45 protein-coding genes, 5 tRNA genes and 1 riboswitch are annotated in these 57,671 nt (G+C 73.3%); of the genes, 21 read left to right on the forward strand and 29 right to left on the reverse strand.

Going from position 1 to position 57,671, the window contains the following annotated elements; genetic code table 11:
• Window positions 1-462: 462 nt before the first annotated feature.
• The gene (locus tag BM237_RS26270) at window positions 463-1,020 is read right to left on the reverse strand and encodes a MarR family winged helix-turn-helix transcriptional regulator (RefSeq protein ID WP_093852234.1); all 558 of its coding nucleotides are present in this window, start codon (window positions 1,018-1,020) and stop codon (window positions 463-465) included.
• A gap of 159 nt (window positions 1,021-1,179) precedes the next feature.
• Here BM237_RS26270 and BM237_RS26275 point away from each other — a divergent pair, with 159 nt between their 5' ends.
• Window positions 1,180-2,508 carry an MFS transporter gene (locus BM237_RS26275; RefSeq protein WP_093852235.1) on the forward strand — a complete coding sequence of 443 codons (1,329 nt, stop codon included), beginning with the start codon at window positions 1,180-1,182 and terminating at the stop codon, window positions 2,506-2,508.
• Here the strand turns inward: BM237_RS26275 and BM237_RS26280 are convergent.
• Window positions 2,505-4,265, reverse strand: coding sequence for an ATP-binding SpoIIE family protein phosphatase (locus BM237_RS26280; RefSeq protein ID WP_093852236.1), 1,761 nt, complete (start codon window positions 4,263-4,265; stop codon window positions 2,505-2,507). The genes BM237_RS26275 and BM237_RS26280 overlap by 4 nt on opposite strands.
• A 180-nt stretch (window positions 4,266-4,445) precedes the next feature.
• Window positions 4,446-5,795: an NAD(P)/FAD-dependent oxidoreductase gene (locus BM237_RS26285; protein WP_093852271.1), complete on the reverse strand. Its 1,350-nt coding sequence runs from the start codon at window positions 5,793-5,795 to the stop codon at window positions 4,446-4,448.
• Window positions 5,796-6,177: 382 nt separating this feature from the next.
• Here BM237_RS26285 and BM237_RS26290 point away from each other — a divergent pair, with 382 nt between their 5' ends.
• Window positions 6,178-7,101 carry a TetR/AcrR family transcriptional regulator gene (locus BM237_RS26290; protein WP_093852237.1) on the forward strand — a complete coding sequence of 308 codons (924 nt, stop codon included), beginning with the start codon at window positions 6,178-6,180 and terminating at the stop codon, window positions 7,099-7,101.
• Between the two features lie 299 nt (window positions 7,102-7,400).
• Complete coding sequence (locus BM237_RS30380) at window positions 7,401-9,242, forward strand: sigma-70 family RNA polymerase sigma factor (protein ID WP_175541141.1); 1,842 nt, start codon at window positions 7,401-7,403, stop codon at window positions 9,240-9,242.
• A gap of 99 nt (window positions 9,243-9,341) precedes the next feature.
• On the opposite strand, the gene BM237_RS26300 is transcribed toward BM237_RS30380, so the two are convergent.
• Complete coding sequence (locus BM237_RS26300) at window positions 9,342-11,543, reverse strand: asparagine synthase-related protein (RefSeq protein ID WP_093852239.1); 2,202 nt, start codon at window positions 11,541-11,543, stop codon at window positions 9,342-9,344.
• A gap of 692 nt (window positions 11,544-12,235) precedes the next feature.
• On the opposite strand from BM237_RS26300, the gene BM237_RS26305 reads away from it, so the two are divergent.
• Complete coding sequence (locus tag BM237_RS26305) at window positions 12,236-13,774, forward strand: NsdA family TPR-like regulatory protein (RefSeq protein WP_093852240.1); 1,539 nt, start codon at window positions 12,236-12,238, stop codon at window positions 13,772-13,774.
• A gap of 222 nt (window positions 13,775-13,996) precedes the next feature.
• The gene (gene lhgO / locus BM237_RS26310; RefSeq protein WP_093852241.1) at window positions 13,997-15,289 is read left to right on the forward strand and encodes an L-2-hydroxyglutarate oxidase; all 1,293 of its coding nucleotides are present in this window, start codon (window positions 13,997-13,999) and stop codon (window positions 15,287-15,289) included.
• Window positions 15,290-15,309: 20 nt separating this feature from the next.
• On the opposite strand, the gene BM237_RS26315 is transcribed toward lhgO, so the two are convergent.
• A complete protein-coding gene (locus tag BM237_RS26315) occupies window positions 15,310-16,107 on the reverse strand; it encodes an SAM-dependent methyltransferase (protein WP_093852272.1) in 798 nt (265 codons plus the stop codon).
• Window positions 16,108-16,514: 407 nt separating this feature from the next.
• On the opposite strand from BM237_RS26315, the gene trmB reads away from it, so the two are divergent.
• The 3 genes from trmB (at window position 16,515) to BM237_RS26330 (ending at window position 21,581) form a co-directional block, all read left to right on the forward strand.
• Entirely contained in the window at window positions 16,515-17,249 is a 735-nt protein-coding gene (gene trmB / locus BM237_RS26320) for a tRNA (guanosine(46)-N7)-methyltransferase TrmB (protein WP_093852242.1), read from the forward strand.
• A gap of 138 nt (window positions 17,250-17,387) precedes the next feature.
• Window positions 17,388-18,167: an alpha/beta fold hydrolase gene (locus BM237_RS26325; protein WP_093852243.1), complete on the forward strand. Its 780-nt coding sequence runs from the start codon at window positions 17,388-17,390 to the stop codon at window positions 18,165-18,167.
• Window positions 18,168-18,407: 240 nt separating this feature from the next.
• Window positions 18,408-21,581: a DEAD/DEAH box helicase gene (locus BM237_RS26330; RefSeq protein WP_245794065.1), complete on the forward strand. Its 3,174-nt coding sequence runs from the start codon at window positions 18,408-18,410 to the stop codon at window positions 21,579-21,581.
• A gap of 12 nt (window positions 21,582-21,593) precedes the next feature.
• Here the strand turns inward: BM237_RS26330 and BM237_RS26335 are convergent, their stop codons facing one another.
• Window positions 21,594-22,247 carry an ATP-binding protein gene (locus tag BM237_RS26335; protein ID WP_093852244.1) on the reverse strand — a complete coding sequence of 218 codons (654 nt, stop codon included), beginning with the start codon at window positions 22,245-22,247 and terminating at the stop codon, window positions 21,594-21,596.
• Between the two features lie 187 nt (window positions 22,248-22,434).
• Between BM237_RS26335 and BM237_RS26340 the strand changes: the two genes are divergently transcribed.
• The 3 genes from BM237_RS26340 to BM237_RS26350 are packed head-to-tail and all read left to right on the forward strand — an operon-like array spanning window position 22,435 to window position 23,999.
• Entirely contained in the window at window positions 22,435-23,280 is an 846-nt protein-coding gene (locus BM237_RS26340) for a helix-turn-helix domain-containing protein (protein WP_093852274.1), read from the forward strand.
• Window positions 23,280-23,501, forward strand: coding sequence for a DUF397 domain-containing protein (locus BM237_RS26345; RefSeq protein ID WP_093852245.1), 222 nt, complete (start codon window positions 23,280-23,282; stop codon window positions 23,499-23,501). The genes BM237_RS26340 and BM237_RS26345 overlap by 1 nt, the downstream gene beginning before the upstream one ends.
• A gap of 9 nt (window positions 23,502-23,510) precedes the next feature.
• Window positions 23,511-23,999, forward strand: a complete 489-nt coding sequence (locus BM237_RS26350; protein WP_093852246.1) for a glutathione peroxidase — start codon at window positions 23,511-23,513, stop codon at window positions 23,997-23,999.
• A 16-nt stretch (window positions 24,000-24,015) separates the two neighbouring features.
• Here BM237_RS26350 and BM237_RS26355 read toward each other — a convergent pair whose 3' ends face one another.
• The 13 genes from BM237_RS26355 to BM237_RS26410 all read right to left on the reverse strand — a co-directional run bounded on the left by BM237_RS26355 (window position 24,016) and on the right by BM237_RS26410 (window position 37,168).
• Window positions 24,016-24,774: a hypothetical protein gene (locus tag BM237_RS26355; RefSeq protein ID WP_175541142.1), complete on the reverse strand. Its 759-nt coding sequence runs from the start codon at window positions 24,772-24,774 to the stop codon at window positions 24,016-24,018.
• A gap of 248 nt (window positions 24,775-25,022) precedes the next feature.
• On the reverse strand, window positions 25,023-26,081 hold the full coding sequence (locus BM237_RS26360) for a M23 family metallopeptidase (protein WP_093852247.1): 1,059 nt from the start codon (window positions 26,079-26,081) through the stop codon (window positions 25,023-25,025).
• Between the two features lie 11 nt (window positions 26,082-26,092).
• A riboswitch (cyclic di-AMP (ydaO/yuaA leader) is annotated at window positions 26,093-26,271 on the reverse strand.
• A 226-nt stretch (window positions 26,272-26,497) separates the two neighbouring features.
• Window positions 26,498-27,700 carry a PP2C family protein-serine/threonine phosphatase gene (locus BM237_RS26365; protein ID WP_245794058.1) on the reverse strand — a complete coding sequence of 401 codons (1,203 nt, stop codon included), beginning with the start codon at window positions 27,698-27,700 and terminating at the stop codon, window positions 26,498-26,500.
• A gap of 98 nt (window positions 27,701-27,798) precedes the next feature.
• A complete protein-coding gene (locus BM237_RS26370; protein ID WP_093852248.1) occupies window positions 27,799-29,121 on the reverse strand; it encodes an APC family permease in 1,323 nt (440 codons plus the stop codon).
• A gap of 164 nt (window positions 29,122-29,285) precedes the next feature.
• Window positions 29,286-29,447: a hypothetical protein gene (locus BM237_RS29455; RefSeq protein ID WP_165869361.1), complete on the reverse strand. Its 162-nt coding sequence runs from the start codon at window positions 29,445-29,447 to the stop codon at window positions 29,286-29,288.
• A 37-nt stretch (window positions 29,448-29,484) separates the two neighbouring features.
• Window positions 29,485-29,841: a PRC-barrel domain-containing protein gene (locus BM237_RS26375; protein ID WP_093852249.1), complete on the reverse strand. Its 357-nt coding sequence runs from the start codon at window positions 29,839-29,841 to the stop codon at window positions 29,485-29,487.
• Window positions 29,842-30,169: 328 nt separating this feature from the next.
• Window positions 30,170-30,242: transfer RNA gene (locus BM237_RS26380), tRNA-Lys, on the reverse strand.
• Window positions 30,243-30,321: 79 nt separating this feature from the next.
• Window positions 30,322-32,490 carry a LamG domain-containing protein gene (locus tag BM237_RS26385; protein ID WP_175541143.1) on the reverse strand — a complete coding sequence of 723 codons (2,169 nt, stop codon included), beginning with the start codon at window positions 32,488-32,490 and terminating at the stop codon, window positions 30,322-30,324.
• A gap of 267 nt (window positions 32,491-32,757) precedes the next feature.
• A complete protein-coding gene (locus tag BM237_RS26390; RefSeq protein WP_093852251.1) occupies window positions 32,758-34,737 on the reverse strand; it encodes a DEAD/DEAH box helicase in 1,980 nt (659 codons plus the stop codon).
• 252 nt (window positions 34,738-34,989) lie between these two features.
• A complete protein-coding gene (locus tag BM237_RS26395) occupies window positions 34,990-35,805 on the reverse strand; it encodes a hypothetical protein (RefSeq protein ID WP_093852252.1) in 816 nt (271 codons plus the stop codon).
• A gap of 58 nt (window positions 35,806-35,863) precedes the next feature.
• On the reverse strand, window positions 35,864-36,238 hold the full coding sequence (gene crcB / locus BM237_RS26400) for a fluoride efflux transporter CrcB (RefSeq protein WP_093852276.1): 375 nt from the start codon (window positions 36,236-36,238) through the stop codon (window positions 35,864-35,866).
• 8 nt (window positions 36,239-36,246) lie between these two features.
• Window positions 36,247-36,771 carry a FluC/FEX family fluoride channel gene (locus tag BM237_RS26405; protein ID WP_175541144.1) on the reverse strand — a complete coding sequence of 175 codons (525 nt, stop codon included), beginning with the start codon at window positions 36,769-36,771 and terminating at the stop codon, window positions 36,247-36,249.
• Between the two features lie 34 nt (window positions 36,772-36,805).
• Entirely contained in the window at window positions 36,806-37,168 is a 363-nt protein-coding gene (locus BM237_RS26410; protein ID WP_217655934.1) for a metallopeptidase family protein, read from the reverse strand.
• A gap of 153 nt (window positions 37,169-37,321) precedes the next feature.
• Between BM237_RS26410 and BM237_RS26415 the strand changes: the two genes are divergently transcribed.
• The 4 genes from BM237_RS26415 to BM237_RS26430 all read left to right on the forward strand — a co-directional run bounded on the left by BM237_RS26415 (window position 37,322) and on the right by BM237_RS26430 (window position 39,325).
• A complete protein-coding gene (locus BM237_RS26415) occupies window positions 37,322-38,959 on the forward strand; it encodes a metallophosphoesterase family protein (protein WP_107415262.1) in 1,638 nt (545 codons plus the stop codon).
• 102 nt (window positions 38,960-39,061) lie between these two features.
• Window positions 39,062-39,134: transfer RNA gene (locus BM237_RS26420), tRNA-Glu, on the forward strand.
• A gap of 38 nt (window positions 39,135-39,172) precedes the next feature.
• Window positions 39,173-39,247, forward strand: a tRNA-Asp gene (locus BM237_RS26425).
• A 4-nt stretch (window positions 39,248-39,251) separates the two neighbouring features.
• A tRNA-Phe gene (locus BM237_RS26430) sits at window positions 39,252-39,325 on the forward strand.
• 90 nt (window positions 39,326-39,415) lie between these two features.
• Here BM237_RS26430 and BM237_RS26435 read toward each other — a convergent pair.
• From BM237_RS26435 to BM237_RS26445, 3 genes are read right to left on the reverse strand one after another with little or no spacing between them, the layout of a single operon-like run.
• Window positions 39,416-39,754 (reverse strand): type II toxin-antitoxin system PemK/MazF family toxin, encoded by a 339-nt coding sequence (locus BM237_RS26435; RefSeq protein ID WP_245794059.1) that lies wholly within the window; start codon window positions 39,752-39,754, stop codon window positions 39,416-39,418.
• Window positions 39,751-40,125 carry a hypothetical protein gene (locus BM237_RS30155; RefSeq protein ID WP_245794060.1) on the reverse strand — a complete coding sequence of 125 codons (375 nt, stop codon included), beginning with the start codon at window positions 40,123-40,125 and terminating at the stop codon, window positions 39,751-39,753. The genes BM237_RS26435 and BM237_RS30155 overlap by 4 nt, the downstream gene beginning before the upstream one ends.
• Before the next feature lie 60 nt (window positions 40,126-40,185).
• Entirely contained in the window at window positions 40,186-41,361 is a 1,176-nt protein-coding gene (locus BM237_RS26445) for an ABC transporter permease (protein WP_245794061.1), read from the reverse strand.
• A 106-nt stretch (window positions 41,362-41,467) separates the two neighbouring features.
• Here BM237_RS26445 and hrpA point away from each other — a divergent pair, with 106 nt between their 5' ends.
• From hrpA to BM237_RS26460, 3 genes are all read left to right on the forward strand, one after another.
• Complete coding sequence (gene hrpA / locus BM237_RS26450) at window positions 41,468-45,532, forward strand: ATP-dependent RNA helicase HrpA (protein WP_093852254.1); 4,065 nt, start codon at window positions 41,468-41,470, stop codon at window positions 45,530-45,532.
• A 151-nt stretch (window positions 45,533-45,683) separates the two neighbouring features.
• Window positions 45,684-45,758: transfer RNA gene (locus tag BM237_RS26455), tRNA-Asp, on the forward strand.
• 132 nt (window positions 45,759-45,890) lie between these two features.
• The gene (locus BM237_RS26460; protein ID WP_093852255.1) at window positions 45,891-46,172 is read left to right on the forward strand and encodes a DUF6274 family protein; all 282 of its coding nucleotides are present in this window, start codon (window positions 45,891-45,893) and stop codon (window positions 46,170-46,172) included.
• 652 nt (window positions 46,173-46,824) lie between these two features.
• On the opposite strand, the gene bldC is transcribed toward BM237_RS26460, so the two are convergent.
• Window positions 46,825-47,031 (reverse strand): developmental transcriptional regulator BldC, encoded by a 207-nt coding sequence (gene bldC / locus BM237_RS26465; protein ID WP_020869672.1) that lies wholly within the window; start codon window positions 47,029-47,031, stop codon window positions 46,825-46,827.
• Between the two features lie 560 nt (window positions 47,032-47,591).
• Window positions 47,592-48,452 (reverse strand): DUF8083 family protein, encoded by an 861-nt coding sequence (locus BM237_RS26470; RefSeq protein WP_093852256.1) that lies wholly within the window; start codon window positions 48,450-48,452, stop codon window positions 47,592-47,594.
• Between the two features lie 202 nt (window positions 48,453-48,654).
• Between BM237_RS26470 and BM237_RS26475 the strand changes: the two genes are divergently transcribed.
• Complete coding sequence (locus BM237_RS26475; protein WP_425443743.1) at window positions 48,655-49,827, forward strand: Leu/Phe/Val dehydrogenase; 1,173 nt, start codon at window positions 48,655-48,657, stop codon at window positions 49,825-49,827.
• A 366-nt stretch (window positions 49,828-50,193) separates the two neighbouring features.
• Entirely contained in the window at window positions 50,194-50,472 is a 279-nt protein-coding gene (locus BM237_RS26480) for a DUF3073 domain-containing protein (RefSeq protein WP_093852258.1), read from the forward strand.
• A 103-nt stretch (window positions 50,473-50,575) separates the two neighbouring features.
• On the opposite strand, the gene purM is transcribed toward BM237_RS26480, so the two are convergent.
• The 5 genes from purM to BM237_RS26515 form a co-directional block, all read right to left on the reverse strand.
• Window positions 50,576-51,661 carry a phosphoribosylformylglycinamidine cyclo-ligase gene (purM, locus tag BM237_RS26485; protein ID WP_093852259.1) on the reverse strand — a complete coding sequence of 362 codons (1,086 nt, stop codon included), beginning with the start codon at window positions 51,659-51,661 and terminating at the stop codon, window positions 50,576-50,578.
• A 93-nt stretch (window positions 51,662-51,754) separates the two neighbouring features.
• Window positions 51,755-53,314: an amidophosphoribosyltransferase gene (purF, locus tag BM237_RS26490; RefSeq protein WP_093852260.1), complete on the reverse strand. Its 1,560-nt coding sequence runs from the start codon at window positions 53,312-53,314 to the stop codon at window positions 51,755-51,757.
• 88 nt (window positions 53,315-53,402) lie between these two features.
• Window positions 53,403-54,206, reverse strand: a complete 804-nt coding sequence (locus BM237_RS26495) for a maleylpyruvate isomerase family mycothiol-dependent enzyme (protein WP_093852261.1) — start codon at window positions 54,204-54,206, stop codon at window positions 53,403-53,405.
• A 278-nt stretch (window positions 54,207-54,484) separates the two neighbouring features.
• Window positions 54,485-54,766 carry a hypothetical protein gene (locus BM237_RS26505; RefSeq protein WP_093852263.1) on the reverse strand — a complete coding sequence of 94 codons (282 nt, stop codon included), beginning with the start codon at window positions 54,764-54,766 and terminating at the stop codon, window positions 54,485-54,487.
• A gap of 507 nt (window positions 54,767-55,273) precedes the next feature.
• Window positions 55,274-56,470, reverse strand: coding sequence for an RNA-guided endonuclease InsQ/TnpB family protein (locus tag BM237_RS26515; protein ID WP_093852265.1), 1,197 nt, complete (start codon window positions 56,468-56,470; stop codon window positions 55,274-55,276).
• Between the two features lie 158 nt (window positions 56,471-56,628).
• On the opposite strand from BM237_RS26515, the gene BM237_RS26520 reads away from it, so the two are divergent.
• On the forward strand, window positions 56,629-57,501 hold the full coding sequence (locus BM237_RS26520; RefSeq protein ID WP_245794062.1) for an NsdA family TPR-like regulatory protein: 873 nt from the start codon (window positions 56,629-56,631) through the stop codon (window positions 57,499-57,501).
• The last annotated feature ends 170 nt before the right edge of the window (window positions 57,502-57,671 follow it).

Consider the following 57,671-nt stretch of genomic DNA (forward strand, 5'->3'; position numbering starts at 1 on the left):
CGACGGGGTATCAACATATCTGGCGTTGACTTTTGGCACGCTGTTGAGTTCTCAAGGAACGGACGCTTCCTTCGGCACCCCTTCCGGGGCCCCTCCGGGCGCTTCCCTTCGGTGTCTCCGACTCTATCAGATCCCTTTTCGGTCTCCGAATCCCCGCCGGCGGGGTCCTGCCTTTTCCTTCCGCGCCGTTTCCGGCGCTTCCACCACCGTAGCGGATTCCCCGTCCGGCTCCTAATCGAGCCACCCGGACCGGAATTGCGGCATGCCGCAATTCACCCCCGGAAGGGATTCACACCAAGTGAGTGGTCGCCGCCGAAGGCGACAGAAGAGCTGCCTGGAGAGCCGTTCCGGCTCTCTGGCAACCCGGAGAACCTTACGGACCGCCCCACCGACTGTCAAGCCGCGCCCATGACCTCCTCAGCAGGTCTGTGCGAGCCGGTCGGCGCGGGCTCCGTCCGGCCGTCAGTCCAGGTCGCTGAGCCGGCCGCCGGCGTCCGGCTGGGTGTCCTCCACCCGGCGCAGCAGGCGTGTCAGCAGCTCTCCCAGGGTGACACGCTCCTCGCCGGACAGGTCCTGGAGCAGGTCCTCCTCGAAGACGGAGGCCATCCGCATCACCTGGAGCCACTTCTCGCGGCCGTCGTCGGTCAGCTCGACGATCACCCGTACGCGGTTGTTCTCGTCCCGCTCCCGGGTGACCAGGCCGGCGGTCGCCATGCGGTCGATGCGGTGGGTCATGGCGGCGGGGGTGAGTCCCAGCCGTTTGGCGAGGGCTCCCGGGCCCAGTTGGTAGGGCCTGCCCGCCATCACCAGTTCCTTCAGCACCTCCCACTCGGCGTGGTTGAGGCCGAGGGTGGAGAGCTGGCGTCCGTAGGCGACGCTCATGCGCCGGTCGAGGCGGCTGAGCGCGTTGACGATCTTCTCCACCTGAGGGTCCAGCTCACCGTACTCACGCTGGTAGATGGCGATCTGCTCGTCGAGCGTGGGGCCGCGGTCCTGGTCCGAGGGGGGCTGGTCGGGCATGGGACCGGAGTATGGCATGAACTCGTTCGCTTCGAACTCTTCGTCTGTGTACTCTTTAGTGTCGAACTTTAGCTTCGAAGTCTCTCTTCGGGCTTCCCCCGACCCATCCGTTCCATCCCATGCGTGCCCAGACGGCACCGGACTCAGAGGCAGGTGAGTGTGACCACCGCGACGGGCGCGGCGCTGCGCCGGATCCAGACGGGGAACGCGCTGAGCGCGTTCGGCAACGGCTTCACCGTCCCGTTCATGTTCATCTACGTGGCCCAGGTGCGGACTCTGGGCGCGGGCACCGCCGGAACGGTGCTCGCGCTCTTCGCCGTGGCCGCGCTGGCGGTGCTGCCCTTCACCGGGCGGGTGATCGACCGTCGCGGTCCACTGCCCGTCGCCGTCGCGGGAACGGTCCTGGCCTCCGCGGGCTCACTCGGCATCGCCTTCTCGGAAGGCGTGGCGGCGATGTACGTGTCCGCCGCCGTCTTCGGTGCGGGCCTTTCCGTGATCCAGCCCGCGCTCGCCACGATGATCGTGTGGTCCTCCACCACCGCGACGCGCTCGCGCGCCTTCGCCACGCAGTTCTTCCTCAACAACCTCGGGCTCGGCGTCGGCGGACTGCTGGGCGGTCTGGTCGTGGACACCGAACGGCCCTCGTCGTTCCTGCTGCTGTTCGGGATCGAGTCGGCGATGTACCTGGTCCTGGGCGCGACCGTGGCGACGGTACGGCTGCCGGGCGGGCCGCGTGTCGAGTGCTCCCCACACGTCGGCGAGGACAGCGGCGGGGACGGCGCCGCGGCCGGCGCCGACGAGGCCGGGGGCGGCTGGCGGGAGCTGCTGTCCGACCGGGCGATGGTGACGCTTTCCGCGCTCGGCTTCGTGATGTTCTTCGCCTGCTACGGGCAGTTCGAGTCCGGGCTCTCGGCGTACGCGGTCGAGGCCTCACGGATCTCCCCGGTGACGCTGGGGATCGCGCTGGCCGCGAACACCGCCGTGATCGTGCTGGCGCAGTTCGTCGTGCTCAGGGTGGTGGAACGGCGGCGGCGCAGCCGGGTGATCGCGCTGGTCGGGCTGATCTGGACGGTGGCGTGGCTGGCGGCCGGGGCGTCCGGGCTGGTCGCCGACCGCCACGCGCTGGCCGTCGCGGCGATCATCTCCACGTACGCGCTGTTCGGACTGGGCGAGGCGATGCTGTCGCCGACCGTGGCCCCGCTGGTGGCGGACCTGGCTCCGGCCCGGATGGTCGGGCGGTACAACTCCGCCTTCGCCCTGGTGAAGCAGCTGGCGCTGGCGATCGGTCCGGCGGTGGGCGGGCCGATGGGCGCCACCGCGCACGGGCCGTACATCGTGATGCTGGTGCTGTGCTCGCTCGGCGTCACCGTGCTGGCCCTGCTGCTGGGCCGCAGACTGACCGCCGAGCAGGACAACCCGCTGAGGGCGTCCCTGGTGGTCGCCGCCTCGGTGCCGGTCCGGTCCGCCGAATCCGTGCGGGCCGGTTAGGCCGTGTTTCGGCCCGTCCGTGCCGGTCGGCGCGAGACGGTCTCCGGAAGCGCGAACTCGCACCACACCGCCTTTCCTCCGCCCGGGGTGCGGCGCGATCCCCAGGCGGAGGCGATGGTGGCGACGATGGAGATGCCCCGGCCGCTCTCGTCCACCGGTTCGGCGCGGCGGCGGCGCGGCAGGTGGTCGTCGCCGTCGGTCACCTCGACGATCAGGCGGCGGTCGGTGCGCCGCAGGCGCAGGCACATCGGCGGGGTGCCGTGCTGGAGGGAGTTGGCGACCAGTTCGCTGGCGGCCAGCACCCCCAGGTCGTGCAGTTCCCGGGGGAACCGCCAGCTCGTCAGGACTCCGGAGGCGAAGGCGCGGGCGCGCGGGGCGGCCTCGACCCCTCCCAGGAGGTCCAGTGCGGCGTTGTGGAACAGCTCCGCGTCGTGGCCGGTGCGGACCGGGTGCTGGAGGGCCAGGAGCGCGACGTCGTCGTCGTGTTCGGCGGTGATGCCCATGGCCCGCAGGAGCCGGTCGCAGACGACCTGGGGGTTGCCGGTCGCCCCGGCGAAGGCCTCCTCCAGCACCTCGATGCCCTGGTCGATGTCGGCGTCGCGCCGCTCGACCAGGCCGTCGGTGTAGAGCACGGCCGCCGAGCCCTCGCCGAAGGGGACGGAGGCGGAGGTGTGCAGCCAGCCGCCGGTGCCCAGGGGCGGGCCGGTGGACTCGTCGGTGCGGTGGACCGTGCCGTCCGGGTCCCGGACGAGGATCGGCAGGTGGCCGGCGGAGGCGTACGCCAGGCGGCCCTCGTTGGGGTCGTGGATGGCGTAGAGGCAGGTGGCGATCTGGTTCGGGTCGATCTCGGCGGCGAGCCCGTCGAGGAGCTGGAGCACCTCGTGGGGCGGCAGGTCCAGCCGGGCGTACGCGCGCACGGCCGTGCGGAGCTGCCCCATGACGGCGGCCGCCCGGACCCCGCGGCCCATCACGTCGCCGATGACCAGGGCGGTGCGGCCCGCGCCCAGGGTGATGACGTCGTACCAGTCGCCGCCGACCGCCGCGTCGGTGCCGCCCGGACGGTACGTGGCGGCCACCCGCAGGTCGTCGGGCTGCTCCAGTTGCTGCGGGAGCAGGCTGCGCTGGAGGGTGACGGCCGCCTCGCGCTGCCGGCGCTCGCTGACGCGCAGCCGTTCGGCGACCTCGACCTGGTCGGTCACCTCGGCGGCGAAGACGAGGACGCCGCGCCGTGATCCGGGGCCCTTCAGGTCGACGGGGGTGCAGGTGAAGGTGTAGTAGCCCGGGCGCGTGCCGCCGCCGACGGCTCCGGGGATCCCGCCGTCCCGGCCCTCCACCCTGCGGGACTTGACCGTGCGGGGCCTGCCGCTGCGCAGGACCTGGTCCATCAGCGGGAGGAGGCCCAGCTCGGTGAGCTCCGGCAGTGCCTCGCGGGCGGGGGCGCCGGGCTCGCGGGGGCCGAAGGCCGCGGCATAGGCGTCGTTGACGAACGCGATGCGGTGGTCGGGGCCGTGGACGAGGGCGACCAGGGCGGGGACCTGCCCGAGCAGGTCCCGCACGGGCAGGTCGTCGAGGCCTCGGCCGGCGCCCTGTCCCGCTCCCGCGGTGCCCGGAGCGGACGGCTCGCCGTGCTCGTCCCGGGCGGCCGGGACGGCCCCGGCGGGGGCCGGTGCCTCGGGCGGGCGCCGTACGGCCCTGGGGGCGAGGCGTCGTTGCCGCTGCGTGCCGGGCAGCCGGGCGCTCCAGCGCGTGAAGTTCACTGCGTGCGGTCCGATCCGATTCCGATGTTCTCGTGTCTGGTGTCCGGTGTGTGCGTGCGGGTACGTGCGGATGCCCGTGCCCGCGGGCCCGTCGCGCCGACCGCGCCCGCCGGTGACTCTTCGCTGACGCGGGTCCACCCATGGTCACACGTCCAGTGTGACCGACGGCACCGGCCGGTGTCAGGGGCCCTCGGGGTGGCGGCCGGTGCCCGCGGCGAGTTCGAACTCCGCGCGCGGGTGCTCCAGCGAGCCGAGCGAGACGATCTCACGTTTGAACAGGCCGGCGAGCGTCCACTCCGCGAGGATGCGCGCCTTGCGGTTGACCGTCGGCACCCGGCTCAGGTGGTACACGCGGTGCAGGAACCAGGCAGGGTAGCCCTTGAGCCTGCGGCCGTACACATGGGCGACGCCCTTGTGCAGACCGAGCGAGGCGACGGAGCCGGTGTACGCGTGCTCGTACCGCGCCGGTTCCCGGCCGCGCAGCGACGCCACCAGGTTGTCGGCCAGGAGGCGCGCCTGGCGTACGGCGTGCTGGGCGTTGGGCGCGCACTCCGGAGGCGGTCCTTCACCGGAGCCCCGGCCGGGGGACGGCTTTGCCGCAAGGTCCGGGACGGCGGCGGCGTCGCCCGCCGACCAGGCGTGTTCGGTGCCCTCGACGCGCAGGGTCGCGGTGCAGCGCAGCCGGCCGCGTCCGTCGCGGGGGAGGTCCGTCCTCTCCAGCAGGGGGTGGGGCTTGACCCCCGCGGTCCACACGAGGGTGCGGCAGGGGTGGCGGGATCCGTCGCTGAGCCGGGCGACGCGGTTCTCGCAGGAGTCGAGCCGGGTCTCCAGGCGTACGTCGACGTTGCGGCCGCGCAGTTCGCGCACGGCGTAGCGGCCCATGGCCTCGCCGACCTCGGGGAGGATGCGGCCGGTGGCCTCGACCAGGATCCACTTCATGTCCCGGGGGCGGATGTTGTGGTAGTAGCGGCAGGCGTAGCGGGCCATGTCCTCCAGTTCGGCCAGCGCCTCGACGCCCGCGTAGCCGCCGCCGACGAAGACGAAGGTGAGGGCGGCGTCGCGGACGGCGGGGTCGCGGGTGGACGAGGCGATGTCGAGCTGTTCGAGGACGTGGTTGCGCAGGCCGATGGCCTCCTCGACGGTCTTGAAGCCGATGCCGTGGTCGGCGAGGCCGGGGACCGGGAGGGCGCGGGAGACCGAGCCGGGGGCGAGGACGAGTTCGTCGTAGGGCACCTCGACGGGACCGGTGCCGGCGTGCTCGGTGGCGAGGGTCTCGACGGTGGCGGTGCGCCGGGCGTGGTCGACGGACTTCGCCTCGCCGATGACGATCCTGCAGTGGGGCAGCACCCGGCGCAGGGGGACGACGACATGGCGCGGGGAGATGGAGCCCGCGGCCGCCTCGGGCAGGAAGGGCTGATAGGTCATGTAGGGGTCGGGGGCGAGCACGGTGACCTGTACACCCCCGCCGCCCTCCCGCGCGCGTCTCAGTTCGTGCTTCAGGCGCCGTTGGAGGCGCAGGGCGGTGTACATGCCGACGTAGCCGCCGCCGACCACGAGAATGCGCGCGGGTTCCTTCGTCACCTGTCCATGACGCACCCGCGGGCAGACGTTTGTCCACAGGTCCTGGGAAACGTATGACCGGCGGAGGGCTTCGGCCCGGGGCTCGCGGACCCACTGCGGGCAAGAAAAAGCAGCAGCTCAGCGGGGGTGCGAGGGGGGTCCGGGAGGGGGTCGGAAGGAGGGGTGGGCGGCGTACTCCGATCGGGGGCGGAGGTGGCGGAACATCTCTCTTCTCTCGTGACCGGGGCTCAACTATGTTCGTAGCACGCCGGGCGGAGCCATGACCGTGTCCCGGCGGCAAAGGGTGGGGGGCCTCCGGGGGGAGGCTGCCATACAACCGGGGGAATACAACATGCATATTCAGGGCATTCAGGGCTCTCGCTGGTCGACCGCCGTCATCTCCGACTCTTCCGCGGAGGGCGGGGCGGGCCCGGTGAACGGGGCGGGCGCAGGCCACGGGGCCACGCGCCCGGCCGACGGGGAGAGCGTCGCGGCCGGCAGGGGGAACGCCGGGGGGAGCAGGCGTACGGCTCCGCTGCGGGTCGACGCCCAGCGCAATCTGGAGCATGTGCTGCGCGCCGCCCGCGAGGTCTTCGGTGAGCTGGGCTACGGCGCTCCGATGGAGGACGTCGCCCGCCGGGCGCGGGTCGGGGTCGGCACGGTCTACCGGCGTTTTCCCAGCAAGGACGTACTGGTGCGGCGCATAGCGCAGGAGGAGACGGCGCGGCTGACCGAGCAGGCCCGGGCGGCGCTGGGGCAGGAGGAGGAGCCGTGGTCGGCGCTCTCCCGGTTCCTGCGCACCTCGGTGGATTCGGGTGCCGGACGGCTACTGCCGCCTCGAATACTCCGGGTCGGGCCGCTCACCGACGGGCCGGACGGGGCGGCCGAGGACATGGGCGCCGGCCCGAGGGGGGCGCGTACGCCGCAGGGCGGCGGACACGGGCAGCCCGGACTGCGGCTGGTGGACGGCCGGGCCGGCCGGGAGGACGCACCGGAGGAGACCGGCCGGGAACGGGAGGACGCCGGCAGCACCGGGAGCACCGAGGACGACGCGGGCGTCCTCGAACTGCTCGACGTCGTCGGGCGTTTGGTGGAGCGGGCCCAGGCCGCCGGTGAGCTGCGGTCCGATGTGACGGTCGCCGATGTGCTGCTGGTGATAGCCACGGCGGCGCCGTCCCTGCCGAACGCGGTGCAGCAGGCCGCGGCCTCCGCACGGCTGCTCGACATCCTGCTGGAGGGGCTCAGGCCGCGGCACGCGAAGCCCGTGGGGGCCTGAGGCGAGGTCCGGGGCGCCGGTGACGCGGCGTTGGAGCGGCGTTGGAGCGGCGTTGGAGCGGCGTTTTTCGGCCAGATTCACGTCACCGCCGTTCGGCTCCCATACCTCGTACGAGCGCCGCGTGCGCACCGTTCTGCGGTTTCCCGCCCCGGACGGGTGATTGAGGCGCACGGCCGGGAATGCGCGGCCCTCACCGTGACACGCTTTGCCGGTGTTCGGTGGCGACTGTGTGTACGGGGGTTCTCGCTTTGAGTGCTGACGGGCGGGGGGAGCCGCGCGGTCCACAGGGTGTGGACGGAGTGGACGGGTCGACGGACGCCGTGCCCGGCGACGCGGAACTGGTGTCGCGGATGCGCGGCGGGGACACCCGGGCGTACGAGGAGCTGTACCGGCGGCACGCCGCCGCGGTGCGCCGCTACGTACGCCACTGCTGCCGGGACGCGGCGACCGCGAACGACCTGACGGACGAGATCTTCGCGCGCACGCTGCTGGCCGTGCGCGACGGTGCGGGGCCGGACACGGCGGTGCGCACCCATCTGCTGGCGGCGGTCCGGGACGTGGCGGCGGCCTGGGCGGGAACGAGCGGCTGGGATCTGCTCGTCGAGGAGTTCGCGGTCTTCGCGGCGGCGGCCGATTCGCCGGGCGGCGGGAAGGGCTCCGGGGCGAACGCGGAGGTGCGGGCCATGCGGAGGGCCGAGCGGTCCACCGCGGTGCGCGCCTTCCGTGATCTGCCCGAGCGGTGGCAGGTGGTGCTGTGGCACACCGTGATCGAGGAGGAGTCACCGCGGGAGGTCGCGCCCCTGCTGGGGATGGCGCAGGACGCGGTGGCGACGCTGGCACAGCGGGCGAGGGAGGGATTACAGCAGTCCTACCTCACGGTGCACACCGCCGGGACGCGGGCGGCGGGCGGCGACTGCGCACACCGTGCCGACCGGCTGGGGACGTATGTGCGCGGAGGGCTGCGGGCACGGGCGGACCGGGGGCTGCGCCGTCATCTGGAGCGGTGCGCCGACTGCCGGTCGGCGGCGCTGGGTGCCAGGGACGCCTGCGAACGGCTCCGGGTGATGCTGCCGCCTGCGGTCGTGGGCTGGGGTGCGGACGTGTACTCGCCGTACCCGGCGGTGGGTTCGGCACAGGCGTACGCGGCGCAGGTGTACGCGGCGCAGGCCGGCGCGGAGGAAGGGGGCGCCGCGGAGGCGTACCCGGTGGCCGGGGCGGTGGGCACGGCCACCGCGGCCGGAGGCATGGACGGTCCGGCCGGCAGCGGGGCCGCGGTGTTCGACGGACTGGGTTCGACCGCGAAGGCGGGCGTCACGGCGGGGGTGATGGCCGCCGCCGTGGCCACCGCGCTGACGCTGGCGCTGGTGACCGACGGCCAGCCGTCGCGAGGCCCGTACCGGGGGCCGGGGGTACGGCCGTCGGCGGCCGGCGCGTCCGGCGGGACGGAGACCGGGCCGGGAGCGGAGGCGGGGGGTTCGAGGGCGCAGACCGTGTCGCCGCGGGAGGCGGTGGACGGGGGCGAGGGCGTTACGGACCGGAAAGCGGCACCGTCGGGGGAGCCTCTGACGCAGGGGCAGGGGCAGGGGCAGGAGCCGTGGCCCGGCTCCCCGTCCGCGCCGGTTCCCGGGGCCGGGCCGGTACCCGACGGGGAGGCCGGTCCCACGTCCGGACCGGCCTCCCCGTCGGCTGCCCCTTCGGCGCCCCGGGCGTCCACGGCCACCGTCCACCGGCTCGACCGGCTGCCCCGTGGAGGCGGTTCGGACGGCCTCTCCGTACGGGAGGGAAGCAGCCGGCTGTGGCAGCGCTCGCGGTTGCGTATCGGCGGCCGTGACCGGGGTTACGGGGTGACGGTGTCCGCCCGCTCCTCCGTGGCGGTCGATCTGGGCGGTGCCTGCACCTCGTTCGAGGCGCTCGCCGGGGTGGACGATCTGACGGCGCTACGGGGTGCGGTCCGGTTCTCCGTGCACGGCGACGGGGTCCGGCTGTGGGAGTCGGGTGTCGTCCGGCGGGGCGAGGAGCCAGTGCCGGTCCGCGTGCCCCTGTCCGGGGTGCGGACGCTCCGGCTGGTGGTCGAGCCGAACGGCGTGCTGGACTCGGTGGTCATGGCGGACTGGGCGCGGGCGCGGATCGGCTGCCGCTGACCCGCCGCGCCTCCGCCGCTCGCGAGGTGGCCCGGCGTACCCGGGGGCGAGTCCGGCCCGGACCCGTTCGGAACCGTTCGGAACCGATTCCGGCCCGTTTCACAGGCTGGGGCGCTGCGGCACTCCTCCCGCCACCGCGCGCCGGCCCTCGGTGGCCGCGCCCGTGCCCGTGCCCGTCCAGCAGCTGCCCCGGCGGGCCAGCAGCCGGCGCAGCCAGACCTCGGTGGAGACCAGTTCCGCCAGCCCGTCCAGCGGCAGTGCCTCGCCCTCGGCCGCGGCCCGCAGCGCCTTGCGGACGACCCGGGCCTCCACCAGCCCCGCGTCGGCCAGCAGGGGCGCGTCGAAGAGGTCGATGAGGTCGCCGACGCGGGACCGCAGCCCGGTCCGTGCCGCCGCCGTGTGGGTGGTGCGGGAGGGGGTGCCCCAGCCGGGCGGCAGTTCGTGGACGCCCGCCCCCGCCAGGACGGCGCGCAGTACCGCAGCCCGCGCCCCCGGCTGTACGCGCAGCGCCTCGGGCAGGGCTCGGCAGGCGCGGACGACCTGGTTGTCCAGGAAGGGGGCGTGCAGCCGCTGGCTGCGGACCTCCGCGGCCTGTTCGAGTATCCGGTGGTCGGCCGCCAGCCGGGCGAGCGCCGCCCGCGCCCGCCGCTCCCCCGGGCGCGTGCCGGTCTCCCCGGGCACCGGGCGGAGGGCGGCCTGCTCCAGCCGAATCGATACTTCGGCCAGCGCCTCCCCCGTCAGCCAGCGCGCGGCCGGCCCCGGGCGGCACCATGCGAGGGCGGACAGCGAGGCGTCGAGCACACCCGGCCCGGCCTCGTGGAGGCCCCCGCCCGCACCGCCCGCGCCCCAGGCCCCGGAGCCCGCCACGCCGCCCCCGGTGACATCCCGCAGCCGCCGCGCCGCCTCCCGCACCCCGTCCCGGTACGGCGTACGGGCCAGTCTCCGTGCCGCGCGGTAGACGGTGAGCGGCACGAGCACCGAGCGCCCGGTCGCGCCCTCCGCCTTCGCCAGCGCCGTGACCGGCCGCAGCAGATGGCGGCGGCGCCGGTCCAGCAGCAGGTCCGCCAGCCGGGCCGGGTGGGCGTCGAGCGCCTCGCGGGCGCCGTATCCGGACAGGTGGTCCGCGCCGCCCGCCGCCAGGCGCAGCCGGTGCCGTTCGGCGGCGACCAGCGAGGGGCCCGGCTCGTCGGTCAGCGGCCCGTCGGCGAGCGGGCCCCCGCCGGGCCCGGCGTACGGCAGGGCCTCCTCGCCGGCGGCGACGACGACGTGGCGCAGCCGGGGGTTCTCCGCGATGCTGCGGGCGCGTTCCAGTTCGGCCTCGCGTCCCGAGAGGGGGTCCAGCGTCAGGTCGTTGAAGGTGACGGCCAGCAGCCGTTCGCCCGCCGACGTCCCCGGCGTGCCGTAGACCGTGCCCGGGACGCCGGGCAGTCCGGCGGCCAGCAGCGCGAGCGCCGCCGACGCGCTGCCACCCGACAGGTCCGCGCCGATGCCGGGCGCGGGGCCTCTGGCCCGCCCGCCTCCCGGGCGGTCCGCGAGCCGCTGGGCCGGTCCCATGCCGGGGACCGGCCCGGGGTCGAGGCTGCCGAGGTCGGGCACGGGCGCGTGGCGCGGGGCGGCCAGCCGCACCCGTACGGCCTCCACCAGGGCCTCGCGCACTCCGGCGACCGCCGCCTCCGCGTCCACGGGGGGCGCGGCGACGACGGTGGGCACGGCGGGTTCGTAGCCGACGGTCTCGCGGCTGCGGCCGTCGCGCATGACCAGCGCGTGGCCGGGCGCCACGCGGCGCACCCCCGCGTAGGGTGTGCCGTCGCCCAGCGCCTCGGGCGCGTCGGGGCAGGCGAGCAGGGCGGCGAGGTGTCCGACGTCGAGCTGCGCCTCGATCAGGTCGGCCAGCGGCAGCGCGGCGGTGGCGTAGGCGGTGCCGCCCGCCCACGGGGTGTGGAAGACGGGCCGGGCTCCGGCGAGGTCGGTGGTGATGGTGACGCGGCGGCCGACGCGTACGACCGCGGTGTAGCTGCCGGGCCAGGCGGTCAGATGGCGCAGGGCGCCGCCGCGGGCGGCGAACAGTCCGATGCGCAGCTGCTCGTCGGAGGCGCCGCAGGAGCCCAGCACCGCGAGTCTGCTGCCGCCGTCGGCCTCGACCAGGCGCACCTCGTCGGGCCGCCAGTCACCGACCGCCCACAGCGGGTCGGGGCCGTCCCACAACTGCCGCGCCCCCACCGGCTGGATCGTCTGCCCGGGTCTGGCCGCGCCGCCCGCGCCGGAGGCGTGGTCTGCGGCCCATCCCACCAACCACCGCATCGCCGCCTCCGCATGGCCCCGTGGATCGGTAACTCGGCGTCGTCGGCGGCCGATCGGTGGCGGGTCACCGTCGGCAGCCGTCAACCGCCGTCGCTGCGGACCATGCTGCCACGGGATGGGCGTGGGGGAGGTGTTCGGGGACGCGGACGCGCGGAAGCCGACGCCGGACCCCGGCGCCGTGACGGCCCGCCGGACGACTCCGACGGGAGCGGCGTCATTCGGCCAAATATTTGCCGTGAGATATGCCTAACGAATCATCATCGGCGTCTCTTCGGCGCGTTGTCGGAGCGTCGTCGGCAGTCCGGGAGGCTTCACCGCCTCCCGGACCGGACCGCCGTCCGCGGGGAATGGGACGACGGCATTCCCCCAGCCCACTGGTTCCAGCGCAGTGGGCCGACCCACGCAGCACCCATGGAAACGCCTCCCCTGCGGACCGCACAGAGCGCACGGACAGGCGCACCGGCACACACCCGGAGCACGCGCCGGGGGAGCATGCGCGGTGCGGTCCGGAGTGCCCGTCGGCGCCCCGCGCCCCGTTCACGCGCCGCCGGCCCGCGCTCCGCGGAGCCTGCACGAATCCCGCCATCCCGGAAGACGGCCCTTAACGGTAGGGATGCGGCGAACTACGCTGTGTTGACGAATGCCCCGTGTGCGCGGCACGGGGTGGCCGTCGGTGTGTGTCAGGGGTGCGCATGTCCAGGGAGCCACGCGGGCCGAACGAGAAACTCGGTGCCGTCCTCGCCCTCGCCGGAATCAGCAACGCCGGGCTCGCCCGCCGGGTCAACGACCTCGGGGCGCAGAGAGGACTGACCCTCCGTTACGACAAGACGTCGGTCGCCCGCTGGGTCTCCAAGGGCATGGTGCCGCAGGGCGTGGCCCCCCATCTGATCGCCGCCGCGATCGGCAGCAAGCTGGGGCGTCCCGTCCCGCTGCACGAGATCGGTCTGGCGGACGCCGACCCGGCCCCGGAGGTCGGCCTGTCCTTCCCCCGCGACGTCGGCGCGGCCGTGCGGTCGGCCACCGAGCTGTACCGGCTGGATCCGGCCGGGCGGCGCGGCGGGGGTGGGGGTGTGTGGCAGTCGCTGGCGGGCTCGTTCTCGGTGAGCGCCTACGCCGTGCCCACCTCGCGCTGGCTCATCAAGCCCGCCGACAGCTCGGTGGCGCGGAACGCGTCGGCGCTGTCCGGGACCGCCCCGACCGGGATCGCTCTGTCCGGGGCCACCCTGTTCGGGGCCGCCGGTGCCGCCGGTGCCGCCGGGTTCGAGGCCGGTCCCGCCGACGAGCAGCGCCCGCCCCCGCCCGCCCCCACGTCCCCGCGCGTGGGCCACAGCGATGTGGCCAAGCTGCGGGAGGCCGCGCAGGAGGCCCGGCGCTGGGACTCCAAGTACGGCGGCGGCGACTGGCGTTCGTCGATGGTCCCCGAGTGCCTGCGGGTGGACGCCACCCCGCTGCTGCTGGGCTCCTACAGCGACGAGGTGGGGCGCTCGCTGTTCGGCGCCACCGCCGAACTGACGCGCCTGGCCGGCTGGATGGCCTTCGACACCGGCCAGCAGGAGGCCGCGCAGCGCTACTACATCCAGGCGCTGCGGCTGGCCCGGGCGGCGGCGGACGTGCCGCTGGGCGGGTACGTGCTGGCGTCGATGTCGCTACAGGCGACGTACCGCGGCTTCGCCGACGAGGGCGTGGACCTGGCGCAGGCGGCGCTGGAGCGCAACCGCGGTCTGGCCACGGCCCGCACGATGAGCTTCTTCCATCTGGTCGAGGCCCGCGCCCTTGCCAAGGCCGGCGAGTCGGCGGCCTGCGGCACCTCGCTGGCGGCGGCCGAGGGCTGGCTGGAGCGTTCCCGCGACGGCGACCCGGACCCGTCCTGGCTCGACTTCTACTCCTACGACCGCCTCGCCGCCGACGCCGCCGAGTGCTACCGCGATCTGAAGGCCCCGCGCCAGGTGCGCCGCTTCACCGAGCAGGCGCTGTCGCGGCCGACGGAGGAGTTCGTCCGCTCGCACGGTCTGCGGCTGGTGGTGTCGGCGGTCGCGGAGCTGGAGTCGGGCAATCTGGACGCGGCCTGCGCGGCGGGCACCCGGGCGGTGGAGGTCGCCGGGCGGATCTCCTCGGCGCGGACGACGGAGTACGTGCGGGACCTGCTGCACCGGTTGGAGCCGTACGGCGACGAGCCGCGGGTGGCGGAGCTGCGGGAGCGGGCCCGCCCGCTGCTCGCCGCCCCGGCGTGACCCTGACATGACCCAGCCCGCCCCGCGGCGCCCGCCGGTCCGCCCGCCCCGCCCGCCGCGCTCGCGGCGCCCGGGAGACCCGGGGGACCCGGCGGACCCGGCGAGCCCGGCGGAGGACGTACGCCCGGTGTGTCCGGAAGCGGGCGGTACGGCCCGCCTCCGGGAGCCGTTCGGATGTCCGGTGCGCGGCCGGACGGTTGTCCGTCAGTGCTCCGGGCCATGATGGAGGACGTGTCCACTGTCTCCTCGGCCGCCTCCTCCCCCTCCCCCGCCGCCGGCGCGCCCACCGCGCGGCGCACGGCGTACGACTGCGACGTGCTGGTGGTCGGCGGCGGGATCGTCGGCCTGTCGACGGCGTACGCGCTCACCCGCGCCCGGCCCGGTACGCGGGTGGTGGTGCTGGAGAAGGAGGACGGCCCGGCCCGGCACCAGACCGGCCGCAACAGCGGGGTGATCCACAGCGGGGTCTACTACCGCCCCGGTTCGCTCAAGGCCCGCTTCGCGGTGCGGGGCGCGGCGGAGATGGTCAAGTTCTGCGCGGAGTACGGCATCGCGCACCGGGTGACGGGGAAGCTGATCGTCGCCACCGAGCGCGCCGAGCTGCCCCGGCTGCACGCGCTGGTGCAGCGCGGCCGGGAGAACGGCATCCCGGTGCGCGAGCTGGGTCCGGCCCAGATCGCCGAGTACGAGCCGCACGTGAGGGGCCTGGCGGCCATCCATGTGGCCACCACCGGCGTGTGCGACTACGGCGCGGTCGCCGCCGAGCTGGCCCGCCTGGTGGAGGCGGCCGGCGCCGAGGTGCGCCACGGCGCGGAGGTCGCCGCCGTGGACCGCCGCCCGGGCGTGGGCGTGGCCGTCCGTACGGCGGCGGGCGCGGTGGTGCGGGCCCGCGCCATGGTCAACTGCGCGGGGCTGCACTGCGACCGGGTGGCCCGTCTGGCGGGCGACGCGCCGCCGGTGCGGATCGTGCCGTTCCGCGGGGAGTACCACGAGCTGGCCCCGGAGCGCGGCCGGCTGGTGCGGGGCCTGGTCTACCCGGTGCCGGACCCGGCGTTCCCGTTCCTGGGCGTCCACCTCACGCGCGGCATCGACGGCTCGGTCCACATCGGCCCCAACGCCGTGCCCGCCCTGGCCCGCGAGGGCTACCGGTGGCGCACCGCCCGCGCCCGCGATCTGGCCGGGACGCTGGGCTGGCCCGGCTTCTGGCACATCGCCCGCCGCCACTGGCGCTACGGGGCCGGGGAGATGCGCCGCTCGCTGTCGAAGACGGCCTTCACCGAGGCGGTGCGCAGGCTGCTGCCGGAGGTGGAGACCGCCGATCTGCGCCCCGCCCCGGCCGGGGTGCGGGCCCAGGCGGTCGGGCGGGACGGCGCGCTGGTCGACGACTTCCTGATCACCGAGGCCCCGCACACCGTCCACGTCCTCAACGCGCCCTCCCCGGCAGCGACGGCGTCGCTGCCGATCGGCCGCGAGGTGGCGCGGCGGGCGCTGGCGGCGCTGGACGCCGGCCGCTGACCCGCGCCGGCCCGCAGCCCCTACGGCTTGCGCGCGAGCCCGCCGTACACGGCCGTCTCCGGCCCCGGCTCGCCCTCCGGACGCCACCGCGAGCACGAGACGACGCCGGGTTCCAGCAGCTCCAGCCCCTCGAAGAAGCCCGCGATCTCCTCCGGGCCGCGCGGGGTGTACGGGGTGGCGGCGCCCCGGGCGTTGTGGCTCTCGATGGCCCGGACGTAGACCGGGTCGGCGGTGGAGCCGTCGTTCAGGCCGAGGAAGCTGCCCGGCGGCAGGGCCTCGACCAGCCGCCGCACCACCGCGCGGGCCTCGTCGTAGTCGGGGACCAGGCCCAGGATGCCCATGAGCATCAGCCCGACCGGACGCGAGAAGTCCAGCGTCCGCGCGGCCTCGGCCAGGATCCTCTCGGGGTCGCGGACGTCGGCGTCGATGTAGTCGCACGCGCCCTCGGGGGAGCTGGTGAGCAGGGCGCGGGCGTGCACCAGCACCAGGGGGTCGTTGTCGACGTAGACGATCCGCGACTCCGGGGCGGCGCGCTGGGCGACCTCATGGGTGTTGTCCCTGGTGGGCAGGCCGGTGCCGATGTCCAGGAACTGCCGGATCCCCTCCTGCCCGGCCAGGTGCGTCACCACGCGGCCGATGAAGGCGCGCGAGGTGCGGGTGATGTCGCGCATGCCGGGGAAGGCCGCCAGGACCTTCTCGGCGGCGTCGGCGTCGACCGTGTAGTAGTCCTTGCCGCCCGCGAGGTAGTTCCAGATCCGGGCCGAGTGGGGCCGGGAGCTGTCGATCCCGCTCCCGCCGCCCGTCGTTCCGTCCGCCATCCTGTCCGCCTCCTCGGTGCCGACCGTGAGGGGCACACGATCCCACACGGCGTCAGCGCCCACCCATCCCCCGGACCGGGGTGGGGTCGTCCGCATTCCGGAACTCCGACCCCGCGAAACGACCTCCCTCCCGCCCGAACACCGCGTCCGGCCCGGCGTCCGGGCTTCCTCACGTCCTCCCGGCAGGGGCCCGGCACGGCCCCCCGCTACCGCGGCCGCCGGGGTCCGCGCCGGGCGGCCGTAGACTCGTACGCACTGTGTCCGAGAAGAATCCCCAGCCCGCCGAAGCGGCAAAAGCACCCGAGACGCCCGAGACGCACCCCGGAGCGCGCGGAGCGCTCGCGGCCCCCGCCCGGGACACGCGGAGCACCCGGGGCGCACAGGGCACGCCCAGCGCGCAGAGCGCCATGTTCCCCGACGGCACCGGCCCCTCCGCCAACCCCGTCGGGGACCGCCACGAGCGCGGCATCCGCAGCTTCCAGCCGCGCCGCAGCCGCGTCACCGCCGCCCAGCGGGACGCCCTGCTGAGACTGTGGCCGGAGTGGGGCGTGGAGATCGACGGCGACCGCCGCCTCGACCTCGACGAACTCTTCGACGCCCTCCCGCCCGGCTCGCCCGTGGTGCTGGAGATCGGTTTCGGCATGGGCGAGGCCACCGTGCGGATGGCCGCCGACGACCCCGCCACCGGCATCCTCGCCGCCGACGTCCACACCCCCGGCCAGGGCAACCTGCTGGGGCAGGCCGAACGGCGGGGGCTGTCCAACGTCCGGGTCGCCAACGGCGACGCGATCATCCTGCTGCGCGAGATGCTCGACCCCGGCTCCCTCGCCGGGATCCGCGTCTTCTTCCCGGACCCGTGGCCCAAGAAGCGCCACCACAAGCGGCGCATCGTCCAGCCGGAGTTCGTGGAGCTGGCCGCCTCCCGGCTGCGGCCGGGCGGGCTGCTGCACTGCGCCACCGACTGGGAGCCGTACGCCGAGCAGATGCTCCAAGTCCTCACCGACTGCCCGGCCCTGGAGAACACGCAGGCAGACGGCGGCTTCGCGCCGCGCCCGGACTTCCGGCCGCTGACCCGCTTCGAGCAGCAGGGCCTGGACAAGGGCCACGTCGTCCGCGACCTCCTCTTCCGCCGCCTCCCCTGACGGGGGCCCGGCGGCGGGCCGGCCGCCGGGCGGGCCGTGCTCGCGCAGAGGGCCCGCCCGTGGAAATCGACGGCGGTTCGTCCGGGCTTGGCGGCTACCCTCATCCCTTCGTCGATCCGACCGCAGGAGGAGCAGACTGTGCGCAGTGCCGCCGCGACGCCCGAGGGCGACCAGATCCGCTGGGTCGAGCTGCCGGGGCGGGAACCGGCACGTGTCTACGTGCACGGTTTGGGCGCCACTTCACCCGCCTACTTCACGGAGGTCGCGACCCATCCTCTGCTGGCCGGCCGCCGTTCACTGCTGATCGATCTGCTCGGTCACGGCCTCAGCGACCGGCCGACGGGTTTCGACTACACCCTGGAATCCCATGCGGGCGCACTCGCCGCCGCCCTGACCTCCGCGGATGTCACCGGTGCGGAGCTGATCGCGCACAGCATGGGAGGCTCGGTGGCCGTCGTCCTGGCCGCCCGGCATCCGCACCTGGTCTCCAACCTGATCATGGTCGACGCCAACCTCGATCCGATCCCGCCCGTGCCCGGCTCCGGCGGCAGCAGCGGTATCGCCGCGTACTCCGAGCGGGAATTCCTGGCGGGGGGCTGGGAAGAGGTCCGCGACCGGGTCGGCTCCCACTGGTGGTCCACGATGCGTCTGGCGGGCCGTGAGGCCCTGTACCGCAGCGCGGTCCACCTCGCCCGCGGCACCGTCCCCACCATGCGCAAGCTTCTGCTGGACCTGAGGATCCCCCGCACATATCTGCTGCCCGAGGCCGACGGCCCGCTCCCGGGAACCGAAGAACTCGTCGAGGCCGGAGTGTCCGTGGTCGCGATCCCGGACTGCGGACACAACATCATGCTGGACACCCCGGATGCCTTCGCTCGCGCCAGTGCGGCGGCGCTCGCGGCCCGAGACCGGAAATAGCCGGGCCACCGGCCCTGCGCGTGCCGGGCTCCTTCGCCACAGCACCACCGGTGCCGCCGGGGGCGGGGCGGGTACGCCCGACCGCATACGGCGTCGCGGCCGGACCGCGAAGCCCGCGGAACCGGCGCCGATCGGCCGGTCGGGCGTACGGACTGTCGGTGCCTGCTGATAGAACGGCCGACGTCGGCCGCCGAGACGGGGCGACCGCCGAGACGAGGAGGAACGCCCGTGGCCGACGCCATCGCGGAGCAGTTCGCCGGACGGCCCGCCGGGCAGGGCACAGCACCGGCCCCGGGCCTGTACGAGCAGCTGGTCACCGCACGTCTGGAGGAGCGGCTGCGGGCGCTGGACGGCGGCGAGTGGCGCGCCGTCGAGGAGAAGGTGGGCGAGCAGTCCTCGCCCCACGTCCTGGCCCGGCACATAGCCGAGGCCGTCCGCCGCGTGCTGGAGTCCCTGCCCTCCGAGGAGGAGCGGGTCGGCGAGGCCAACCGGATCCTGGACGCACTGGTGACCAGGGAGGGCGCCGAGGAGTGGATCGACCGCGTCGCCGAAGGCCCGAGGCAGCTCGTCGCCGTCGCCCGGCAGCAGGCCCAGGGCGTCTACGAGCTCCGCCGTCCCTCGATCCCGCTGTCCGACGCCGCCCTGATCACCAACGCCCCCGAGGACCCCGGTCTGGGCCACGAGCTGCGAGCCGAGCTCGCCACGGCCGACCGCGTCGACCTGCTGTGCGCCTTCGTCAAGTGGCACGGACTGCGGGTGCTGGAGGACTCCCTGCGGCAGGCCGCCGAACGGAACGTACCCATCCGCGTCATCACCACCACCTATCTGGGTGCCACCGAGCGGCATGCGCTCGACCGCCTGGCGAAGCGCTTCGGCGCCGAGGTGCGGGTCAACTACGAGCTGCGCTCCACGCGGTTGCACGCCAAAGCCTGGCTGTTCCGCCGCGGCAGCGGCTTCGACACGGCCTACGTCGGCAGCTCCAACCTCTCGCGGGCCGCCCTGCTGGACGGCCTGGAGTGGAACGTCAGGCTGTCGTCGGTGGCGACGCCCGCGGTGCTGAGGAAGTTCGGGGCGACCTTCGACTCCTACTGGAGCGATCCCGCCTTCGAGCCGTACGACCCCGACAGCGACGCAGACGTCTCGCGGCTCGACGAGGCGCTCGCGCAGGCCGGGGGCAGGAGTCCGCAGGGCGACACCCGGGCCGTCACCCTCTCCGGGCTGGAGGTCCGCCCCTTCCCGCACCAGCAGGACATGCTGGAGCGGCTCCGGATCGAGCGTGCCGTCCATGGCCGCCACCGCAACCTGCTGGTGGCCGCCACCGGCACGGGCAAGACCGTCATGGCCGCCCTCGACTACCGGGCCTTGCGGCGGGAGCTCGGGCGCGACCCCAGACTGCTCTTCGTCGCCCACCGCCAGGAGATCCTGAAGCAGTCGCTGCGCACCTATCAGGACGTGCTGGTCGACGGGAACTTCGGCTCGCTGTTCACCGGCGGCGAGGTCCCCCGCGACTGGCGGCACGTCTTCGCCAGTGTCCAGTCGCTGTCGAGACCCGCCGCCCTGGCCCGCCTGGCGCCGGACCACTTCGACATCGTGGTGATCGACGAGTTCCACCACGCCACGGCCGCCACCTACCGGCGCGTCATCGATCACTTCCGGCCCACCGAGCTCCTGGGGCTGACCGCCACCCCGGAGCGCATGGACGGGCGCAACGTCCAGGACGAGTTCTTCGGCGGCCGCATCGCCGCCGAGCTGCGGCTGTGGGAGGCACTGGAGAACGAACTGCTCTCCCCCTTCCACTACTTCGGTATCGCCGACACCACGGACCTGGAGTCGGTCACCTGGAAGCGCGGGGCGTACGACACCGGCGAGCTCGACAACCTCCTCACCGGCAACCACGCCCGGGCCAGACTCATCGTCGCCGCCGTGCTGGACAAGGTGGCCGACCCCCGCTCCATGCGTGCGCTGGGATTCTGCGTCTCCGTGCGGCACGCGCACTTCATGGCGGACTTCTTCAACCGGGCGGGCATCAGGTCGAAAGCCGTCGACGGCTCCACCCCGGACGCCGAGCGCGCCGAGGCCCTGGCGGGGCTGCGCGACGGCAGGATCCTGGTGCTGTTCTCCGTCGACCTGTTCAACGAGGGCGTGGACATCCCGGACGTCGACACCCTGCTGCTCCTGCGCCCCACCTCCAGCGCCACCGTCTTCCTCCAGCAACTCGGACGCGGACTGCGCCGCACACAGGACAAAGCCGTGCTCACCGTGCTGGACTTCATCGGCCAGCACCGCCGGGAGTTCCGCTTCGAGGAGCAGTTCCGCGCGCTGACCGACCTCGGCCGCACCAGACTGCTCCGCCATGCCGAGGAGGACTTCCCCCAACTCCCCTCCGGCTGCCAGATCGTCCTCGACCGCAAGTCGAAGGAACGCGTCCTGGAGAACATCCGGAGCAACATCACCGTCAACGCCGCCCGGCTCGCCCGCGAGATCGCCTCCTACGCCGAGCCCAGCCTCGGCTCCTACCTCCGCGAGAGCGGACGGGAGCCCAGGGACCTGTACCGGGGGAAGAACTCCTGGACCGGCCTGCTGCGCCGCGCCGGGCTCATATCCGGCGCGGCGCCGGACGGGGAAGCCGAGTTGCTCAGGCGCGCTTCAGCCTTCCTGCACGTGGACGACCCCGAGCGGGTGGCCGCCTACACCCGCCTCCTGGTCGATGACGCCCCGCACTACGCGTCGCTGGCCCCGAGGGAGCAGGCGTACGCCCGGATGCTGTTCTTCTCCCTGTGGCCGGGCGGCGGGGGCTTCGACGACTACGGGGAGGGGTTGGAGTCCCTGCGCGGGCAGACCGCGTTCCGCGACGAGGTGCGCCAACTCCTGGAGTACAACCTGGAGCACACCGGGCACTACCCGATCCCGCTCGACGGCCCGCACGCCTCCGTCCCCCTGACCGTCCACGCCTTCTACAACCGCGAGGAGATCCTGACCGCCTTGGGACAGGCGGACCTGGACGGCCTCAGGCCGGTCAACTTCCGCGAGGGCGTGCGCTGGTGCGAGAACCTGCGCACCGACGCCCTGCTCGTCACGCTGGAGAAGGACGAGAAGGACTTCTCGCCGCAGACGCGGTACAAGGACTACGCACTGAGTCAGGAGCTGTTCCACTGGGAGTCCCAGAGCACCACCTCCGAGGCCTCCCCCACCGGGCGGCGCTACCGGCGCCACCGGGAGCTAGGCACCCACGTCCTGCTCTTCGCCCGGCGCTTCAAGACGACGGACATAGGCGGCCCCGGGCCCTGGATGCTGCTAGGTCCGGCCGAGTACGTGTCCCACAAGGGCAGTCGTCCGATGGGCGTCGTGTGGCGGCTCGCCCATCCCCTGCCGGCGGACGTGTGGACGCACACGTCCGTCGCGAGCGGTGCGTGACCGCCGCGGCCGTCAGTTCCACCGGCTGGTCTCCGCCGCCATCGCCTCGAAGCGCGTCTGGGCGTGGTCGAGTGCGGTGTCCGGATCGTGGCCGTGGGCGCGAAGCCAGTGGAGGACGTCGGCGATCAGTCGTACGGCCGCGTCCTCGCTGACGGCGCCTGCCAGACGGCCGGGCGCCGGCTCCGTGCGGACGTAGAAGTTGAGGAGCACGTCCGTCCTGACGGGGCACGGATCCTCGGGCCTGAGCTGTGGGGCACCAGGGGTGGTGTCCAACTCGCACCAGATGGCCTTGCCCTCCGCATGGAGGGCGACGCCCCAGTCGGCGGCGACCGCGTCGAGCAGCGCCATGCCTCGTCCCGACTCCGCCTCGTCCGAGGCCGGGAGAAGCACGGGGATCCGATGTGGCTCGGGGTCGTTCAGCTCGATGCGCAGACGCCGCCCGCGAGCCGAGAAGCGCAGTGTGATCGGCGTGCCCTCCCCGATGTGCAGGATGACGTTTGCGACCAGTTCGCTGACGCAGAGCTGGGCGGTGTCGGCGAGGGTCTCCAGCTCCCACAGCTCAAGGTAGGAGCGAGTCAACCGCCTCAGGCGCGAGAGCTCCTCGGGCTGCGCCAGAAGGGGAACGGTCAGTCCGCCTCGCGGTACCGCGCACTCGTTCTTCAGCATGCCTGCGACCTTTCCGGGATGCCGTCGTTGCTCTCTCAGAGTGACACTCTCATTCTCTTTATGAAACTCTCACCTGGTATCAACGGAAGTGTTCTCCCGGCCGCGCGCCCCCTGGCGCACGCCGCGGTTGTACCCACACGACCAGGCCGTGCAGGCTCGGGGAGATCGACAGAGGAAGGCCGTGACCATGGCTGCTGGACCGACGACCCGACGCCGCCAACTGGGCGCCGACCTCCGCCGCCTGCGCGAGCGCAGCGGCCTCACACTGGAGGAGGCGGGCGCCCGCGTCGGCATCTCCAAGGCGACGCTGAGCCGCTACGAGACCAAGGAGGGCCCGGTCAAGTGGCCGGTCGTGGACGCACTCTGCCGCCAGTACGGTGCCACCGACGAGGAACGCGAGGCGCTGGTCGGACTCGCCAAGGGTGCCAAGATCCAAGGATGGTGGCGCTCGCTCGCCGATCCCATCCCGGAGTCGATGAACCTCATGCTCACCCTTGAGGACGAGGTCGTACGCGAGGACCACTACGCGAGCGTCTACGTCCCCGGGCTCCTCCAGACCCGTGCCTACGCCGAGGCCGTACACCGCGCCTCCGAGATGCGCTGCACGGAGCAGGAGGTGAAACACATGGTCGACATCCGCATGAAGCGGCAGGAGTTGCTGAGGCGGGAAGAGCCGCCCCACATCTGGGCGGTGGTCGACGAGGCCGTGATCAGGCGGATGGTGGGCGGGCGCGACACCATGCGGGAGCAGTTGCGGCATCTACTCTCGTGCGCCGAGTCGCCTCACGTCACGGTGCAGATCCTTCCGTTCGCGGCCGGAGCACATGCGGCCGCGGTGGGGAGCTTTGTGGTACTGGGCGGTCCCAAGCCCGCGCTGGACGTGGTCTATGTGGACATCCTCGGAGGTGGCCTGTTCATGGAGAAGCCGGAGGAACTGGAGCGCTATAGGTTGGCGTTCGAATACCTGCGGGCGCAGGCGTTGGACATCTCGGCGTCGGCGGCCACCATCGAGCGAGCCTGCGAGGAGCTTTGATGCGACAGCAGTCCACAGGCGGCTGGACCGAGTGGTTCAAGTCCTCCCACAGCGGCGGCAGCGGGACCGAGTGCGTGGAGGCGGCGTACGGGCCGGGGGGTGTGGCCGTGCGGGACAGCAAGGGGGCGGGCGGGCCCGTGCTGAGGTTTCCGGCGGGGGCGTGGGAAACGTTCCTGGACGGTGTGAAGGCTCACGACGGGCGCGGGCGCGAACTCTGCTAGACAGGGCGTATGAGCCTTTACGACATCCCCCTGCGCACCCTGACCGGCGAGCCCACCACCCTCGGCGAGCACCGGGGCAAGGTGCTGCTGGTCGTCAACGTCGCGTCCAAGTGCGGGCTGACCCCGCAGTACGAGGGCCTGGAGCGGCTGCAGAAGCAGTACGCCGACCGCGGGTTCACCGTGGTCGGCGTGCCGTGCAACCAGTTCATGGGCCAGGAGCCCGGTACCGCCGAGGAGATCGGCACGTTCTGCTCGGCCACCTACGGCGTCACCTTCCCGATGCTGGAGAAGACCGACGTCAACGGGGACGGCCGGCACCCGCTCTACACCGAGCTGACGGAGCTGGCCGACGCCGAGGGGCAGGCCGGGGACGTGCAGTGGAACTTCGAGAAGTTCCTGGTCGCGGCGGACGGCACTCCCGCCGCCCGGTTCCGTCCCGCCGTCGAGCCGGAGGCGGCGGAGGTCGTCGCCGCGATCGAGGAGCGGCTGCCCGCCTGATCCGGCGGCGGGCCGTTCACGCCCGGCGGCCGGTCCGCGCGGACCGGCCGCCGGTCCCGGGGCGCGCGGGGTTCGCCCGGCTCCCCGGGTTCAGGCGCGGCGTGCGCGCGCTCCCCCAGGTGCCCAGCACCACATGCGCCAGTGCCGCCCCCGCCAGGATCCCGTCGTACGACGGGGTGTCCTCGTCCGTGGCGGGATCGGCCGCGCCCTCGGGGTCGTGGAGTACGCGCAGCACGTCGCCCTTCTCCACATACCTGTCGCAGCCGTCGCCCTGCGTCAGGTCCGGGGAGATCTCCCGGCCGAAGCGGTCCCGCAGGACGCACCGGTCGGTCTTCCCCTCCTTCCGCTCCACGACCACGGCCTGTGTCCACCGCCCCCGCTCCCGCAGGCCGTCGTCGTGCCCGGCCTGCCCGGCGGTGACGCCCAGCACGACCCCGGTGAGGACGGGGAAGGCGAGCTGCCACGCCAGTTTGCGCCGGTCCCACGGGAGGGGGCGCAGTTCGAGCACGGGTATCAGCAGGGCCGCCAGCGGGATCAGGAGGCAGGCGGTCAGCGTGGCCGGGCCCCGCAGCCACCAACTCAGCGGCGCGGCCGGGGCGAGGTAGGCCAGGGCCACCGCGGCGGTGGCGCACGCCGTGTGGAACGTGAACCACCACAGCACCCTGGTGAACCGCGCGGAGGGGCCCGCCCCGGTCGCCCCGGGCGTCTCGATCACCCCGGGCGTCCCGCCCGCGCCGTCAGCCGCTCCCGCGCCGTCCGTCCTCGCCCCCGTCACCGGCCCCGCCTCCCCCGTCGCGTCCGTCGCGGGGTCGAGGCTAGCCGCCCGTCCGAACGTCAGCGCGGCGGGCGGAAGGCGTACGGGGAGCACGCGGGTGGGGAAAGGACCGGCGGCCCTGGTGTCGGGGGGGATCACCAGGGCCGCCGGGGTGTGTGGGACCGGGGCTCGGGGCCCCGGTCGGGGCGGAGCGGAGCGGACCGCTGCCGGACGGGCCGGACGGACGGGGCCGGACGGGCCGGCCGTCGTCAGATGGACTGGCCCTTGCTCCGCAGCCAGGTCAGCGGGTCGATCGGGTCGCCGCCGCCGGGACGGACCTCCATGTGGAGGTGCGCGCCGGTGGAGTTGCCGGTGGAGCCGACGCGGCCGATGACGTCGCCGGTGGTCACCTTGCCGGTGGTGACGGTCATGGAGGACAGGTGGGCATACCAGATCTCGGTGCCGTCGTCGAGGCGGAGGATGATGCGGTAGCCGTAAGAGCCCGCCCAGCCGGCCTCGACGATCTCGCCGCTGTGCACCGCCTTGACCGGGGTGCCGGTGGGGGCGGCGAAGTCCAGGCCGGTGTGGTTGTTGGCCCACATCGAGCCGGACTGGCCGAAGGTGGAGGTGAGCTGGTACGAGGTGAGCGGGAGGGTGTAGCTGGCCGCGAGCTTGGCCAGGCGCTCGGCCTCGGCCTTGCGCGCCGCCTCCTCGGCGGCCTTGCGCTTGCGCTCGGCCTCCTCCTCGGCGGCCTGGTCGGCGGCCTCCTCGGCCGCCTTGTCCGCGGCCTGGTCGGCGGCCTCCTCCAGCGCCGCCTGGGTGGCGCCGGTCTGCTGCTGGTCGGCCTGCTGGAGGATGCGCGCCCGCAGTGCCTCGCCGGCGTCCGCCGTCACGACGGTCGTGGTGGCGTCGGAGGTGTCCAGGCCGGCCTGGGTGGCGGTGCCGCCGAAGGGGCTGGTGGTCTCCGTCTGAGGGGCGGAGTCGCCGCCGTCGCCGCCGTCGGAGACGAGGCCGCCGACGACGGGGATGCCCTCGGCCACGGCGCCGAGGTCCACGTCCGGCATGGAGATGGCGACCGGCGACTTGTCCTTGGCGGTGGCTATGCCGCCCGCGCCGACCGCGGCGATCATGCCGACGCCGAGGACCGCTCCGCTGCGGGCCATGCCGTTGCGCTGCTTGGCGACGCGGTGCCGGCCGCGGACCGGGCGGACGGAGTCCTCGGTCGGGTTCCACACCGGCTGGTCGCCGTCGCCTTCCGGACCGAACGGGGCGAAAGCGGCGGTGTGCGGGTCGTACGAGACCTCGGGGGCCGGGGTGCTGGACGCCACGGGGGCGCTCTCCTTTCCTTCCTTCTCGCCTACCGGGTTAGCTGACGGGTTCGGAGCAGGAAGGTCTCCTACGGATCCATACGGGCATGCCGTATGACTCCGATTCACCCCAATTGGTGGTTCCCCGGTTCCCTGGACGCGTCCTCGCTGTTGGCGGGGCCGCGCTTGCGGGATTCGGCGACGGCGCACGGTGCCGCCCTCTTCGGCGACAGTGACGACCGCGCTGCGTTATCGAACGTTAATAGAGGTGCGCTCCGGTTTCCAAGTCCCCTCTTTGAACATGGGGCTTTCTTGACGGAGGACCATCGGGGCATCAGCGGGCCAATTCGGGCGATTCGACCGCCGGATCGGCGCATGAGACGCACGCCACACCATCTGACGTTGCCTCAGTTGTTATGCGGAGGGGCGCACGTCGACTACGGACGGTCACCGGCGGCCGGGGGTTCCGGGGGCTCCGCAGGCTCCGGGACCTCCGGGTCGCGCATGACCGCCAGCAGGGCCATGTCGTCGCCCTGGTGCCCGCCGGTGTGCGCGCCGGCCTCCGCGAGGAGGTGGTCGAGCAGGGCCGCCGGCCCGGTGAAGCGCTGGCCGCGCAGCCCCTCCGCCAGGTCGTAGAAGACGTCCGCCGCGTTCCGCGCCTCCGTCAGGCCGTCGGTGTGGAGCAGCAGCAGGGAGCCGGGCGGGAAGGGCACCGGTTCCGTCCGCCCGTTCCCGGGGCCGACCGCCAGGTCCCCCAGTCCCAGCGGCAGCGCGTACGCCTCCGTGCCCGGCTCGGTGTCCGGCTCCAGCAGCCGCACCTCTCCCCGCCCGGTCAGCAGTACCGGCGGCGGATGGCCCCGGTTGACGATCCGCAGGCTCCCCGGGGCACCGGCCGGGACCTCGGCGAACACGGCCGTGGCGAACTCCTCCGACCGGCCCGGCCACGCCTGGCGCTGCCCTGCCTCCCGGAGCAGGGCGTGCTCGACGCGGTCCGCGACCGCCGCCAGATCCGCCTCGGCCTCGGCCGCCTCCCGGAAGGCGCCGAGGACGACGGTGACCGTGCCGACGGCCTCCGTCCCCTTGCCGCGCACGTCGGCCACCAGCAGCCGCAGCCCGTACGGAGTGCGCTGCACGCCGTACAGGTCGCCGCCGATCCGGGCGTGCGCCTGCGCGGCCTCGTAGCGGACCGCGATTCTCAGGTCGCCGACCCGGCCGGGCGGCACGGGCAGCACGGCGAGCTGGACGGCCTCGGCGACCTGATGGGCCGAGGCCGCGCTGACCTCGCTGTGGTGCAGGACCCGGCTGAGGACGAGCGCCAGCACCCCGACGGTGGCGTTGGTGACCAGCCGCACCGTGCTCTCCGTCGGGTGCAGCCCGGCGCGCACCAGCAGGGCGACGACCGCGACCGTCGATGCGGCCACCGTGACCGCCGTGCCGCCGAAGGTCCACAGGGCCGCGGCGACCAGGGACGCCGCGATGAACGGCGCGCTCAGGAAGACGTCGGCGGGGGTCAGCAGATTGACCGCCAGCCCCAGCAGGACCAGCAGCAGGGGCAGCATCCACGGCGGGCGGCCGATGACGGGGATGGCGCGGACACGGGTCCTGCCGCCGTCCGTCTCCCGCTGCCCGTCGCCCCGCATCCTTCCAATCTCCCCGACGCCCGGCGTCCCGGCGAGTCGATCAAGCGCCGGTCGGACGACCGGGCCCCGAACGGGGGAACGCGGGGGCGCGGGGGCGCCTACGCCCCGCGTGCGGCGAGCGCGCGGCGCACCCCGTACGAGGCGGCCCCGGCCGCCAGCACCGCCGCCCCCGAGACCACCGAGGCGAGCGGCAGGGCGAAGGCCAGCACCACGCACCCGGCCAGCCCCACCACCGGCACGATCCTCGGCGGGCGTCCCTCGCCGGGGCCCAGGGTCCAGGCGGAGGCGTTGGCGACGGCGTAGTAGGCCAGGACGCCGAAGGAGGAGAAGCCGATCGCGCCGCGCAGGTCCCCCGTGGCGGCCACCACCGCCACCACCGCGCCGACCGCCAGCTCGGCGCGGTGCGGCACGCCGAAGCGCGGGTGCACGGCGGCCAGCACGGACGGCAGGTGCCGGTCGCGGGCCATCGCCAGGGTGGTGCGGGAGACGCCGAGGATCAGTGCCAGCAGCGAGCCCAGCGCCGCCACCGCCGCCCCCACCCGTACCACCGGGACCAGTTCCGGTACGCCCGCCGCGCGCACCGCGTCGGCCAGCGGCGCGGTCGCCCGGCCCAGCGCGTCGCCGCCCAGCACGCCGAGCAGCGCGACCGCGACGGCGGCGTAGACGACCAGGGTGATGCCCAGCGCCACCGGGATCGCCCGGGGGATGGTGCGGGCCGGGTCGCGGACCTCCTCGCCGAGGGTGGCGATGCGCGCGTAGCCGGCGAAGGCGAAGAACAGCAGGCCCGCCGCCTGGAGCACACCACCGGGCGAGACGCCGCCGGGCGAGACGTCCCCGGGCGAGGCCTCCCTTGCCGGGGCCGACCAGAAGGCCGGCCGGGCGGCGTCCGCCTCGCCGGAGGTCAGACAGACGACCACGACGGCGGCCAGCACCGCCAGGACGACCGCCACGATCGCGCGGGTCAGCCAGGCGGTCTTCCGCACGCCCGCGTAGTTCACCGCCACCAGCGCCACCACCGCCGCGACCGCCACCGCGTGCGCCTGCCCGGGCCACACGTACAGGCCCACCGTCAGGGCCATCGCCGCGCACGAGGCGGTCTTGCCGACCACGAAGCCCCAGCCGGCCAGATGGCCCCAGAACTCCCCCAGCCGCTCGCGGCCGTAGACGTAGGTGCCCCCGGACTCCGGGTAGCGGGCGGCCAGCCGGGCCGAGGAGGTCGCGTTGCAGTACGCGACCACCGCCGCCAGCGCCAGGCCGAGCAGCAGACCGGCCCCGGCCCCGGCCGCGCGGGCCGCCGGGGCGAAGGCCGCGAAGACGCCCGCGCCGATCATCGACCCCAGGCCGATCACCACCGCGTCGCCGGTGCCCAGCCGCCGCCGCAGCCCGGGAGCCTCCCGCGCCCCCTCCGCCGTCCCGCTCATACCCGTCCCCTCCCGTGGGTGTGCCCGTGTCGGCGGCCCTGTCGGCGGCCGGCGACCGGCGCTCACCGGCCGCACCGGACGCTACCGCTACAGGGCCCGCACCCGCAGGTCGCGGGCCGCCCGCCGGGCGGGGGCGGGGAGGGGACGTACGGGTACCGGCGGCCTCAGCGGCCGGCGCGACGGCGGGACCGCTGCAGGGAGATGACGAGGACCGCGAGCACCAGGACCCCGATCCCGATGAACAGCAGGTAGAGCAGCCCCTCCACCACCGCGCCGAGCACTCCCAGCACAGCCGCGACGAGAAGCAGGAACAGGAAGAACCACATGGGTGAACGCCTCCTTCGCGCTGTTCGGACGCGCCGGTCAGCCGCGCGCCAGCCGCCGCTCGCCTCCGGCGCCCGCGCGGTAGGGGATGCCGTAGTGGCGGAAGACCGGTTCCTCCTCCTCGGCGGGGAGCACGTCATCGGTGCCGATGGACGGAGCGTCCTTCACCAGCGGTTTGTCGTACCGGACCATGAGGTAGCCCGGCCCCACGACCGCCCCGTCCAGAGGTACGAACACCAGGCGCTGACGGGTGGGCAGTCCGATCCGCACGGTGGCCATGGCGGGCTCGTCGGTCGCCGTGTCGGTGTAGACCGCCTCGAGCGGGCCGACCTTGTGCCCTCCGGCATCGACGACATCGTGGCCGCGCCACTCGCGGATGTCTGCTGGACGGATCATTCGCTCAGCTCCCTGGACGGACGGTCCGGACGGTGAGCCCGCGCCAAGCGCCCGCACGCGTGCGCGGAGCCGGCCTCCGGGGCTCGCCTCGCCGGTGAGCTCGCCGCCTCCGCCCCCGCACCGCGTCCGAGCCGCTTTCCGGGCACAGGGAGCGGGTTCCCGCCTCCGCGGGCCCCACACCTGCCGTACGGCGCCCTCCGTCGTACCGGAGTGCCCGCACGCACAACACCCCGGCCACGGCCGCGGATTCGGCCGACACGGCCGCGCCGGAGACGACAGAACCCCCGCCGACGCAGGTCGGCGGGGGTTCCGGCCCCGAGGGGCCCGGTAGGCCGTGTGGGACTCGAACCCACAACCAATGGATTAAAAGTCCACTGCTCTGCCAATTGAGCTAACGGCCCGCCCACGAAGCATAGCCCGCCCACCGGCCGCGCTTCGAAGGCATTGCGCACGGTGTCACGGCCGGTGGGCCGGCGCGGTCTACAGGTGGGGCATCTCCATGGGCATGCTCAGCATCATGAGCTGGGACTCGGTGAGCGTGCCCGAGTAGGCGCGGACCTCGTCCACGTCACCGTGCAGGTACTCGCCCCAGCCGTCGGCCGTCAGCGCACGGCCCACCTGGAGGCCGCCGGTGGCCGCCCAGGTGCGGGAGGCCGGGAGGTCCGCCTCGGCCGAGGCGTGCAGGCTGCCGTCCACGTAGAGCCGGACGGTGCCGCCGCTCGCGTCGTACACCACCGCCAGGTGCTGGCCCAGGGTGCTGCCGGTGTAGGGCTCGGCCGTGACGGTGGTGGTCCCGGCGTCCGCGCGGTCCGCGTGGGAGACGGACAGCTCCCACCGGTGGACGTCGGCGCGGTAGCGGACGACGAGGGCGTTGGTGTGCTCGCCGGGCAGGGACAGCACGGCCATGTCGCGGGACGGCTCCAGCTCGGCGACGCGTACCTGGGCGGCCAGGGTGAAGCCGTCGTCCGTGGCGACGGGCGGCGCCGCGGTGGCCGCGTGGTCGCCGTCGCCGTCGAGCCGCAGGTGTCCGGTGCCGACCAGGGGCTGCTCGGCGTCGCAGAAGATGTCGGTGTCCGTACTGCACTCCGGCACGAAGACCTCGGCGTCGCCCCCCAGGGTCAGCCCCTGGCCGCCGTCGTACTCGGGACTGGTGCCGTCCGGTGCCTCGTTGAGCTGCCAGTAGCCGGTGCGCTCGGCCCCGCGCTTCGCCAGCTCCGTCAGCTCGCCGGCGGCGGCGATCCGGTCCCACGCCCGGACGTCGGCGAGTTCGCCGTGCCAGTGGCCGCCCGCCTCACCGTCCCGGTGGGCACGGCCGATCTGCAGCACCCCCGTGGCCGTGGCGTCGGCGGCAGGCTCGGCGGTGGCCACGGCGCGGCCGTTCACGTACAGCCGGGCCTTCTCCGCCACCGGGTCGTACACACCGGCGAGGTGGGTCCACTGCCCGGCCGCCGGGTGGCCGCCCCGGACCTTCAGGGGGCCTGCTCCGGTCGGCAGTTCGAGGATCCACGCCGGGCCCGTGCCGTCCGCGCCGCCGTCCGCGTCGAGGCCGAGGGTGAAGGGGCCGCCCGAGGTGCCGTCCTGACCGACCGCCGTCATGTCGCGGTCCACGCTCCGGGGGCGCACCCAGAGCCCCGTGGAGAACACCCGGGTGGTGTCCACCGCGGTGGCGCCGGGCGCGAGATAGGCGTTCCCGGTGCCGTCGAGGGCGGCCGCCGAGGCGATGGAGGTGCCGGAGGGGCCGGCCGCGCCGAACTCCACTCCACCGCCGGCCGCGGCCGGATGCCGGCCGGACTCGTCCGCGGCCTCGCCGGAGCCGGCCGGGTCCACCAGCTTCCAGTGGGACACGGGGGCTCGGCCGTCACCGACGCGGAAGTCGTGCCGGGCGGGGAGGCTCGTGTTGCCCGCCCGATCCACGGCCTGAGCCTCGATCCAGTGGGGCCCGCTCCTCGTGGGCAGCCACCGGACCGTCACCGGCTCGCCGGAGTCCGGCACCGGAACGGTCCGGAGCGGGGCCCCGTCGAAGGAGTACTGGTAGGCCACCGTGTCGTCGTCGGCCGCCTCGAGGACGAAGGACCCGTAGTCGCCCACACCCTCGCGCCAGACGTAGTCGTCGGGGTAGTCGGTGGAGGAGACCGCCGGAGCGGCGGGGGCCTCGTCGTCGTGGACGAACTCGCAGCGGTGCTGCCCGCCGGAGGAGCTCCACGGCCCCCACTCCGTGCCGTCGTGCGCCCGTACCCGCCAGGAGATCACCGTGTGGGCGGGGATGTCCGAAGGAGCGGACACGGTGAAGGGGAAACCGCTCGCCTTCCGCGGGGTGGGGCCCAGTGTGCGCCGCTGCCGCTCGCCGTCGGCGTCCTTCCACTCGATCTCGAACTCCCCCACGACCTGCGCGGCGACCCCCGGCGCGGCGTCGGGGTCGCGGAGCACGGCCCGGAGTTGGGGACGCGTCCCGAGGTACGGGCGGTCCTCCCCGGCGGCGCACTCGGCGTTCCCGGTGGACAGCTCGGAGACGAGCGGCCGGGACGGCGGGTTGTTCTCCGCCGCGGCGGCCACCGTCGGCAGGCCGGTCACGGCCAGGGAGGCGGTCGCCGCCACGGCCGCGAACCGGACCGGCCGGGACCGGTGGCCGGCTCTTCGGTGCTTTCGCACGTTCTGATCATCCTTCGAGGTCGTCGGGGACATCGGCCCTCCGCGCGTCCCGCACGCGGCTGAGGCGGACGGGAGGCAGGCGGGAACAGACGGAAGCGGGACAGAGGGGGAAGGACTCCGTGCGGCCGCGCCGTACAAGCCTCCGGGAGGCTACCAACGGGCGGTGACAGCGGCACCGCGATATTCACCGCCCGTACGGCCCGGACACGCCGAAGGGCCCGGCCCGGAGCGATGCTCCGGGCCGGGCCCTCAACCGGTCTGTCCGGCTCAGCCGTTGCGCTTCCAGCGCGGCTTGTCCGCACGGCGGTCGAACGAGCGGCCGCCGCCGCGGTGGTCACCGCCCTGGTGCCCGCCACCCTGGTAGCCACCGCCCTGGTAGCCGCCGCCGCGGTGGTCGTCACGGCGGCCGTACGGGCGGCGGTCGTCACGGTCGCGGTCGCGGTTGAAGGGACGGCGGTCGTCGCGGTCCCGGTTGAACGGGCGGTCGCCGCCGCCGCGGTGGCCGAACTCGCGCCGGTCGTTGTCGCGGCGGAAGCCGCCCCGGTCGTCACGGCGGTCGCGGTTGAACGGACGGCGCTCCCCGCGCTCACCACGGTCGCCGCGGTCGTCGCGCCGGTCGCGGTTGTAGGGACGCCGGTCGCCGCGGTCGTCACGGTCGCCACGCCGGTCGTCACGGTCGCGGCCGTACGGGCGGCGGTCGTCGCGGTCCCGGTCACGGCGGAAGTTGCCCCGGTCGTCGCGGCGCTCGTACGACCGCTCCTCGCGTGCCCGGCGCGCGTCGGCCTCGGCCTTCGCCTCCGCCGCGTCCGCCTCGGCGGTGAACTCGGCCACCGCCGCCTCGGTCGCCTCGGCGACCGCGGCCACGGCCGCCCCCGGGTCGTCGCCCCGCTCACGGGCGGCGCGCGCCGACAGCTTGTCGGCCTCCTCGCGCAGCTCGGCGGCGCGGCGCTGGGCGCGCTCCAGCTGCCGAGTGACCTCGGCCACCTCGCGTTCGGCCTGCTTGGCGGCGTTCAGCGCCGACTCGGCCTGCACCTCGGTCAGCGACCGGGCGCCGGTGATCTCCACCACGTCGTCGTCGAAGGCGTCGCCGCGGCCGATGACGTGGCGCGAGGCGTCCACGCCCGCGTCCTCCATCAGCCGGAAGATCTGCCGCCGCTGGTGCGGCAGCGCCAGCGAGACGACCGTGCCGGAGCGGCCCGCGCGGGCGGTGCGGCCGGAGCGGTGCAGGTAGTCCTTGTGGTCGCCGGCCGGGTCCACGTTGAGCACCAGGTCGATGTCGTCGACGTGGATGCCGCGCGCGGCGACGTCGGTGGCGACCAGCACGTTGACGCGGCCGTCCTTGAAGTCGGCCAGCGTCCGGGTGCGCAGGCCCTGCGTCATGCCGCCGTGCAGCGCGTCCGCCCGTACGCCCGCCTCGCGCAGCTGCTCGGCCACGCGGTCGGCGCCGAGCTGGGTGCGGACGAAGACGATGGTGCGGCCCTTGCGCGCGGCGATGGCGGCGGTGACCGGCGCCTTGTCGCGCGGCTTCACGATCAGCACGTGGTGGCTCATCGTCGTGACCGCGCCCTGGGCGGCGTCCACCTCGTGGTGGACGGGGTCGACGAGGTAGCGGCGCACCAGGGTGTCGATCTCGTTCTCCAGCGTGGCGGAGAACAGCATCCGCTGGCCGCCGGCCGGCACCAGGTCGAGCAGCTCGGTGACCTCGGGCAGGAAGCCCAGGTCGGCCATCTGGTCGGCCTCGTCCAGGATCGCGGTCTCCACGTCGTCCAGCGAGCAGGAGCCGCGGTTGATCAGGTCGCGCAGCCGGCCCGGGGTGGCGACGAGGATGTCGACGCCGCGCTCCAGGGCGGAGATCTGGTTGCCCATCGAGGTGCCGCCGCAGACGACCTTCAGCTTCAGGCCGAGGACATCGCCGTACGGCTGGAGCGCGTCGCTGACCTGCATGGCCAGCTCACGGGTGGGGGTGAGGATGACGCCGCGGGGGCGCTTGCGCTCGGTGCGGCCGCCGGCCAGGCGGGCCAGCAGCGGCAGGCCGAAGCTGAGCGTCTTGCCGGAGCCGGTGCGGCCGCGGCCGAGGACGTCCTTGCCCTCCAGCGCGTCCGGGATGGTCGCGACCTGGATCGGGAACGGGACGGTGACGCCGTTGTGCGCGAGCTTGCGGACGATCTCGCCGGGCAGGCCGAGGTCGGCGAACGTGGTCGTCGGCTCGTCCTCGGGCAGGACGACGTCAGGGGTGGTCACAGACATGCGGAAACAAACCTCTCGGAAGTCACATGGCACGCGCCCGCAACTCCGTGTTTTCGCATAAGACCGCCTCGATGCGGTCAGCCACGGCTCAGGTGAGGAACGCGCCACACGGCGCGCTACTGATTCACGGCGCCGGGCAAATGGGAGCAAACGATCTGCCACCATACGACCTCCCCTCCCCGAGCGCAAATCTCTTGTCAGCGCTGCCGATGGGGCGGGAGGAACGGCGGTGGCGACCGCCTGCGGGGAAGTCTACCCGTCCGCGGAGCCGGAGCGTTCGCCCGAGTGGTGCGGGCCGCCGGTTCCGTGGACGTCGTACGGGAAGTGAACGACGGACGGCCCCCCGTTCATTCCGTACCGCGCCGCCAGTCCGGAAAGCCCTTCGGCGCCGGCCTCCGCCCCCTCGCCGGGGCCGTCCTGCCCGCCACCGCCCCCGCTGTCACCGTCGCCGTCACCGTCGCCGCCCCCTCCGCCGGCTCCGCCGCTCCCCTGCGACGGGGTGGGCTCGGCGGGCGGGGTCGTGGGGTTCGCGGGCGGTGGCGCGGCGGTGCGCGAGGGGGTGGGCGAGGCGGTCGTACGTCCTCCGCCCGTGCCCGAACTCCCGGACGGAGAAGGCTTCTTCGGCCGCGGAGCACCCGCCGGAGGGGTGGCGGAGGACCGCGGGGGCGAGGAGGACGGCGAACCGGACGGCCGCTTCGAGGACCCGTCCTCGCCGCCCCGGTCCTTCCGTCCGCCCTGCCCTCCGTGGTCCGCGCCCCGCTCCCCGCCTCCGCCGCGCGGGGCGACCCCGCCGCCCGTCCGCGGATCGCCGGCGTCCCTGGAGACCCGGTGCCCGGCCGGCTGCCGGCCGCCGCCCTCCCCCTCGCCTCCGGAGGAGCCGACCGTCATGCAGCCGCTGAGGGTGGCCAGCAGCAGGGCGCCGGCGGCCGTACGGACACTCGCGCGGGCGTCCGTACGAGCGGACCGGCGGGCGGGCTCGGGGGCGTGCCCGCGGCGGGCGGGCTCGCGGACGGGTTCGGGGACGGGCTCGCGGGCGGGTTCGCGGTGGGCGGGACTGGACGGGCGCACGGGCGGCACCTCCGGGAGGCGGGAGACTGTGAGGCGGGCTCCCCCTGCCCAACTCCCGTCAGCCCGCCAGGTAACGCGTCAGCTCCAGACCCGCCCACACCGCCCCCAGGGCGACCGGCGGCGTGACGGCCGCGTTCGCCAGCGCCGCCCGCCCGTGGCCGCGTTCGGCCAGCCGCAGCGTCTCGTAGGAGAAGGTGGAGTACGTCGTCAGCGCGCCGCACAGCCCCGTGCCGAGCAGCGCGGCGGCCCCCGGCCCCGCCGCGCCCGCCTCGACGGCACCGGTCACCAGGCCCAGCAGCAGGCTGCCGGCGGCGTTGACGGCGAGGGTGCCCCAGGGGAAGAGCGACTCGTACCGCGACTGCACCGCGCGGTCCGCCGTGTACCGCAGGCACGCGCCCGCCGCGCCGCCGAGCGCCACCAGGAGCCAGCTCACCGTGCCACTCACCGCGCCACCGCCGCCCGGGTGGTGGCGGCGCGGGTAGCGGCGGTGGCCGCCCACACGGCGCAGAGGGCGGCGGCCACAGTGGCGCCCAGGTACAGCAGCGCGGTGCCCGCGGCGCCCTCCTCCAGCAGCCGTACGGCATCCAGCGCGTACACGGAGAAGGTGGTGAAGCCGCCCAGCACACCCGTGCCCAGGAAGGGCCGCGCCAGCGGGTGACGCGCCCACGCCCCGCCGGACCTCTTCCCGCCGTGCTCCTCCAGCAGCGTCATCAGCACGCCGATCAGCGCGCACCCGGCGGCGTTGACCGCGAGGACGGCCCAGGGGAAGCCGCCGGGCGCGGCGGGCCAGGGCAGGGTGAGGGCGTACCGGGCGCAGGCGCCGAGCGCGCCGCCCGCCGCGACGGCGGCGAGGACGACCACCGCGTGCGCCCCGGCGGTCTCGGCGCGCTGGGCGGGTACGTGCAGATCGACGTCGGGGTCGATCACCCCGTCCTCCGGGCCCCCGTCCTCCCCGGAACCCTTCACAGTCCCCTCCCCGGCCCTTCCCGGAAGCCTCCGCTCACGCGTATCCAAGGTCGTGCAGCCGCTCGTCGTCGATGCCGAAGTGGTGGGCGATCTCGTGCACCACGGTGATCTCCACCTCCTCGACGACCATCTGCCGGTCGCCGCCCTCGCGCTCGCACATCCGCAGGATGGGCCCGCGGTAGACGGTGATGCGGTCCGGCAGGACGCCCGCGTACCACTCGCCGCGCTCGGTCAGCGGCGTGCCCTCGTAGAGCCCGAGCAGTTCGGGATCCTCGGCGGGCGGCTCGTCCTCCACGAACACCGCCACGTTGTCCATGAGCCGCGTCAGCTCCGGCGGGATCCGGTCGAGCGCCTCGGCCACCAGTTCCTCGAACTCCTCGCGCGTCATCTCCAGCACGCGCCCATTGTCCGTCACGGCACGCGGAGGGCGCACGGGCGGCGCACGGAGCGGCGCGCGGCGGACGGCGGCGGAACGGCGTACCGGGCGGCCGCCGCACAGACGCCGCGCGTGCGCCGCATAGTCGCCACCCGGACGGGCATATGGCACGGCATGAGCCGAGAGCCCCTCCGGCCTCGCCGGGCCCCCGCCCGCCGGGCCGCAGCCGTTCCCCGTGCTCTGCGTCGCCGCTTCCGGGCGCACCGGCCCGCGCCGGTGCACTCCCTGAGCCACACCCCCCACCCGTACGCCCGGGCGTTCGCGCTGGCCGCCGTCACGCTGCTCGGTGCCTGGCTGGGACTGCTCGTCGTGGGCAGCGTGAAGGCGGACGTGGGACCGGTGGACACCCGGATGTCACTGCGCCCCTCGCTGACCGGGGGCACCGAGATCAGCGTGCCGCCGCTCGGCGCGCTCGAACTGGACAGCCACCTCGCCCCGCTCGCCCTGGACGTCGACATCGACCAGCTCGACCCCGAGCGCGCCCAGGCCCTGATAGACCGCCCGGAGCGGATCAGCGGCCTGGAGGCGCAGATCACCCGTGACGTGCGGTCCGGTACACAGGACCTGGCGGTGAAGGCCTCCGTCGCGGTGGTCGCCGGCGCCACGGCGCTCGGCCTGGCCGTCTACCGGCGCCCGCGGCGCGCGCTCGCGGCGGGCGGCCTCGCCCTCGCGCTCCTGGCGGCCTCCGGCGCGAGCGCCTACGCGACGTGGAACCCGAAGTCGCTGCTGGAGCCGAAGTTCTCCGGACTGCTGGCCAGCGCGCCGAGCGTGGTGGGCAACGCGCGCAGCATCGTCACCGACTTCGACGTCTACCAGCAGGAGCTGGCGCGCCTGGTCACCAACGTCACCAAGCTCTACGACGCCACCTCCACGCTCCCCGCCTACCAGCCGGATCCCAGCACCATCCGTGTGCTGCACGTCTCCGACATCCACCTCAACCCGGCCGCGTGGCACATCGTCAGGTCGCTGGTCGAGCAGTACGAGATCGCCGTGATCATCGACTCGGGCGACACCATGGACCACGGCACCGCGACCGAGAACGGCTTCCTGGACCCGGTCGAGGACCTCGGCGCGCCGTACGTGTGGGTGCGCGGCAACCACGACTCGCTCACCACCCAGAAGTACATCGAGGAGCTGGACAACACCCACGTCCTGGACGACGGGAAGCCGGTGACCGTGGGCGGTCTGCGGATCGCGGGCATCGGCGACCCGCAGTTCACCCCGGACCGCTCGGTGGTCGCCAAGGGCGACGCGGCCGAGCGCGTCGCGGGCCGGAAACTGGCCGCCTCGCTGCGCAGGAGCGCGGCGGCGGACAAGCCGGTGCACATCGCCGCCGCGCACAACCCGATCGCGGCCCAGCAGACGGACGGCGACGTGCCCCTGGTGCTGGCCGGCCACGTCCACCGCCGGGAGTCGCGGGTGATGGAGGAGGGCACCCGGCTGATGATCGAGGGCTCCACGGGCGGCGGCGGACTGCGGGCCGTGGAGGGTGACGAGCCGCAGAAGGTGATGACCTCGGTGCTCTACCTGGACCGGGACACCAAGCGGCTCCAGGCGTGGGACGAGATCACCCTGGGCGGTCTGGGTCTGACGACGGCCGAGGTCAGCCGTCATCTGCCGGAGGACGTGGAGCCGGGCAGCTCCCCGTCCCCGTCCCCCTCCGACTCCCCGTCCGACTCCCCGTCCGACTCCCCGTCCGAGTCCCCGTCCCGATCCCCGTCCCCGTCGCCGTCCGGGCGGCCCGCCGACTAGCCCACCCGGGCGCCGCCGGAAATCCGTTTTGGCGATCCGTCCCGCCATCCCATATGCTTCTCACGTCCCCGACGCGCCGAGAAGCGCCCAGGTGGGCCATCAGCCCTCATCGTCTAGTGGCCCAGGACGCCGCCCTTTCAAGGCGGTAGCACGGGTTCGAATCCCGTTGGGGGCACGCACAACCTGTGCGAGACTGGTGCTCGTACATAGCTTGGTCCTGTGGAGCAGTTTGGAGTGCTCGCCACCCTGTCAAGGTGGAGGCCGCGGGTTCAAATCCCGTCAGGACCGCTGCGGCTGGGTAGCTCAGTTGGTACGAGCGTCCGCCTGAAAAGCGGAAGGTCGCCGGTTCGACCCCGGCCCCAGCCACCGCAGGTGAAAGCCCCGCTCCGGGTCTCCGGAGCGGGGCTTTCACCGTTTCCGCGCCAGTCCGTACGCCGACGGGGTCAGGCACCGAGGTCAGCGCCGCAGCCCGAGGATCAGCCGGACGGAATCCTCCACACGGTGCAGTTCGCCCGGGGCCAGCAGCCCGAGCTTCCTCCGAAGCCGCGGCTTGGCCACGGTGTGGATGTCCGCACAGTCCACGTAGGACTCGTCGTACTTCGTCAGGCCCGCGTCCGGTCCGATCGGGACATGGGTGGGCTGCGGGCCGGGCGTGCCGGTGATGAGTGCGACCGTGACCGAGGCGAGCGGCTCCGCGATCCGGTTGACGGTGAGCACGACCACCGGATGCGGTCCCACCGGCTGGGGCAGCGCACAGACCCACACCTCACCGCGCAGAGCCGTCCCAGGACTCACCACTGCGTCTCGTCCGCTGCCGCGAGTTCGGCCTCACTCGGCTCGGCCACGCCCTCGGGCAGCGGCGCGGCCTGCCCCTGGTAGAAGGCACGGATCTCCTCGGTCGCCCCCACCTCGGCCGCCTCCCTGGCGAGGAGCCTCAGCCCTTCGCGAAGGGCGTCGGAAGTCGAGTCGAGATGCAGCGTCCGCATGACCTCCTGAAGGGCCTCCACCTCATCGCTACGGAGCCGGACCTGTGCCAGCTTGCTGGGCCCGAGCACAGGCGCCGCCGCGTTGCGCCCGGATGTCTTCGCGGCGGGCTTCCGGGCCAGCCGTTTCCCGCGGGTCGATGCGGTGTCCACTCCTCCTCCAGCCTGTCGTACAAATGTCATACACCCAATATGGAGCCCGCGGCCGACGTGCGTCAAGGAAGTCGCCCCAGCCGGACATGGTCAGGACCCGCCGGCCCGGCCGCCCGGGTGGCGGTGGCGCAGGATCCAGAAGACGGCGCAGGAGACGATCGCCCAGCCGACCAGCACCAGGTAGGGCTGCGCGTGCGGATAACCCGGGAAGTAGACGGCCGTGTGCTGGGCGTTGACGGAGGCGCCGGGCGGGAGCCAGCGGCCGATGGTGCCCAGCGGTGAGGGCAGCAGGGGCCAGGAGACCGCTCCCCCGGAGGAGGGGTTGCCGATGAGGACCATCAGGCCCCAGGTGGGGAGCATGGCCCAGCGGCCGATCAGGGCCTGGAACATGGTGAAGACCATGCCCGAGGTGAACATGGTCAGGGCGAGGATCATCCAGGAGTGGACGAAGGGGAAGTCGACCGCGTTCAGCAGCCAGTCCACGGCCGCCGCGATGGCGAAGCCGCCCAGCAGCGAGTAGGCGGCCGTGAAGGCGATCCGCTCGGCGGGGTTCAGGTCCCTGGCGTGGACGCTCATCTGGATGGCCCCGATGAAGCCGGTGACCACCGCCGCGAGGGTGACGTAGAACAGGGCCAGGCCGCGCGGGTCGCCCGGGTCCAGCGGTTTGGCGTCCCGCACCGCCACCCGCAGTCCGGTCTCCTCGCCCACCGAGCGGGCGGCCTCGGTCAGCAGCTCGGCCACGGAGGCGCCCGAGGCGCTGGAGACCTCCAGCACCGGCCGCCCCCGGCCCGGGTCGGCGGGGACGCGCAGCACGGCGAAGACCTTCTGCGACTCCAGGGCCTCGTCGGCCGCCGCCGCGGTGGGGTACTCGCGCAGTTCCAGGGAGGAGCTCAGGTCCTCACCGATCGCGGCGGCGAACGCCTGCGCGCGCTCCCGCTGGACGGGGACGTCCCCGGTGGCGCCGACGACCGCCACGGGGATGCGGCGCGGGGTGGGATCGGCCATGGCGTAGGTGTACGAGCCGGCGAAGAGCCCGGCCGCGGCGGCGATGAGCAGCGACAGCACGGCGGCGGGCAGGAAGGGCGAATCCTTGAAGCGCCGCCACCGTCCGGCGGCGCCCCCTGCCCGGCGGCCCTGTCCGGTTTCCTCCCCGGCGCGGGCATCATGAGAGCCGTGCGCGGTGCGCGAGTCGTCGGGACCGCCGGTGCCTTCGGTGCCTTCGGGACCGTCAGGGCCGTCGGAGAGGGGGTGGCGCCGGTCGTTCATGCGCTCACCCTAGACAGTCGTTTCGCCCATATCGCCGCAAGCCGGTCACGGGGAGCGGTGAATTGATTCGCCCGGCACTCGGTGCGGGTGCGATCCTGGAGCCCGTATGTCCACTGTGTCTGATCCCAGCCTCCCCGCCGTCCTGGAGCGACTGCCCGAGCTGATGCTGCGCGACCAGCAGCGGCTCGGCCGCCGTCTGGAGGGCACCCGCCGCATCCGCAAGCCGGAGGCGCGGCGTGCCGTGCTCGCGGAGATCGCCGCCGAGGTCGAGCAGGCCGAGCTGCGCGTGGCCGCCCGGCGGGACGCCGTCCCCGCGATCGACTACCCCGAGCAGCTCCCCGTCAGCCAGAAGAAGGACGAGATCCTCCAGGCGATACGGGACAACCAGGTCGTGATCGTCGCGGGCGAGACCGGCTCCGGCAAGACCACCCAGATCCCCAAGATCTGCCTGGAGCTCGGGCGCGGGGTGAAGGGGCTGATCGGGCACACCCAGCCGCGCCGGATCGCGGCCCGCACGGTGGCCGAGCGCGTCGCCGAGGAGCTGCGCACGCCGCTGGGCGAGGCGGTGGGCTGGAAGGTCCGCTTCACCGACCAGGTGGGCGAGGACACCCTGGTCAAGCTGATGACGGACGGCATCCTGCTGGCCGAGATCCAGACCGACCGCGAGCTGCGCCGGTACGACACGATCATCATCGACGAGGCGCACGAGCGCAGCCTCAACATCGACTTCCTGCTGGGCTATCTCGCCCGGCTGCTGCCCCGCCGCCCGGATCTCAAGGTCGTCATCACCTCCGCGACGATCGACCCCGAGCGCTTCTCCCGCCACTTCGGCGACGCCCCGATCGTGGAGGTGTCCGGCCGTACGTACCCGGTGGAGGTCCGCTACCGGCCGCTGCTGGAGGAAGAGGGCGACAACCCCGACCGGGACCAGGTCACCGCGATCTGCGACGCGGTCGACGAACTCCAGGCCGAGGGACCGGGCGACATCCTGGTCTTCCTCTCCGGCGAGCGGGAGATCCGCGATACCGCCGACGCGCTGAACAGGAAGAACCTGCGCCACGCGGCGAAGCCGCATATCGGGCACGAGACGGAGGTGCTGCCGCTGTACGCGCGGCTGTCGCACGCCGAGCAGCACCGGGTGTTCCAGAAGCACGGCGGCCGGCGGATCGTGCTGGCCACCAACGTCGCCGAGACCTCGCTGACCGTCCCCGGCATCAAGTACGTCATCGACACCGGCACCGCCCGCATCTCCCGCTACAGCCACCGCACCAAGGTGCAGCGGCTGCCGATCGAGCCGGTCTCGCAGGCCAGCGCCAACCAGCGCAAGGGCCGCTGCGGCCGGACCTCGGACGGCATCTGCGTCCGGCTGTACTCCGAGGAGGACTTCCTCTCCCGGCCGGAGTTCACCGACCCGGAGATCCTGCGCACCAACCTGGCCTCCGTCATCCTCCAGATGACCGCCGCGGGACTGGGCGACATCGAGCGCTTCCCCTTCATCGACCCGCCGGACCACCGCAGCATCAAGGCCGGTGTGCAGCTGCTGGAGGAACTGGGCGCGCTGGATCCGAAGCAGAAGGACCCGCGCAGGCGCCTGACGGAGACGGGGCGGAAGCTGGCGCAGTTCCCCGTCGACCCGCGGCTGGCGCGGATGGTGCTGGAGGCCGACCGCAACGGCTGCGTCCGCGAGGTCATGGTGATCGCCGCGGCGCTGTCCATCCAGGACCCGCGCGAGCGCCCCGCCGACAAGCAGCAGCAGGCCGACCAGCAGCACGCCCGGTTCCGCGACGAGAACAGCGACTTCCTCGCCCTGCTCAACCTGTGGCGTTACGTGCGCGAGCGGCAGAAGGAGCTGTCCTCCTCGGCCTTCCGCCGGATGTGCAGGTCCGAGTTCCTCAACTACCTGCGCATACGGGAGTGGCAGGACATCTACGTCCAGCTCCGCCAGGTCGCCAAGTCCATGGGCGTCCACATGAACGACCAGGACGCGGACGCCGACCGCGTCCACCAGTCGCTGCTGGCGGGCCTGCTGTCGCACATCGGGCTCAAGGAGATCAAGGAGAGCGGGAAGAGCTCCCCGGGCGAGGGCGGGCGGGAGAGCGCGAAGGGCAACGAGTACCTGGGCGCGCGCAGCGCCAAGTTCGCCGTCTTCCCCGGCTCCGCGCTGTTCAGAAAGCCGCCGCGCTGGATCATGTCGGCCGAGCTGGTGGAGACCTCGCGGCTGTGGGCGCGGGTCAACGCGAAGATCGACCCGGACTGGATCGAGCCGCTCGCCGGCCATCTGGTCAAGCGCGTCCACAGCGAGCCGCACTGGGAGCAGAAGCAGGCGGCGGTGATGGCCTACGAGAAGGTGACGCTGTACGGCGTGCCCATCGTGGCCCGGCGCAAGGTGAACTACGGGCGCATCGACCCGGAGACCTGCCGCGAGCTGTTCATCCGCAACGCCCTGGTGGAGGGCGACTGGCGCACCCACCACCAGTTCTTCCACGACAACCGCCGGCTGCTGGGCGAGGTGGAGGAGCTGGAGCACCGGGCCCGCCGCCGCGACATCCTCGTCGACGACGAGACGCTGTTCGACTTCTACGACCAGCGCGTGCCCGAACACGTCGTCTCCGGCGCGCACTTCGACTCCTGGTGGAAGCGCAAACGCCAGGAGGAGCCGGACCTGCTCAACTTCGAGAAGTCCATGCTCATCAACGAGCGGGCCGGGCAGGTCACCAAGGACGACTACCCCGACTCCTGGCGCCAGGGCAGGCTGCGGTTCCGGGTGACGTACCAGTTCGAGCCGGGCGCGGACGCCGACGGCGTCACCGTCCACATCCCCCTCCAGGTGCTCAACCAGGTCTCCTGTGAGGGCTTCGACTGGCAGATCCCGGGGCTGCGCGCGGATCTGGTCACCGAGCTGATCCGCTCGCTGCCCAAGCCGGTCCGCCGCAACTACGTGCCCGCCCCCGACTTCGCCCGGCGCTTCCTGGACACCGTCGCCGGGGAGGACGGTGGCATCCCCCGGGAGACGCTGAACGAGCCGCTGACGGCCGTGCTGGCGCGGGGGCTGACGCGGATGACGGGGGTGCGGGTGACCCCGGAGGACTTCGACCCGTCCAGGGTCCCCGACCATTTGAAGATCACCTTCCGGGTGGTGGACGAGCGGCGCCGCAAGGTCTCCGGCGATGCCGAGAGCAAGGACCTGGAGGAGCTGAGGGACGCCCTGCGCCCGCGTACCCGGGCCGCGCTGTCCGAGGCGTTCGACTCCGCCCGGGAGAAGGGCGGCGACGTCGGCGGCGGCGGTCTGGAGCAGCGCACCGGGCTGACCTCCTGGACCGTCGGCGCCCTGCCGCGCACCTTCGAGACCCGGCGGGCCGGCCAGCCGGTCAGGGCGTACCCGGCGCTGGTGGACGACGGCGCCTCGGTGTCGGTGAAGCTCTTCGACACCGAGGACGAGCAGCGCGAGGCGATGTGGCGCGGCACACGCCGGCTGATCCTGCTCAACCTCCCCTCCAATCCGGCCAAGTTCGCCCAGTCCAAGCTCACCAACCAGGACCGGCTCTCCCTCGCCGCCTCCCCGCACGGCAGCGTCCAGGCGCTGTTCGACGACTGCGTGGCGGCCGCCGCGGACCGGCTGATCGCGGCGCACGGCGGCCCGGCCTGGGACGAGGAGGGCTTCCGCAAGCTCTTCGACGCCGTGCGCGCCGACATCACCGACGCGACGGTGGCGACGGTGCGGCAGGTGCGCGAGGTGCTCGCCGCCCGGCAGTCGTGCGAGCGGCGGATGAAGTCGCCGCCGCTGTCGGTCAGTCCGACGCTGGCGCCGAACCTCGCGGATGTGCGGCAGCAGCTCACGGAGCTGGTCGGCCCGGGTTTCGTGACCGCCCACGGCGCCCGGCGCCTGCCGGACCTGCTGCGCTATCTGACGGCCGTGGACCGCCGCCTGCAGCAACTGCCCACAGGCGTCGACCGGGACCGCGCCCGGATGGCGAAGGTGAAGGAGATGCGGGACGAGTACGAGTGGCTGCTGGAGCAGTTCCCGAAGGGGCGGCCGGTGCCTCGGGAGGCGCGGGAGATCCGCTGGATGATCGAGGAGCTGCGGGTCAGCTACTTCGCGCACGCCCTGGGGACGGCGTACCCGGTCTCGGACAAGCGCATCGTGAAGGCGGTGGACGCGGCGGCGCCGTAGCGGGACCGGTGGCAGGACCGGCCGCGAGACGGTGGCGGGCCGGTGGCGGACCGGTAGTGGGCCGGGGACTGTGAGTGAGTTCGCTTTGTGTCCCTGAGCTGCTGTAGAGTCCTTCTCGCAGCTCGGGCAGCGCCCGGCGCTGCGGCTCCCAGGTCCTGTGGAGCAGTTTGGAGTGCTCGCCACCCTGTCAAGGTGGAGGCCGCGGGTTCAAATCCCGTCAGGACCGCATCGAGTGGCCCGGATCCCCCGTGGATCCGGGCCACTGGCTGTTTTGCGCGCCTCCGGGCATCCCGGGCGCACGAGCCGTCTTGACGGCTCCTCAGGCCGCGGGTACCCCTGCTACAGGGAGGTGGGCGCGATGCCGACGACTCCGGAGTATCCGCGGCACGAGACACGGGCCCTGCTGCGGGCCCATCTGTCCGCCGCGACGCGTTACGGCCACGCCACCCGGCACTGCCCGGTCTGCCACCGGCTGCAGCGGCTGGCGATGGAGCCCGCGGGCGAGCGCCCCGGCGGGCCGCCCGCGATCGCCTCCTCCGTTCCGCGCCCGGAACCGCCCGTGCGGCCCGTGCGGTCCGTACGCCCCGGCGAGGGCCCCGAACCGCCCACGGAGGGCCGGCCGGGCCCAGGCGGCCCCTGAGGCGGTTCTGACGGCCTCTCCGCCCGTGCGCCGCCGCGACGCGGCCCCGCGGCCGGGCGACGGCCCGGAGGCGCACCGGCGGCGACCGACGGCGCACCGGCATCCGGCCGGAGGTCCGATTGCGGGGCGTCGTACGCTTATTTCCCATTACCGTACGGTAGTTGGGGCGTGCAAGACCTGCGCGATGTGACGGGAGTCACCGAATCGGTTGATCAGGAGGAGGAATTTACCCCCTTCCTACATCGGGTAAATTTAATATGTGCCATTGCACTGCGTCCGGGCATCCCTCCCCGCACCTCCGCGCACCCCCCGTACGGGAGCGCTCTCCGCGCCCCCGAAGGGCCCTCCGGGCACCTCTCGGCGCACCCCGGCGCCTCTCTGGCCGGCGCCTCTCTGGCCGGCGCGGCGAACCGGGCGCGGAGCAGGCCCCGTTGACGCACGGCAAGGCCCCTCGACCGGAACGGGATTCCGGTCGAGGGGCCTTGCCGGCACGACGCGCGGGCGCGAAGGAGTACGCAAAATCGCGCTGGACCCGGCGGAGCCCAGCGCGATCGACGTTCAGGCCGTGTGGGGGACACCGGCCCGAAAGGTGGTGCCGAGTCGGGCGGCGAAGCGGGATGGGGACCCCGTCACGCCCGATTCACGGGGTTGTTCAGCCCTCGCTGCGCTGCTGCGGGATGCCCGCGAGCAGGGCGCGCACCTCCGCCTCGCGGTAGCGGCGGTGCCCTCCGAGCGTGCGGATGGACGTGAGCTTGCCTGCCTTGGCCCAGCGCGTGACCGTCTTCGGGTCCACACGGAACATGGTGGCAACCTCAGCCGGGGTCAGCAGCGGCTCGGCATCAGGGGTGCGAGCGGTCATGAGCGGCCTCCTCGGGAGAACCGAACCATCACGGTTCTTTCCTCTAAATTCTGCACCTTGACCCGCGTTGCCCGAAATGGCGGACGCGGGCCGAGTCGGTTATAGGACGAACGGCTTGTCCTCGGCACTACAACTACACCATCTGTCCAGCCACGTCGGCCAAACCGACGGAATTGCCCTCTCAGGTGTCCAACCTCGACGGAAGCCGATGGACCGTGTCATAACGGACGGTCACACCATCGTGACGATCGGTTACAACGTGAGCGGACCTCTCCAGTCCCCCTGGAAAGGATCGCAATACCGATGGATCCGACCTTAGTTGGACGGATGAAGCCCCCTCCGGACTCCTTGTCCTATTTTGGCACGAGAGGTGTCCTTCGGGGCAAGACCCCGGTAAGTGCGGTCGGTCACCTTGTGGAGCCCTTGACCCGAAGGCCGGGAACGGATCGGAAGGACCCGGTTCACGGCACCCGGGAAGCCCACGGCGCCCGGCGGCCCGGTCCCGCCCACACGGAACGCCCCGGCCAAAGCACCCCGACCGGAACCCCCGGCCGGCGGTCTCAGCTGGCCATCCCGCGGTGCCGCACCGCCCGCCAGCGCTCGGTCAGCCGCTCGTAGACGGCGCTCGCTCGCTCGCCGTCGCCCTCCCGCAGCGCCGCCAGTCCCTCCGCGGTGTCGGCCGCGGAGTGGTCCGAGGCGAGCTGCTCCTCCGGGATGGTATACACCAGTCCGCCGTAGTCCAGCTCCACCATCGAACGCGGATGGAACTCCTCCAGCCAGCGCCCCACGTCCACCAGCCCGTCGATCAGCGGGCTGTCCTCCAGTTCCTCGCGCAGCACCTTCAGCGCACGCGCCACCCGCCGCCTCGCCTGCACCATCGGGGTGCGGTAGCGCAGGACGACCCCCTCCCCCGCGCCGCCGGCGCCGGCGTCCGCCCCCTTGTCGTACTCGCGCTCCTCGTCCGCGAAGAGCACGAACCAGCGCACCGGGACGTGCCAGGTCGCCGAGCGGATCCACGGCCGGGCGTCCGGGTTCCGCTCCCGCCAGCTGTCGTAGTCCGCCGCGGCCTCGCGCCGCACCACCGGCGGCACCGCCGCATCCAGCACCGGCGCCGGCAGCTCGTCGCCGAGCCCGGCCAGCGCCTGCCAGCCCCGCAGCCTGGTCCGCCAGGGGCAGACGCACAGCACCCCGTCCACCTCGGCCACGAAGGCGTCCGCGCTCTCGCGCACCGGCACCACCACGGGCGGCACCGGCAGCAGGTCCGACAGCGACCGGCGCAGCTCGTCCTGCGCCCCGGGCAGGCTCCCGCGACGGGCGTAGCGGGCCCAGTGGGAGCGCTCCGGCTCGGGAAAGGCGGCCAGCGGCTCGTAGACCCGCAGGTAGGAGGCGTACGGGACGGCCACCGGAGTAGTGAGGGCCAAGGGTTTCTTCCTCCCGGAGCAGCGGGCCGAGGGGCGGACAACGGCAGTTCAATACCCTGATCGTGGCACCGCAACTGCACACCCGTACTCCCGGGGGCCGTCAGGCCGTACCCTCATGCCAACCGGCCCGCTCCGCATCCCACCGCCACAAGCGGGAGAATGCTGGAAGGGCACCCTTCCGCGACATACAGGAGTCACCACCGTGACTGACGTACGTCCCGCCGTCAGCGTCGACGGACACCGAGACGGCTCAGAGAGCGCCGTGAGCGCGCAGCGCACCACAGGTTCGGTCCTGCACACCCTGTTCCGCTCCGAGCAGGGCGGCCATGAGCAGGTCGTCCTCTGCCAGGACCGGGAGACCGGCCTGAAGGCGGTCATCGCCATCCACTCCACGGCCCTGGGCCCGGCTCTGGGCGGCACCCGCTTCCATGCCTACGCCTCCGAGGAGAACCCGGAGGAGGCCGCCGTGAAGGACGCCCTCAACCTCGCCCGCGGCATGTCGTACAAGAACGCGCTCGCCGGGCTGGACCACGGCGGCGGCAAGGCCGTGATCATCGGCGACCCCGAGCAGCACAAGACCGAGGCCCTGCTGGAGGCCTACGGCCGCTTCGTCGACTCCCTCGGCGGCCGCTACGTCACCGCCTGTGACGTCGGCACCTACGTCCAGGACATGGACGTGGTCTCGCGCGCCTCCCGCTGGGTGACCGGCCGCTCCCCCGAGAACGGCGGCGCCGGCGACTCCTCGGTGCTCACCGCCTTCGGCGTCTACCAGGGCATGCGCGCCAGCGCGAAGCACCTGTGGGGCGACACCTCGCTGCGCGGCCGCAGGGTCGGCGTCGCGGGCGTCGGCAAGGTCGGCCGCCACCTGGTGGGCCATCTGCTCGACGAGGGCGCCGAGGTCCTGGTCACGGACGTGCGCACCGAGGCGGTCGAGCGCATCACGGCCGCGCACCCGGAGGTGGTGGCGGTCGCCGACACCGACGCGCTGATCCGCACCGAGGGCCTGGACGTGTACGCGCCCTGCGCGCTCGGCGGCGCCCTGAACGACGAGACCGTCGGCGTGCTGACCGCGAAGGTGGTCTGTGGCGCGGCCAACAACCAGCTCGCCCACCCGGGCGTCGAGAAGGATCTCGCCGACCGGGGCGTCCTCTACGCGCCCGACTACGTGGTGAACTCCGGCGGCGTGATCCAGGTCGCGGACGAGCTCCACGGCTTCGACTTCGCACGCGCGAAGGCGAAGGCCGAGAAGATCCACGACACCACGCTGGCGATCTTCGAGCGCGCCGCGGCCGACGGCGTGCCGCCGGCGGTGGCGGCCGACCGCATCGCCGAGCAGCGGATGGCCGAGGCCCGCAAGGCCGGCGCCGCGAGCTGACCCGGCGGCTTCGGCCCGGCGGTTCCGGCCCGCTGGGTCAGGTGCGCGGGGCCGGCCCGCACGCCTGACCCAGCGTCCACCAAGGCGTCACCCCCGGTGATGAAGAGTGGGGGAGACATCCCTCACCACCCCTGGGCGGGTGACCGGACGGACAGAAGGTAAAATCGTCGCTGACCAGCGGAGAAATGGTCACCAGGCAGGGCGGCACCGGCCGTGTCGTGCGGGCGGCGTACCGTACGGCCACGGAAGCAGGTACCGTTGAAGCTCCACGGACGGTCTCTCGATCGAATCGAGGGTCCGCTCCGCATCGTGAACGCGTGTCAAGACTCTGGGGCCGTTGAGCCCCGTCGTTGAGGGGGTCGAGCCATGGGGCGCGGCCGGGCCAAGGCCAAGCAGACGAAGGTCGCCCGCCAGCTGAAGTACAACAGCGGTGGGACCGATCTCGCACGTCTGGCCGAGGAGCTGGGCGCATCGACATCGAGTCAGCCGCCGAACGGCGAGCGGTTCGAGGACGATGAGCTGGACGACCCGTACGCACGGTACGCGGATCTGTACAACGACGATGACGAGGACACGGAGGGCGACGACCATGCGGTCGACTCCCGCGGGTCCTCATCACCGTCGAACCACCGACGCCGCGCCTGAGGACGTCGTCGTCCACTGAACAAAGCGATCTCATACCGAGCAGCGGTCATCACCCGGTCCGGCCACCGCCGGACCGGGTTTTGATCCTGTCCGCTTCCGCCGTTCAGCCCGCGTAGTCCCCGGTGAGGGCGACGGCCTCACCGCGGTCGCCGCGCTCGGTGACCTCGCCGGCGACCCAGGCGTCCACACCGCGCTCGCCCATCAGGGCCAGCGTCCCCGCGACCGACTCCGGCGGGACGACGGCGATCATGCCGACGCCCATGTTGAGGGTCTTCTCCAGCTCCGCGCGCTCGACCCCGCCCAGCTCGCCCACCGCCCGGAAGACCGGTGCCGGGCTCCAGGTGGAGCGGTCCACGGTGGCGTGCAGCCCGTCGGGCACGACACGCGCGAGGTTGCCGGCCAGCCCGCCGCCGGTGATGTGCGAGAAGGCGTGCACCTCGGTGGCCCTCGTCAGCGCCAGGCAGTCCAGCGAGTAGATCTTGGTGGGCTCCAGCAGCTCCTCGCCCAGCGTGCGGCCGAAGTCCTCGACATGGCGGTCCAGCGACCAGCCGGCGCGGTCGAAGAACACGTGCCGCACCAGCGAGTACCCGTTGGAGTGAAGACCGGAGGCGCCCATCGCGACGACCGCGTCGCCCGGGCGGATGCGGTCCGCGCCCAGGATCTCGTCGGCCTCCACGACGCCCGTGCCCGCGCCCGCCACGTCGTACTCGTCCGGGCCCATCAGACCGGGGTGCTCGGCCGTCTCGCCGCCGACCAGGGCGCAGCCCGCCAGGACGCAGCCCTCCGCGATGCCCTTGACGATGGAGGCGACCCGCTCGGGGACGACCTTGCCCACGCTGATGTAGTCGGTCATGAACAGCGGCTCGGCGCCGCAGACCACCAGGTCGTCCACGACCATCGCCACCAGGTCGTGGCCGATGGTGTCGTGGACGCCCATCTTCTGCGCGACGGCGACCTTGGTGCCCACGCCGTCGGTGGCCGAGGCCAGCAGCGGGCGCCGGTAGCCCTTCAGCGCGGACGCGTCGAACAGGCCCGCGAAGCCGCCGAGCGCACCGATGCTCTCGGGCCGGCGGGCCTTGCCCACCCACTCCTTCATCAGCGTGACGGCGCGGTCGCCCGCCTCGATGTCCACTCCGGCGGCGGCGTAGCTGGCGCCCTGGCCGGCCGGGGTCGGGTTGGTGGAGGTCATGGTCTTCCTCTGGGACGGACGGTGGCCCGCTGGCTCACCGGGACGGTCGGCGGCTGCCGGCTCACCGGGACGGCCGCCGGCGAGCCGACGGGGTCAGGGCCTGCGCAGCGCGTCGGCCGCGCCGGGGCCCGCGAGCATGCTCCGCACCCCGTCGGGGTCGGCGCCGACGGCCTCGGCGGTCTCGGACTCCAGCAGATGCTTGCCCAGCAGCCCGGGGTCCGGCAGCTCCATCGGATACTCGCCGTCGAAGCAGGCCCGGCACAGATCGGGCTTGGCGATGGTGGTCGCCTCGACCATGCCCTCCAGCGAGATGTACGCCAGGGAGTCCGCCCCCAGCGAGGTGCCGATCTCCTCGACCGACAGGCCGTTGGCGATCAGCTCGGCGCGGGTGGCGAAGTCGATGCCGAAGAAGCACGGCCACTTGATGGGCGGCGAGCTGATCCGCACGTGCACCTCGGCCGCGCCCGCCTCGCGCAGCATCCGCACCAGGGCGCGCTGGGTGTTGCCGCGGACGATCGAGTCGTCGACGACCACCAGGCGCTTGCCGCGGATGACCTCCTTGAGGGGGTTGAGCTTGAGGCGGATGCCGAGCTGGCGGATGGTCTGCGAGGGCTGGATGAACGTCCGGCCCACGTAGGAGTTCTTGACCAGGCCGCTGCCGTACGGGATGCCGCTGGCCTCGGCGTAGCCGACCGCGGCCGGGGTGCCGGACTCCGGGGTCGCTATGACCAGGTCGGCCTCGGCCGGGGCCTCGGCGGCCAGCCGGCGGCCCATCTCCACCCGGGAGAGGTAGACGTTGCGGCCCGCGATGTCGGTGTCGGGGCGCGCGAGGTAGACGTACTCGAAGACACAGCCCTTCGGCTTCGCTTCCGCGAAGCGCTGGGCGCGCAGCCCGTCCTCGTCGATGGCGACCATCTCGCCGGGCTCGATCTCCCGGATGAAGGAGGCGCCGACGATGTCCAGAGCGGCGGTCTCGGAGGCCACCACCCAGCCGCGCTCCAGCCGGCCGAGTACCAGCGGGCGTATGCCCTGCGGGTCGCGGGCGGCGTAGAGGGTGTGCTCGTCCATGAAGACCAGGCTGAACGCGCCCTTGACCTTCGGCAGGACCGCGGGGGCGGCCTGCTCGACGGTGAGCGGCCTGCCCTCGTCGTCCACCTGGCCCGCCAGCAGGGCGGTGATCAGGTCGGTGTCGTTGGTGGCGGCGACCTGGGTGGCCCGGCCGCCCGTGCTGGGCAGCGCGGCGACCATCTCGGCCAGTTCGGCGGTGTTGACCAGGTTGCCGTTGTGGCCCAGCGCGATCGAGCCCTGGGCGGTGGCCCGGAAGGTGGGCTGGGCGTTCTCCCACACCGAGGCGCCGGTGGTCGAGTAGCGCGCGTGACCGACCGCGATGTGGCCCTTCAGGGAGCCGAGGGAGGTTTCGTCGAAGACCTGGGAGACCAGGCCCATGTCCTTGAAGACGAGGATCTGGGAGCCGTTGCTCACCGCGATGCCCGCGGACTCCTGTCCCCGGTGCTGCAGCGCGTACAGCCCGAAATAGGTGAGCTTGGAGACCTCTTCCCCCGGGGCCCAGACTCCGAAGACGCCGCAGGCGTCCTGGGGGCCCTTCTCTCCGGGGAGCAGGTCGTGGTTGAGTCGTCCGTCACCACGTGGCACGCCACCGAGTCTAGGACAGGTTCCGCGGTGCTCAGTACCCGGGACCGCCTCTCCCCCGCGGCCCCCGGCGATCTCTTACCGCAGGTCATCACTCCAGTACAGGGAGGTGATCGCGCAGATCGGCGCGCTCGCCGCCGGCTGTGAGATGCGCCGCATCCAGCTCCGCCGACCAGTCGGTGCGCCCGGTCGCCAGGCGGATCCAGGTCAGCGGATCGGTCTCCACCACGTTCGGCGGGGTGCCGCGGGTGTGCCGCGGGCCCGCCACGCACTGGACGACCGCGAAGGGCGGGATCCGCACCTCCACCGAGGAGCCGGGCGCCTTGGCGGCCAGCGCGTCCGCCAGCAGCCGCACGGTCGTCGCCAGGGCCTGGCGGACCGGCGGGACGCGTACGCCGGTGGCCCGGGTGAGGTCGTCGCTGTGCACCACCAGCTCCAGCAGGCGGGTCACGGTGAAGTCCAGCGCCCGCATCGCGCCGAAGGGGTGCGGCAGCAGCACGTCCGCGCGCACGGCCTGCTCCAGCACCGGCTCCAGTTCCTCGACGGCGTCGTCCACCGCGCGGGCCGCGTCCTCGTAAGCCTTCGCGTGCCTGCGGGTCGCCTCGTCCAGCTCGTGGGCGGCGCCGGCCACGGACAGCGCCCAGGCGTTCAGGTCCGTCTGCGGCGCGGCGGCCCGGGGCGGGGGCTCGGCCAGCAGCCGGGGCACCGCCTCGATCTGCCCGGCGATGTGGACCACCAGATGGCGCACGTCCCAGCCGGGCAGCCCGGAGGGCCGGGCCAGCTGGTCGGGGGTGAGGGCGTGCACGGCGTTGCGCACGGCCTCCACCTGCCCGATGAGCCCGGCCCGCACCATGGCCGGGTCGTACGTCCTGGGCTTGCGCTTCACCGGAGGCATGGCGTCAGAGTAGAACGCCGCGTGGCGGAAGCAGGCGGCTACCCGCCGGTCGGGCCGGTTCGGCCGACGCTCATACGGACCGGCTCCACCCATGGGCGCGGAGACTGTGCCACCGCCACAGCACGTGCGCATCGGACTCCGCCGACCAGTCCCCGGCTGCCCGCGCCCGGTCCCGGTCGCGTTCGTACCGGTCGCAGTGAGCGCATCCGCCCACCGGTACGGCATCCGGCAGCGGCAGACCGACGTGGACCGGCGGGGACATCGTCGTCGGTGTCGTCTCAGACCTGCTGGGCACGGAGTTCCTCCTCTTTGTTACGGGTCTTTTCTCCCATCGGGTCGGGGACGAACGGCAAGATCGCCCGCCGGGCCTCCAGTACGTACGCCGTGCCGGAGCCGTCCCGCACGATCAGCGTGTACGGCCGCCCCAAGGCAAGGGTGTCCAGCACGGCCTCGCCCGCGATCAGGCTCCTGCTCCACATCCGCAGCAGCCGGGCCATGCCCGGCGCGGGGCGGACGCCGGGGCCGATCCGGTCCGCGAGCCGGTCTGCCTCCCCGTGCAACCACCGCAGAGCGCCTCGTCCACCGGTGGTGTACACCTTGGTCAGTGGTACGGATCGGGGGCCCCGCGCGGCACGGACCGCGCACACTCCCCGGTGGAGTCAGGCGAAGCTGGCGGACGAGCTGTCCATCGCCCGCTGGGGCAGAACGGGTTACTGCGACCGGCAACAGGTGTACCGGTGGGAGACCGGCAGACGGGAGCCGACCGACTGGCTCCCCCCACCTTGAAAAGGTCCTTCGGATCGATCTGTCCGATACGGATACTGACGCGGCTACCGAGTCGTCCGGCGATACCGTGACCTCGGTGACGCTCCTCGGGAGGGACGACGTGGAACGACGGCGGTTCCTGACAGCGGCCTCCGCTGCCGTCAGCCTGGCGGCACTGGATCTCACCGACGCCGAGGCCGTCACTCGCCGAGCGAACCGGCCCGGTCCCGTCAGGGTCGGCATGGGCGAGGTGAGCGCCATCCGGTCATTGACTTCCTCCCCCTCCTGAAGGAGGGGGATTCCTACGGCTCGCGCCGTGGGGTTTTCTGCTTCATCGCCGACTGCCCGCCCGGAGTACTCCGTTGAGGTCTTACACCAGCTCCACAGACAGACGCCGTCAGCCCGACGGCCAGGATGTTCTTCGCCGCGTTCACGTCCCGGTCGTGGGTCGTCCCGCAGTCGCACGTCCAGGTGCGGACGTTCAGCGGCATCTTGTCCTGCAAGGTGCCGCAGGTCGAGCACAGCCTGGAGGAGGGGAACCATCGGTCGATCGCGATCACTTCGCGGCCGTACCACTGGGCCTTGTACTCCAGCATGCTCCGGAACTCCGACCAGGCCGCGTCGCTGATGGCGCGGGCCAGGCTCCGGTTCTTCACCATGTTCCGGACGGTGAGGTCCTCGATCACGATCGTTTGGTTTTCACGAACGAGCCGAGTGGTGAGCTTGTGCAGGTGGTCACGCCTGCGGTCGGTGATGCGGGCGTAGACCTCGGCAGCCTTCCGGCGTGCCTTTGCCCGGTTCGCTCCGTCACCCCTGGCCTTGCGGGCAAGCTGCCGCTGCGCCTTGGCGAGGCGGGTACGGTCGCGCCGCTCGTGGCGGGGGTTGGCGATCTTCTCCCCGGTCGAGAGGGTCAGCAGGTGGTCGAGCCCGACGTCGATGCCGACGGCCGCGCTGGTGGCGGGGAGCGGCTTGACGGACGGGTCCTCGCACAGCAGGGACACGAACCAGCGTCCGGCCGCGTCCTGGGACACGGTCACCGTGGACGGCGACGCACCCTCCGGGAGGGGACGGGACCACACGACGTCGAGCGGCTCCGCCATCTTCGCCAGGGTGAGGCTGCCGTCGCGGAACCGGAACGCGCTGGTGGTGTACTCCGCGGACTTGCGGGACTTCTTCCGCGACTTGAAGCGCGGGTACTTCGCCCGCTTGCCGAAGAAGTTCGTGAACGCCGTCTGAAGGTGCCGCAGGGCCTGCTGGAGCGGGACGGAGGACACCTCGTTGAGGTAGGCGAGTTCCTCGGTCTTCTTCCAGGCCGTCAGCATCGCCGACGTCTGGTTGTAGTTCACCCGCTCCTGCCGCGTCCACGCTTCGGTGCGCGCGGCCAGGGCGAGGTTGTAGACCTTCCGCACGCAGCCGAACGTGCGCGACAGCTCAGCTGCCTGCGCATCGGTCGGATAGAAGCGGTACTTGAAAGCCCGCTTCACGTGGGTGGTCTTCACGGTTCACATACTACCCCATCAGTTTGTGACGGAGTGTGGGCAGTTGCGGGTGGACGCCGGTCCGCCCTGGCGGCGAACCGGCGTTCCCTGCCCTGCTCCGCAGGAGCTTCGTTTCCTCCCCGCCCCAAAGGACGGGGTATCCACGAAAGAGAGCCCCGATGACGACAGCCTTGGGCGACGCCGCCTCAGAACTCGGCGGTGGCCACGCCCGGCATCTGGCGGTCCGCTACCTCACCGACGACGTGAGCCGCTGGTTGAACGGCTCCTACACCGAGCGGGTCGGCCGGGAGCTGTACGCCGCGACTTCCCAGCTCGTCCACCTCATCGGCTGGATGGCCCGCGACGAAGGCGCCCAGGGGCTCGCACAGCGCTACCACGTCCACAGTTACAAACTCGCGTCGGAGGCCGGCGAGAGCGAACTCGCGGCCACCGCCCTGCGCGGCCTGGCAGACCAGGCCATCGACCTCGGGCACGTCCCGACCGCCGTACGGCTCGCCGAAGCCTGCGAACAGCAGGGTCGCGCGCTGGACAACCACAAGGCGCTGGCCTACTACCGCAACACCTATGCCCGTGCAGCCGCCGCCGACGGCGACCATTCCACGGCTGCCCGCATGCTCACCGCAGCCCAAACCGCGATCGAGCGCGCTTCGGCTGCTCCCGGCGAATCATGGGCGTCCCACTACAGCCACGGGCGATGGGCACATGAGTCCGGCATGATTCACGCGAAGATGAGCGACTTGCAGGCCGCCGAGGAGCACCTACGTCTCGCGCTCGACATCCACGGCCTGGACCGCAGACGCACCCGCGCCATCGTTCTGGCCGACCTCGGCCACGTTCAGCTCAAGCGTGGCGATACCGACCAGGCACTGGCCAGCTGGCATGGCTTCCTGGACTGCGCGGAGGGCGTGCACTCCGTGCGGATCGACGACGGCATCAGCAACATCGCCGCCCGCCTGCCGGGCATCCCGGACACCACAGCCGCACAGAGCCTCAGGGAGCGGCTGACAGCACAAAAGGGCTCGGCGGTCTGATCATTCACGCTGCTCAGCCGACTCCTGCGAAGGAGCGGGATCGTGGGGCCCCGCCCTCTTGGCGGCTTGAATCACTCCCTTCCTCCCCGTAAGGCAGTCACATTCGCGTCAACGGTCGGCACACTGTTGACGCTCCCGCCCCGACGACCTGACGCTCGTGGGGCGTCACA

It is taken from the genome of Streptomyces mangrovi, from assembly GCF_900114215.1.
Classification (GTDB): Bacteria; Actinomycetota; Actinomycetes; order Streptomycetales; family Streptomycetaceae; genus Streptomyces; species Streptomyces barkulensis.

Coding starts and splice junctions, on each gene's coding strand:
- BM237_RS26270 (WP_093852234.1), bottom strand. CDS start 1,020: ATGCCCGACCAGCCCCCCTCGGACCAGGACCGCGGCCCCACGCTCGAC.
- BM237_RS26285 (WP_093852271.1), bottom strand. CDS start 5,795: ATGTACACCGCCCTGCGCCTCCAACGGCGCCTGAAGCACGAACTGAGA.
- BM237_RS26290 (WP_093852237.1), top strand. CDS start 6,178: ATGCATATTCAGGGCATTCAGGGCTCTCGCTGGTCGACCGCCGTCATC.
- BM237_RS26300 (WP_093852239.1), bottom strand. CDS start 11,543: ATGCGGTGGTTGGTGGGATGGGCCGCAGACCACGCCTCCGGCGCGGGC.
- BM237_RS26305 (WP_093852240.1), top strand. CDS start 12,236: ATGTCCAGGGAGCCACGCGGGCCGAACGAGAAACTCGGTGCCGTCCTC.
- lhgO (WP_093852241.1), top strand. CDS start 13,997: ATGGAGGACGTGTCCACTGTCTCCTCGGCCGCCTCCTCCCCCTCCCCC.
- BM237_RS26315 (WP_093852272.1), bottom strand. CDS start 16,107: ATGGCGGACGGAACGACGGGCGGCGGGAGCGGGATCGACAGCTCCCGG.
- trmB (WP_093852242.1), top strand. CDS start 16,515: ATGTTCCCCGACGGCACCGGCCCCTCCGCCAACCCCGTCGGGGACCGC.
- BM237_RS26335 (WP_093852244.1), bottom strand. CDS start 22,247: ATGCTGAAGAACGAGTGCGCGGTACCGCGAGGCGGACTGACCGTTCCC.
- BM237_RS26340 (WP_093852274.1), top strand. CDS start 22,435: ATGGCTGCTGGACCGACGACCCGACGCCGCCAACTGGGCGCCGACCTC.
- BM237_RS26345 (WP_093852245.1), top strand. CDS start 23,280: ATGCGACAGCAGTCCACAGGCGGCTGGACCGAGTGGTTCAAGTCCTCC.
- BM237_RS26350 (WP_093852246.1), top strand. CDS start 23,511: ATGAGCCTTTACGACATCCCCCTGCGCACCCTGACCGGCGAGCCCACC.
- BM237_RS26365 (WP_245794058.1), bottom strand. CDS start 27,700: ATGCGGGGCGACGGGCAGCGGGAGACGGACGGCGGCAGGACCCGTGTC.
- BM237_RS26370 (WP_093852248.1), bottom strand. CDS start 29,121: ATGAGCGGGACGGCGGAGGGGGCGCGGGAGGCTCCCGGGCTGCGGCGG.
- BM237_RS29455 (WP_165869361.1), bottom strand. CDS start 29,447: ATGTGGTTCTTCCTGTTCCTGCTTCTCGTCGCGGCTGTGCTGGGAGTG.
- BM237_RS26375 (WP_093852249.1), bottom strand. CDS start 29,841: ATGATCCGTCCAGCAGACATCCGCGAGTGGCGCGGCCACGATGTCGTC.
- BM237_RS26390 (WP_093852251.1), bottom strand. CDS start 34,737: ATGTCTGTGACCACCCCTGACGTCGTCCTGCCCGAGGACGAGCCGACG.
- BM237_RS26415 (WP_107415262.1), top strand. CDS start 37,322: ATGAGCCGAGAGCCCCTCCGGCCTCGCCGGGCCCCCGCCCGCCGGGCC.
- BM237_RS30155 (WP_245794060.1), bottom strand. CDS start 40,125: ATGACATTTGTACGACAGGCTGGAGGAGGAGTGGACACCGCATCGACC.
- BM237_RS26445 (WP_245794061.1), bottom strand. CDS start 41,361: ATGAACGACCGGCGCCACCCCCTCTCCGACGGCCCTGACGGTCCCGAA.
- hrpA (WP_093852254.1), top strand. CDS start 41,468: ATGTCCACTGTGTCTGATCCCAGCCTCCCCGCCGTCCTGGAGCGACTG.
- BM237_RS26460 (WP_093852255.1), top strand. CDS start 45,891: ATGCCGACGACTCCGGAGTATCCGCGGCACGAGACACGGGCCCTGCTG.
- bldC (WP_020869672.1), bottom strand. CDS start 47,031: ATGACCGCTCGCACCCCTGATGCCGAGCCGCTGCTGACCCCGGCTGAG.
- BM237_RS26480 (WP_093852258.1), top strand. CDS start 50,194: ATGGGGCGCGGCCGGGCCAAGGCCAAGCAGACGAAGGTCGCCCGCCAG.
- purM (WP_093852259.1), bottom strand. CDS start 51,661: ATGACCTCCACCAACCCGACCCCGGCCGGCCAGGGCGCCAGCTACGCC.
- BM237_RS26495 (WP_093852261.1), bottom strand. CDS start 54,206: ATGCCTCCGGTGAAGCGCAAGCCCAGGACGTACGACCCGGCCATGGTG.
- BM237_RS26520 (WP_245794062.1), top strand. CDS start 56,629: ATGACGACAGCCTTGGGCGACGCCGCCTCAGAACTCGGCGGTGGCCAC.